Source organism: Sporosarcina sp. P34, from assembly GCF_002743375.1.
In the GTDB taxonomy this organism is placed as follows: domain Bacteria; phylum Bacillota; class Bacilli; order Bacillales_A; family Planococcaceae; genus Sporosarcina.
In genome coordinates this window covers 1-57,671 of the sequence record NZ_PDZC01000013.1, presented here as the reverse complement: position 1 = coordinate 57,671, position 57,671 = coordinate 1, and the positions used below count along the sequence as shown (strand labels likewise).

The 57,671-nt window shown below is 41.0% G+C and carries 52 protein-coding genes, 1 tRNA gene and 2 pseudogenes (1 of these 55 running past the window's edge); 5 read left to right on the top strand and 50 right to left on the bottom strand.

Annotated features, from left to right (window positions below; genetic code table 11):
* Together tilS and CSV63_RS14975 are read right to left on the bottom strand one after the other, a co-directional pair.
* Positions 1-491: the 5' end (the start) of a tRNA lysidine(34) synthetase TilS gene (tilS, locus tag CSV63_RS14980; RefSeq protein ID WP_099696527.1), read on the bottom strand. The gene continues 919 nt to the left of window position 1, outside the view; only the first 491 of its 1,410 coding nucleotides appear in the window; the start codon lies at positions 489-491; its stop codon lies off the left edge, out of view.
* A gap of 33 nt (positions 492-524) precedes the next feature.
* Positions 525-2,924: a SpoIIE family protein phosphatase gene (locus tag CSV63_RS14975; protein WP_099696526.1), complete on the bottom strand. Its 2,400-nt coding sequence runs from the start codon at positions 2,922-2,924 to the stop codon at positions 525-527.
* A gap of 208 nt (positions 2,925-3,132) precedes the next feature.
* Here CSV63_RS14975 and CSV63_RS14970 point away from each other — a divergent pair.
* A tRNA-Met gene (locus tag CSV63_RS14970) sits at positions 3,133-3,206 on the top strand.
* Positions 3,207-3,508: 302 nt separating this feature from the next.
* On the opposite strand, the pseudogene CSV63_RS14965 reads toward CSV63_RS14970, so the two are convergent.
* The 24 genes and pseudogenes from CSV63_RS14965 to CSV63_RS14850 all read right to left on the bottom strand — a co-directional run.
* Positions 3,509-3,931: pseudogene (locus CSV63_RS14965) on the bottom strand (S1 domain-containing RNA-binding protein); the annotation flags it as partial.
* A gap of 121 nt (positions 3,932-4,052) precedes the next feature.
* Entirely contained in the window at positions 4,053-4,466 is a 414-nt protein-coding gene (locus tag CSV63_RS14960; RefSeq protein WP_099696525.1) for an FtsB family cell division protein, read from the bottom strand.
* Positions 4,467-4,495: 29 nt separating this feature from the next.
* Complete coding sequence (yabQ, locus tag CSV63_RS14955; protein ID WP_099696524.1) at positions 4,496-4,981, bottom strand: spore cortex biosynthesis protein YabQ; 486 nt, start codon at positions 4,979-4,981, stop codon at positions 4,496-4,498.
* Positions 4,978-5,274, bottom strand: coding sequence for a sporulation protein YabP (gene yabP, locus CSV63_RS14950; protein ID WP_029054884.1), 297 nt, complete (start codon positions 5,272-5,274; stop codon positions 4,978-4,980). Before yabP ends, yabQ begins: the two co-directional genes overlap by 4 nt.
* A gap of 125 nt (positions 5,275-5,399) precedes the next feature.
* Positions 5,400-5,696: an RNA-binding S4 domain-containing protein gene (locus CSV63_RS14945; RefSeq protein WP_099696523.1), complete on the bottom strand. Its 297-nt coding sequence runs from the start codon at positions 5,694-5,696 to the stop codon at positions 5,400-5,402.
* Positions 5,693-7,153 (bottom strand): bifunctional methyltransferase/pyrophosphohydrolase YabN, encoded by a 1,461-nt coding sequence (gene yabN, locus CSV63_RS14940; RefSeq protein WP_099696522.1) that lies wholly within the window; start codon positions 7,151-7,153, stop codon positions 5,693-5,695. Before yabN ends, CSV63_RS14945 begins: the two co-directional genes overlap by 4 nt.
* A gap of 5 nt (positions 7,154-7,158) precedes the next feature.
* Positions 7,159-8,751, bottom strand: coding sequence for a putative polysaccharide biosynthesis protein (locus CSV63_RS14935; RefSeq protein WP_099696521.1), 1,593 nt, complete (start codon positions 8,749-8,751; stop codon positions 7,159-7,161).
* A gap of 52 nt (positions 8,752-8,803) precedes the next feature.
* A complete protein-coding gene (gene ytaF / locus CSV63_RS14930) occupies positions 8,804-9,397 on the bottom strand; it encodes a sporulation membrane protein YtaF (RefSeq protein WP_099696520.1) in 594 nt (197 codons plus the stop codon).
* Between the two features lie 535 nt (positions 9,398-9,932).
* Positions 9,933-11,138, bottom strand: coding sequence for an NAD(P)-dependent malic enzyme (locus CSV63_RS14925; RefSeq protein WP_099696519.1), 1,206 nt, complete (start codon positions 11,136-11,138; stop codon positions 9,933-9,935).
* 576 nt (positions 11,139-11,714) lie between these two features.
* Complete coding sequence (spoVT, locus tag CSV63_RS14920) at positions 11,715-12,251, bottom strand: stage V sporulation protein T (RefSeq protein WP_099696518.1); 537 nt, start codon at positions 12,249-12,251, stop codon at positions 11,715-11,717.
* An 83-nt stretch (positions 12,252-12,334) separates the two neighbouring features.
* A pseudogene (gene mfd / locus CSV63_RS14915) lies at positions 12,335-15,869 on the bottom strand (transcription-repair coupling factor).
* A 101-nt stretch (positions 15,870-15,970) separates the two neighbouring features.
* Complete coding sequence (locus CSV63_RS14910) at positions 15,971-16,189, bottom strand: anti-sigma-F factor Fin (RefSeq protein ID WP_099676532.1); 219 nt, start codon at positions 16,187-16,189, stop codon at positions 15,971-15,973.
* A 53-nt stretch (positions 16,190-16,242) separates the two neighbouring features.
* Complete coding sequence (gene pth, locus CSV63_RS14905; RefSeq protein ID WP_099696517.1) at positions 16,243-16,809, bottom strand: aminoacyl-tRNA hydrolase; 567 nt, start codon at positions 16,807-16,809, stop codon at positions 16,243-16,245.
* 82 nt (positions 16,810-16,891) lie between these two features.
* Positions 16,892-17,521, bottom strand: coding sequence for a 50S ribosomal protein L25/general stress protein Ctc (locus CSV63_RS14900; protein ID WP_099696516.1), 630 nt, complete (start codon positions 17,519-17,521; stop codon positions 16,892-16,894).
* Between the two features lie 81 nt (positions 17,522-17,602).
* A complete protein-coding gene (locus tag CSV63_RS14895; protein ID WP_099696515.1) occupies positions 17,603-18,562 on the bottom strand; it encodes a ribose-phosphate diphosphokinase in 960 nt (319 codons plus the stop codon).
* Between the two features lie 27 nt (positions 18,563-18,589).
* Entirely contained in the window at positions 18,590-19,948 is a 1,359-nt protein-coding gene (glmU, locus tag CSV63_RS14890) for a bifunctional UDP-N-acetylglucosamine diphosphorylase/glucosamine-1-phosphate N-acetyltransferase GlmU (RefSeq protein ID WP_099696514.1), read from the bottom strand.
* A 370-nt stretch (positions 19,949-20,318) separates the two neighbouring features.
* The gene (gene spoVG / locus CSV63_RS14885; RefSeq protein ID WP_099632522.1) at positions 20,319-20,606 is read right to left on the bottom strand and encodes a septation regulator SpoVG; all 288 of its coding nucleotides are present in this window, start codon (positions 20,604-20,606) and stop codon (positions 20,319-20,321) included.
* A gap of 253 nt (positions 20,607-20,859) precedes the next feature.
* Positions 20,860-21,234: a RidA family protein gene (locus tag CSV63_RS14880; RefSeq protein ID WP_099696513.1), complete on the bottom strand. Its 375-nt coding sequence runs from the start codon at positions 21,232-21,234 to the stop codon at positions 20,860-20,862.
* Positions 21,222-22,064: a pur operon repressor gene (purR, locus tag CSV63_RS14875; RefSeq protein WP_099696512.1), complete on the bottom strand. Its 843-nt coding sequence runs from the start codon at positions 22,062-22,064 to the stop codon at positions 21,222-21,224. The genes CSV63_RS14880 and purR overlap by 13 nt, the downstream gene beginning before the upstream one ends.
* Positions 22,065-22,122: 58 nt before the next feature.
* Positions 22,123-22,989 (bottom strand): 4-(cytidine 5'-diphospho)-2-C-methyl-D-erythritol kinase, encoded by an 867-nt coding sequence (gene ispE, locus CSV63_RS14870; RefSeq protein WP_099696511.1) that lies wholly within the window; start codon positions 22,987-22,989, stop codon positions 22,123-22,125.
* A gap of 188 nt (positions 22,990-23,177) precedes the next feature.
* Positions 23,178-23,528 carry a DUF2200 domain-containing protein gene (locus CSV63_RS14865; protein WP_099696510.1) on the bottom strand — a complete coding sequence of 117 codons (351 nt, stop codon included), beginning with the start codon at positions 23,526-23,528 and terminating at the stop codon, positions 23,178-23,180.
* A 13-nt stretch (positions 23,529-23,541) separates the two neighbouring features.
* A complete protein-coding gene (locus CSV63_RS14860) occupies positions 23,542-24,609 on the bottom strand; it encodes an NAD(P)H-dependent flavin oxidoreductase (RefSeq protein ID WP_099696509.1) in 1,068 nt (355 codons plus the stop codon).
* Positions 24,610-24,633: 24 nt separating this feature from the next.
* On the bottom strand, positions 24,634-24,837 hold the full coding sequence (locus CSV63_RS14855) for a hypothetical protein (RefSeq protein WP_099696508.1): 204 nt from the start codon (positions 24,835-24,837) through the stop codon (positions 24,634-24,636).
* Between the two features lie 159 nt (positions 24,838-24,996).
* Positions 24,997-26,043 (bottom strand): S-layer homology domain-containing protein, encoded by a 1,047-nt coding sequence (locus CSV63_RS14850; protein WP_158233975.1) that lies wholly within the window; start codon positions 26,041-26,043, stop codon positions 24,997-24,999.
* A 512-nt stretch (positions 26,044-26,555) separates the two neighbouring features.
* Between CSV63_RS14850 and CSV63_RS16820 the strand changes: the two genes are divergently transcribed.
* A complete protein-coding gene (locus CSV63_RS16820) occupies positions 26,556-27,839 on the top strand; it encodes a lytic polysaccharide monooxygenase (RefSeq protein WP_233192141.1) in 1,284 nt (427 codons plus the stop codon).
* 141 nt (positions 27,840-27,980) lie between these two features.
* Here CSV63_RS16820 and CSV63_RS14825 read toward each other — a convergent pair whose 3' ends face one another.
* From CSV63_RS14825 to metG, 7 genes are all read right to left on the bottom strand, one after another.
* Positions 27,981-28,154 (bottom strand): small, acid-soluble spore protein, alpha/beta type, encoded by a 174-nt coding sequence (locus CSV63_RS14825; RefSeq protein WP_099632514.1) that lies wholly within the window; start codon positions 28,152-28,154, stop codon positions 27,981-27,983.
* A gap of 140 nt (positions 28,155-28,294) precedes the next feature.
* Entirely contained in the window at positions 28,295-28,561 is a 267-nt protein-coding gene (gene veg, locus CSV63_RS14820) for a biofilm formation stimulator Veg (RefSeq protein WP_029054863.1), read from the bottom strand.
* Positions 28,562-28,704: 143 nt separating this feature from the next.
* Entirely contained in the window at positions 28,705-29,598 is an 894-nt protein-coding gene (gene rsmA, locus CSV63_RS14815) for a 16S rRNA (adenine(1518)-N(6)/adenine(1519)-N(6))-dimethyltransferase RsmA (RefSeq protein ID WP_099696506.1), read from the bottom strand.
* Positions 29,591-30,157, bottom strand: coding sequence for a ribonuclease M5 (gene rnmV, locus CSV63_RS14810; protein ID WP_099696505.1), 567 nt, complete (start codon positions 30,155-30,157; stop codon positions 29,591-29,593). The genes rsmA and rnmV overlap by 8 nt, the downstream gene beginning before the upstream one ends.
* Before the next feature lie 133 nt (positions 30,158-30,290).
* Positions 30,291-31,544: a G5 and 3D domain-containing protein gene (locus CSV63_RS16980; RefSeq protein ID WP_304442423.1), complete on the bottom strand. Its 1,254-nt coding sequence runs from the start codon at positions 31,542-31,544 to the stop codon at positions 30,291-30,293.
* Positions 31,545-31,676: 132 nt separating this feature from the next.
* Positions 31,677-32,444 carry a TatD family hydrolase gene (locus tag CSV63_RS14800; protein WP_099696503.1) on the bottom strand — a complete coding sequence of 256 codons (768 nt, stop codon included), beginning with the start codon at positions 32,442-32,444 and terminating at the stop codon, positions 31,677-31,679.
* 550 nt (positions 32,445-32,994) lie between these two features.
* A complete protein-coding gene (gene metG, locus CSV63_RS14795) occupies positions 32,995-34,980 on the bottom strand; it encodes a methionine--tRNA ligase (RefSeq protein WP_099696502.1) in 1,986 nt (661 codons plus the stop codon).
* 266 nt (positions 34,981-35,246) lie between these two features.
* Here metG and CSV63_RS14790 point away from each other — a divergent pair, with 266 nt between their 5' ends.
* A complete protein-coding gene (locus CSV63_RS14790) occupies positions 35,247-35,522 on the top strand; it encodes a transition state genes transcriptional regulator AbrB (protein WP_029054857.1) in 276 nt (91 codons plus the stop codon).
* Between the two features lie 42 nt (positions 35,523-35,564).
* Here CSV63_RS14790 and rsmI read toward each other — a convergent pair whose 3' ends face one another.
* The 17 genes from rsmI to CSV63_RS14705 form a co-directional block, all read right to left on the bottom strand.
* Positions 35,565-36,440, bottom strand: coding sequence for a 16S rRNA (cytidine(1402)-2'-O)-methyltransferase (gene rsmI, locus CSV63_RS14785; RefSeq protein WP_099696538.1), 876 nt, complete (start codon positions 36,438-36,440; stop codon positions 35,565-35,567).
* Positions 36,440-36,703, bottom strand: coding sequence for a GIY-YIG nuclease family protein (locus tag CSV63_RS14780; RefSeq protein WP_099696501.1), 264 nt, complete (start codon positions 36,701-36,703; stop codon positions 36,440-36,442). Before CSV63_RS14780 ends, rsmI begins: the two co-directional genes overlap by 1 nt.
* Complete coding sequence (locus CSV63_RS14775; RefSeq protein ID WP_099696500.1) at positions 36,690-37,433, bottom strand: tRNA1(Val) (adenine(37)-N6)-methyltransferase; 744 nt, start codon at positions 37,431-37,433, stop codon at positions 36,690-36,692. Before CSV63_RS14775 ends, CSV63_RS14780 begins: the two co-directional genes overlap by 14 nt.
* Positions 37,434-37,488: 55 nt before the next feature.
* Positions 37,489-37,848, bottom strand: a complete 360-nt coding sequence (gene yabA / locus CSV63_RS14770; RefSeq protein WP_099632507.1) for a DNA replication initiation control protein YabA — start codon at positions 37,846-37,848, stop codon at positions 37,489-37,491.
* Positions 37,849-37,861: 13 nt separating this feature from the next.
* Positions 37,862-38,689, bottom strand: a complete 828-nt coding sequence (locus CSV63_RS14765; RefSeq protein WP_099696499.1) for a PSP1 domain-containing protein — start codon at positions 38,687-38,689, stop codon at positions 37,862-37,864.
* Positions 38,682-39,692 (bottom strand): DNA polymerase III subunit delta', encoded by a 1,011-nt coding sequence (gene holB, locus CSV63_RS14760; RefSeq protein ID WP_099696498.1) that lies wholly within the window; start codon positions 39,690-39,692, stop codon positions 38,682-38,684. The genes CSV63_RS14765 and holB overlap by 8 nt, the downstream gene beginning before the upstream one ends.
* A 68-nt stretch (positions 39,693-39,760) precedes the next feature.
* Positions 39,761-40,201, bottom strand: coding sequence for a YaaR family protein (locus CSV63_RS14755; RefSeq protein ID WP_099632504.1), 441 nt, complete (start codon positions 40,199-40,201; stop codon positions 39,761-39,763).
* 17 nt (positions 40,202-40,218) lie between these two features.
* Entirely contained in the window at positions 40,219-40,548 is a 330-nt protein-coding gene (locus CSV63_RS14750) for a cyclic-di-AMP receptor (protein ID WP_009499399.1), read from the bottom strand.
* Positions 40,549-40,600: 52 nt separating this feature from the next.
* Positions 40,601-41,242 (bottom strand): dTMP kinase, encoded by a 642-nt coding sequence (tmk, locus tag CSV63_RS14745; RefSeq protein ID WP_099696497.1) that lies wholly within the window; start codon positions 41,240-41,242, stop codon positions 40,601-40,603.
* Positions 41,243-41,257: 15 nt separating this feature from the next.
* Complete coding sequence (locus CSV63_RS14740; protein ID WP_099696496.1) at positions 41,258-42,682, bottom strand: aminotransferase class I/II-fold pyridoxal phosphate-dependent enzyme; 1,425 nt, start codon at positions 42,680-42,682, stop codon at positions 41,258-41,260.
* Between the two features lie 154 nt (positions 42,683-42,836).
* The gene (locus CSV63_RS14735) at positions 42,837-45,161 is read right to left on the bottom strand and encodes a winged helix-turn-helix domain-containing protein (protein WP_099696495.1); all 2,325 of its coding nucleotides are present in this window, start codon (positions 45,159-45,161) and stop codon (positions 42,837-42,839) included.
* A 37-nt stretch (positions 45,162-45,198) separates the two neighbouring features.
* A complete protein-coding gene (locus tag CSV63_RS14730) occupies positions 45,199-47,760 on the bottom strand; it encodes a winged helix-turn-helix domain-containing protein (protein WP_099696494.1) in 2,562 nt (853 codons plus the stop codon).
* 72 nt (positions 47,761-47,832) lie between these two features.
* Positions 47,833-49,107 carry a helix-turn-helix domain-containing protein gene (locus CSV63_RS14725; protein ID WP_158233974.1) on the bottom strand — a complete coding sequence of 425 codons (1,275 nt, stop codon included), beginning with the start codon at positions 49,105-49,107 and terminating at the stop codon, positions 47,833-47,835.
* A gap of 32 nt (positions 49,108-49,139) precedes the next feature.
* Positions 49,140-50,867, bottom strand: coding sequence for a polysaccharide deacetylase family protein (locus CSV63_RS14720; RefSeq protein ID WP_099696493.1), 1,728 nt, complete (start codon positions 50,865-50,867; stop codon positions 49,140-49,142).
* Positions 50,868-50,899: 32 nt separating this feature from the next.
* Positions 50,900-52,696 (bottom strand): glycosyltransferase family 2 protein, encoded by a 1,797-nt coding sequence (locus tag CSV63_RS14715; protein ID WP_099696492.1) that lies wholly within the window; start codon positions 52,694-52,696, stop codon positions 50,900-50,902.
* A 15-nt stretch (positions 52,697-52,711) separates the two neighbouring features.
* Positions 52,712-54,031, bottom strand: coding sequence for a nucleotide sugar dehydrogenase (locus CSV63_RS14710; RefSeq protein WP_099696491.1), 1,320 nt, complete (start codon positions 54,029-54,031; stop codon positions 52,712-52,714).
* 18 nt (positions 54,032-54,049) lie between these two features.
* Positions 54,050-55,522, bottom strand: coding sequence for a polysaccharide deacetylase family protein (locus CSV63_RS14705; RefSeq protein ID WP_099696490.1), 1,473 nt, complete (start codon positions 55,520-55,522; stop codon positions 54,050-54,052).
* 823 nt (positions 55,523-56,345) lie between these two features.
* Here CSV63_RS14705 and CSV63_RS14700 point away from each other — a divergent pair.
* On the top strand, positions 56,346-56,729 hold the full coding sequence (locus CSV63_RS14700) for a helix-turn-helix domain-containing protein (protein ID WP_099696489.1): 384 nt from the start codon (positions 56,346-56,348) through the stop codon (positions 56,727-56,729).
* 210 nt (positions 56,730-56,939) lie between these two features.
* The gene (locus CSV63_RS14695; RefSeq protein WP_099696488.1) at positions 56,940-57,170 is read left to right on the top strand and encodes a hypothetical protein; all 231 of its coding nucleotides are present in this window, start codon (positions 56,940-56,942) and stop codon (positions 57,168-57,170) included.
* Positions 57,171-57,671 lie beyond the last annotated feature (501 nt).

The following is a 57,671-nucleotide window of genomic DNA, read 5'->3' as shown; positions in this document are numbered from 1 at the left end:
ATGACTTTACCTATGTCAATTGCCCGCTGTATTGGCATACCATTTAATGATTGCCCCTTACTCAATTGAATTAGCACCGTCTCCAGTTGGTCATCTGCATGATGGGCCGTTGCAAGAACCGTGTACCCCTCGCTTTTCATCGTTTGTTCGAAACGCGCATAACGCTGTTGCCGACACACTTGTTGCATATTACCGCCCTGGCTTTTCAAAATAGCCGGAATAGGTACTTGTTCAGAATAGAAGGGTAGCCCGAATTCCTCGCACAGTTGCTTCACAACAAACGCATCTTCAGCAGATTCAACTCCACGCAACATGTGGTCTACATGGATGGCCGCTACTTCAATGACCAGAGATTGCCGATGCGTCGCAAGAAAGTGAAGCAGTGCCATGGAATCCACACCACCCGAACACGCGACCAATACACGAGAGCCGGGAGGAATCAACGTTTGCTTGTCAATAAACTTTAATACCTTCTGCTGCAAACTTTTCATGATCCATCCCCCCTCTCTCTATTCTATCATTGTTTAGCTAGAAATGATTCGAGGTTGCTTATTAGCTTTTGACCACTTTGGTACAATATGACCGACTTTCATTACGAGAATCGTCCGATCATCTTCTACCGACTCAAATACCCGTTCCATCTCCATCATTACTTGATCGGCAATCGTCCGGCAATCCATATCTTTAAAACGCTCTATCGTTTGATTCATCACGTCTTCTTGGATATCAAGCGGTATATCCCCATTAAATATGCCGTCCGTCATCATAACGACGATATCACCGGACTTGAGCTTTTCGTTTTTCGCCTCTATAGAAAATGAAGGCAAGAAGCCAAATGGTACTGTTTTGCTGTCTAACCGGATACAATCATCACTTCTTTTAATGTAGGTACTCATCGAACCTGCCTTCCACGACCACAGTCGCCCTTCTTGTAAATCAATTAACGCCAAGTCGAGCGTTGCATACATATCATCCAGTCCATTTAACGCCATCATATAATGCAAGGTGTGGATCGCCGTTTCCGGATCCATTTTTTGACCCAGACATTCCCGCATCAGCCGGATAACCTTTCTACTTTCGTGGTATGCATTGATATCTTGTCCCATCCCATCTGACAACAATACAGCAGACAAGCCTTCATGAATCTTGAATAACTCATACGCATCACCACCATTGAACGACCCTTTTCCGGCTGTGGTGACGATATCATAGTCAAGTGAAAAGCGAACAGCGGAACTAAAGGTCAATTGCACATGTGGGAACGGGAACGGCTGATAAGTCGATTTTGAAATATGCATCGGTTCATCGTACATTTGCTCCAAGATGGGCAGTAATAAATATTCTCCAACCGTTGTTTCCGCTTCAAAATCCGCCTTTTTTTCCGGTACAGAAATCACAATCCTGCAGGCACCTCGTTCTTCCGATAATATATCTATTTGAAAAAACTCTATGCCTTGTGATTGTAAACGATTCGCAAGCTCTTCTTCAGCCAACTTATACGTAGTCAGATCTTCCTTTACCTCTCTCATAACTTTTTCGATATGCGTACTCATATCGCGTAATTGCAATGCTAGCATCTTTCGCCCATGCTGTAACTGCCCCATCAATAATTTATTGGCCCCTCTCTCCTCCAATTCATTCATTAATCCCTTAAAACGTAGACATTTATATTTCATCTTCTGTTCAACACGGACACGAGCTGCTTTTTTCGTTGCAGAATAGGTGGTTTCCCATTCGTCAATCAACGGTTCTATACTCTCCTCTTCACTTTCCCAACACTTGCGGTAACGAAAACAGGATTGACAAATGGATGGTACTTGACTTGTCGCTGCCACTTCCTCTTCGGGGGACAGACGATCATTCACGAGCGTTGACATGAAATGAGCAAACTGTTGAAACTCCTCTAATTGCCCATCCAGTTTGTCCGCGAGCCACTGCTGTCGTTTTTCCGATATTCCTTCTTGTTTCGGTAATAAAACTTGTCGTATTTGACTTAATTTGCGCGAAGGTATCAATATAAACAGTAAAGCTGCGGCGCCAACTGTGGAAAAATGAACGGTATCAAGGGGCAGTGTCGCATCATATAGAAGGAAAAAGAGCGAAACAAAGACACTGCCGGTGATGACCCCAAGCTTTCCAAAGCGTTTTAGTGAACCCGCCAACAAACCTGTCATACCATATAACGCCATCATGCCCGTAAAGGACAATTCTGATACACCTATGATCAACGCGATAATCATTCCGACGGTCGTAGCAAACGGCACCCCCCCAACAACGGCAGCTACAAATATCGCCAAAAACAAGAATACTCCAGCAACCGATACCGTACCGATTTGGAACCCTCCCATTCCGGTGGCTGCCAGCGCTCCCACAATACACATCGCACTGATCTGCTCGGGATTCCACGGCCCATACAGCATTCTTTCTATAGAAGGGAAAGCCAGTAACATGAAAATGGTCATGAACAATGCAAGCAATGCTTCTAACCCTATAGACAACTGAACCGCTAAAGGTAACGTCCCGTCGCCGTATTTTACAAGCTGCCAGATTAATTGTGGAATAATCATTCCGCCAGCCACAGCGATGGGAATAGACCTTTTCACGACCGGAATCTTTATAATTGAATGAAACAGTAATAATTGCGCTAAATGAATGACAGCTTGTCCCATCCCAAGAAATGCGCTGCCCGCCATCCCACCTATAAATACGTAGATCATGTGTTGACGGTAGCGCATACTCGCTAATGCCCAGATCGGCAAGAAGAATGGTACTGCCATATCGAATACTACTGCTTGCGATAGAAAGAATGATCCTACTAAGAACAGAAGTGCCGTTAGCAAGTATACTTTACGATTCATAAATTCTTGCCAGTATGCCCTGAACATCTGCAAAATTGGTCGCTCCATATTGTCAATCATCTTCATTTCCCATACCCCCTATGTTCTCTTACGTAAAACTATACATGGGGTTCACGAGAAAATTTGTCTGTTTGTGGCGGCATATTCACAAAACATTTCGACGTATTCCGTATGTATATCTTTTAGTAAAAGATATGTTGACACTTCTCCAAATGCCTAGTATGATAAGAGACGTTGCATATGGAATTACCTCATTTCATTGCATCAACATCTTGGCGGCGTAGCTCAGCTGGCTAGAGCGTTCGGTTCATACCCGAAAGGTCGTGGGTTCGACCCCCTCCGCCGCTATAATAGTAAATCAAAAAATCCTCTGGCTTAGGCAGAGGATTTTTTGTTGAAAAAAATGGATCGGGGACCCATATGGACTTTTATTAACTTCGATTCAGGGCGATTTAGATTACGATTCTTTTATGGGTGCGTAAGAGGCGGTGTTGAGTTTTGTTTTGCTGACAACGAGCCAGAACATTCATCAAGTGTGCCTAGCTCTCGCCCCCGGATTCTCGCATAAAAAAACGCATGCTCCATAATAGGGAACATACGTGTAGGATGTCATCTGATTTTAGTTTACAGTTGAAACAGTCAGCAAGATATCCTCTTCTGGCTCCACGTCCGCCACGCTTGGACTCTGTTGCTCTCTTTAAGGTAGTTAGACGTTCTTCGCTGTCCTTCATGAACTTTGCCATCTTCTGCTCAAAATTCTCTGGTCGTTCAAAGCTCGGTTTGCTTCCTTGACGAGGTCTAGTTGGACGTTGTGGACGCTGTGGACGTTGTTCTGACTCAGGTTTAGCCTTACGGATGGAAAGACCGATTTTACCGTCAGATCCCACATTCATTACTTTGACTTCAACCATATCGCCGACTTTTAAATGATCATTAATATCTTTGACATAATTGTCAGCTACTTCACTAATATGGACTAATCCTGTGGATCCGCTTGGCAATTCAACAAATGCCCCAAAATTTGTGATCCCGGTTACTTTACCTTCTAACTTGCTGCCTACTTCAATTGACATAAAAAAAATGCTCCTCCTTAAGTTTTAAGCGGCTCGTAAGCCTATCAACCATATTGGCAATGCCTGTATTTTACAGGCTCCTACTTATATTATAGCCAACAAAAAAAGAGTGTCAACATGACTACTCTTTTCTTATGTCTTTTTCTGACTCTTTTTTCTTATCAGGAATAGAAAAAATGATCTCATTGGACTCTGAAAGAAAATATTCTTTCCTCGCGAGTTTAGCAATATACTCGTCATCGTCCAATCGAATCAACTGCGTTTTCAGTTGTTCTTGCTGTTCTTTTAAATCCTCTAGCGTAGCCATTGCTTGAGCTTTTTCCTTATGTTTGGCTGCCAGGATTTCTTTTTGACCGGCATTCATATTGAATAAACTTCCAGCAACTACACAGACGATGACAAAAAATACGGCCAACCGATTACGCAAGCGTTTTTGTTGTGCTTTTTTGAAATTTTCTTTTTTTTGCATAGAGCGCACATAGTCTGTATCGATTGATGTCACATTCTTTGTTGAAGGCTTCTGTGTTTTTTTCATGGCGCACACACCTTTCTGGCGTAGTTCTACTATTGCACTCTATTATATAGTACTCTGCATTTATTTTGAAGGAATTTCCCTATGTTCTTTACTAATCTCAGAAACGGTGATGTGATGAATGACAGAATAGAGACAATTACATAGAAGATCCGTTGAATCGTTAGGTAGACAAGACGAATGATGAGCCAAATCGGCCTAAGCACCACAAGTAACAGTAGTCTACCTACGAATCTCATAGGATGATGGAAGATGGTTGCATACAATAACAAGCCACTAACCTGTGCAACGGGGTCATACATTCTCCATGCCCCGTCGCGTACCATCATTAATACCCAAAACGACATAATGCCTAACATAATCCAGATAAGGCATTCAAACCAGAATGCCCATCTTCTAATGAACGAACGTTTATCGCACCCGGCGACAATGGTTCCGAATAAATCCAGTACAATTCCAGCAGTAATTCCTGTCCCGATCATCGCCAACAGACTGAAGAACTGGACGGATAGGCTCATCCGAATAGTTTATGGAGGAAATTGCGTGAGCCTGCTTCTTCGTCATCGTATTGAAGTGTTTGGACAGTGCCTTCAAGCGTTAGTAGGCCCTTGTCCACATCTAGATGTACGATACGCAGTTCCTCCCCACGGATTTGCAGTACGCCTAGCGATGTTCTAACGAGAAATTCCTCCTGGTCAAAGCGATCGATCGTTTTTACGGATGTGAGGTCCATTCTTTTGCGATTGCGCATCGTCACTACGTGGTCTCCTGATGGAATAGTATACATGGAGCTGTCTGTTTGAATCTGCATATGCGTCCCCCTTCTCTAGTACGTTCCCCTTATCATATGCAGAGGCTTGGCCAAACATGACAAGCCGTTTTTAAGTTGAGGTGCAAATTCTATATTCTAACCCCTTTCGTTTGTCCCTTTGTTAATTAGTTTGCCTCTTCATCATCCACAAACTCAGGCTCCACTTTCTCTAAGCGCTCTTCACTGGTGATTGTGTACATACCTGCTGCATCTTCTTTTTTCGTTGACGTCTTCAGCTCATTTATCGTAGCATTGACGATCTTTTGGCCGAAACGGATTGAAAGTTCATCACCTGGTTTGATAACGGAAGATGCCTTAGCTACTTTTCCATTAATCGTAATTCTACCTTGGTCAGCCACTTGCTTTGCAAGCGTTCGGCGTTTAATAAAGCGTGATACTTTTAAAAACTTATCGAGTCTCATTTAGTTTCTTCCTTTCGTTTGGCCTGTTGCCAGAATTCTTCTAGTTCGTCTACTGTATAACTTTCAAATTTTCCACTTCCTAGTTTCACGGATTGCTCTACGGACTGGAAACGGGATTTGAATTTTTCGTTGGCGTGCCACATGGCTTCTTCTGGTGAGAGTTTCAAGAACCTTGCGATGTTGACGATGGTGAACAATACGTCCCCGAGCTCGTCTAGCTGTTGCTCCGGTCCACCACTTTTTACTTCTTCCTGAAACTCTTGCCACTCTTCCTGGAACTTGTCGAAAGCTCCATCTATAGATGGCCAGTCAAACCCCACTTTGGCTGCAGTCTTTTGGTAATTATAAGATGTCAGCAAGGACGACGCCAAACGTTCTTGTCCTTCTAACAGCGTAGGCGGTTTAGGTTTTTCCTGATCCTTGATGGCTTGCCAGTTCGTCAACACTTCTTCAGTTGTATCAGCTTGCGTTTGCGCAAATACGTGTGGGTGACGACGTATCATTTTAGCCCCTACAGTTTCGAGTACGTCTTCCATCGAGAAGTACCCATTGTCTTCACCGATTTGTGCATGTAGAAAGACTTGTAGTAAAACATCTCCCAGTTCTTCGACAATAGCGTCATCATCTTCTTCGTCGATGGCCTGGATCAATTCATAGGATTCTTCAATTAAATAACGCTTTAAAGATTCATGCGTTTGCTCGCGATCCCAAGGGCAGCCGTTCGGTCCACGTAACGTTGCGATGATCTCCCTGAACGAACTCCACTCTTTTAGTCGTTGTTGGTGATCAGGTAGTGGCGGGACATATACAGTCGTTAGATTATTCAATGTTACTGTACGATCAAGCTCAAACAATGGTATTTCAGTCAATTTTTCATCTTGGGAACCAGCTGACGTAACAATGGTGACAACGTGATGATCCGGATATTTCTCCATCAAAGACAATTTCACATCTGAAGCGACGAATGCGTCATACACTTGTCCTATTAATACGTGCTGATCCATCCGTACATCGTCGCGTTTCATGTCAGTCCCATCCAGCAACTGAAACCCTTCAATCGGATCAATACGCAATGCTGTAAAAATCGGATCTAAAAAGCTACTACCACCTGCGATACGAAGTTCAATATCACCTGTACGTTCTTTTTCAATTAACAGTTGGACTGTACGTTCCGCTACGAGCGGGTGGCCTGGCACAGCGTATGTAATCGACTGATGCGTACTCAGTTCAAGAAGTTTATCAACAATTTGCTGATAGACGTCTTCAAATGCATCATTTGCTTCATAGATTGAATCAAAACTTTTCATCTTTATTCCTTCCGAACGCAATTCTGCAACGACAGGATGTTCTTCCGTACGAATATAGAGATGTTCCGCTTGTTTCAATAATCGGTACGTGCCTAGCGACAATTGTTCTAAATCACTAGCGCCAAGTCCGATAACAGTTATTTTGTTCACACAATTCACCTTCTATTTTTAGTTAGCCATAGTTGAGCAGTCGCCAATCGTTTTCCAAAAGGCAGTAAGTACCACTCTTTTTCTTTCATTATACGTGATTTCAAGATGACGAAAAGGAATATGATTGCTCCAATTGTGACAGCAGACAATGCAGTGAACATTGAGCTAGTGCGTGAAGATAATCCATCAAATAGCCATGAATCGGCTAGTAGCATCCAAGGAATCAATACCCCCGCCATTGCCACGCCGGCGATAATGAGCACGACATAAAACCGCCGCGAAGCCAGTGGGAACTTCCAAAACTTCTTAAAGTAGAGAATCAATAACACAGCAACGACTGCGAATGAAATAGCGCCTGATGCAGCGGCACCTTCAATTCCATACTGGCGAACCATCAATGGTGTAGTTGACAGTTTTAGTACGATTCCAAGCAGCATGAGTAGCAACGGCCCACGCACTTTACCACTTCCTTGAAGAATTGCTGTTAGCGGTAAAATAATCGACAACCAGAATATCTGTATACAGAAGATGATTAGCGCAACAGAGCCTGCCCGCGATTGAAACAGCATTTCATTGACGAAAGGAAGTACGAGAACCAATCCGATCGTCGCTGCCCAACCGAATAAAATAGAGGCCCGAAACGTCAAGCTAATGAACGGTAAGGCACTCCGTCCATCATTTTTAGTTGCATGGTGCGCAATTAACGGCACGAGTGCTAGCGCCAATGTAGACGCAAGCAAAATGCCCATTTGCGCAAGCGGCTGTCCCCTATCGTAAACACCTTTCATTTCCATGGCGGTCTCACTCATTGCCCCCGCCTCGACTAATGCGTTATAGATTGTAAAAGAGTCTACCAATTGAAATACCAGTAAAATTAATGAACTTGCACTGACTCCAATGCTAATCTTGGTCAAATCTTTCATCACTTGCCATGGCTTTACAGTAGCTACCGCTAAACTTTCCCGTTGTAGGAAGAACCAAGTTAGGATCAAAACACCTACCACTTCTCCTGCAAACGCCGCCCACATCGTAATTTCCCCTATTTTATAAAGTGATGTTCCTGCACGTATCGCGAACCACGTACCTGCAAGTACGATGATCACCCTGAATAACTGCTCCGAGACGTTGGAAATCGCTACAGGTATCATTTGCCCCTCTGATTGAAAGACGCCCTTTAGTACAGCTAGAAACGGAAGTACGAGAACGATGTACGCACCGGCCTGCAAAACGGGCGCTAATGCGGTATCGCCCATTAGTTCAGCAAAGAGAGATGAACCTGAACGCAATACTAGAAAGGTTCCTCCTGACAAAACGAGAAGATATACGAGTGACACACGTAAAATCCCACGTGCTTCTCCGGGGTTTTTGCTTTCTGCAAGCATTTTAGACACCGCGACAGCAAAACCCGAAGACGTCCAAACGATAAATATTCCGATAAACGGATACACTTGCTGATAAATATAGAACCCTTTATCTCCAACTAAGTTTTGAAATGGCACACGATAGACCGCGCTCAGCACTTTGACGATGATGGCGGCAATAGTTAGAATCGATGCACCTTTCATAAACGACTTCATATTCCATTTAGTCAACGCCATATACGCGCCTCTTTCATTTCAATGATGATTTCTAGTATACCATTTCATCACGTCAGAATAGGCGTGTGACCGCAATCAATAAAATAATCACTCCACTCATGAATGTTCCGAACTGCCCTACTGACATCTTGCCAACCCGCACGCCTGCCAGTCTTTCGCCCAGTCCTACGCCAATTGACAATGTAATATAACTACCGACAGCCGCTGATAATGCGATAGCAATCGGCGACAATGTTAGAAGACCTGCTCCGACACCGTTCGTTAGTGCATTTGCGGAAAGCGCGATACCAAGCAGTAAAGCTTCTCCAACGCTAATATGCGAAGATCCGTCAAAATCCATTTTTTCCGGTTCACTAAATACATTTGCTTGATGTTTACTTGTTTGACGAAAGGCAATAACCATAATACGTATTCCGATTATGCTAAGTACAGCAAATGCTATCAGATCAGGTAGTATGCCCGGTAACATTTCAGCCAGCCACGCACCTGCGACAATGCCAATCAAACTAAAGATAAAACAAATTGCCGCAATGAGTGCATTCGATGTAAATGGAATCCGGACTTGCTGCACTCCATAAGAAAGTCCAACTCCAAAGTTATCAATGCTCGATGAAACTGCAAAGCCTACAATCAGTAGCCAAGTCATTTCGCTCCCCCATTTGGTTTTATCATACTATACGTGCACAATGAGGCAGGCGTGTGTGCGCTAGGCGCGTAATTGAACCGGACTATTCCATGAACGTGGGTAGACTGTGGGATAAATATAGATAGTTGGGGACTAGTCTAGGTATCCACTACAAACTACGGGTAATCTGGGACTACATTATGGGTACTTCCTAATTTTTTGACATGTAATTACACGTTTACAGTCGGGATCGAATAAGTTCATAGATGCTTAGAGCGGTTACCAAATAAGTATGATCGATTACAGATTATGATAGAGCGCTTTTGAAGGTGGATAGAGCGGTATTTGCACAGTATAGGACGCTTAACCATGATCTATGAGCGCTTGCAAGAATTTATGAGCACATCTACCTTGCACTTGTTTCTAGTCTGTAGGCCAATAACCAACAGTCCAACCAGAACGTCAAACAACGCCCCCGTCCGCCTCAACCACTCACTTCACAAATTAAAAAACGTCTTCCCTATACGTGATAGGAAAGACGGGTCTCTATTCATCTTCATCTGGGTGTAGGCAAAACCATTTCCTTCGCAACAGATACACCTGTACGCATCGCTGCCTTTCCTACTGCGTGTGCAACAATTGTAGGAATACGATCATCAAATGGATCCGGAATGATGTAATCATCACGTAGGTCCTCATCTTTGATCAAATCAGCAATCGCATATGTTGCTGCAAGTTTCATCTCTTCATTGATCTCAGTTGCTCTAACATCTAGTGCTCCACGGAAGATACCAGGGAATGCCAAGACATTGTTGACCTGGTTAGGATAATCGGAACGGCCTGTCGCAATAATACGTACGCCATACTCATCTGCCAATTCGGGCTTTAACTCGGGCATTGGATTTGCCAGTCCGAATACGATAGGATCTGTATTCATTAGCGCTATCAATTCCTTCGTCAGCAAGTTCGCAACAGATACACCAACAAATACGTCAGCACCCTCCATTGCAGCCTCTAATGAACCCTCTATTTTTTCGAGGTTTGTGATGCGTGACATTTCATGCTTAATGTCATTCATCGCATTCTCACGACCTTCAAAAATAATCCCTTTGGAATCGCACATAATAATGTTTTTGAAGCCCATATTCAACAATAGTTTCGTAATTGCAACTCCAGCGGCACCTGCGCCATTTAAAACAATTTTTACATCTTCTTTTTCTTTTCCTACTACTTTTAATGCATTAAGTAAACCCGCACCTACTACAATTGCCGTTCCATGCTGATCATCATGGAAGATTGGAATATTACATTCTTCACGCAATCTACGTTCAATTTCGAAACAACGTGGAGCCGAAATATCTTCAAGGTTTACAGCGCCAAATGTCGGGCTCAAAGCTTTTACGATATTGACAATTTCATCTACATCTTTTGTATCCAGACAAATTGGGAATGCGTCAACCCCTGCGAATTGCTTCAGCAATAGAGCTTTCCCTTCCATTACCGGCAAAGCTGCTTCAGGGCCGATATCTCCGAGACCTAGAACAGCCGTTCCATCTGTTACAACTGCAACCAAGTTCCCTTTGATTGTATAGTCATATGCAAGTGATGGATCATGAGCAATTTCTACACAGGGTTCAGCAACTCCCGGTGAGTACGCCAAACTCAAATCCTCTTTATTCTCTAGTGGAACTTTCGAAACCACTTCCATTTTTCCATTGTGAATTTGATGCATGTGTAAAGAAGATTTGTATTTCCTGTTCATAATATCGCTCTCCCTGTCTGGTTTTTTATTGTTCATTCGTGTTGGTAGTGATTATAAGCGCAAATGCGAAGTAATTACAAGCATCAATTTTTTATTAACTCCAAAAATTGAAAATTCGTAAGCGGTTACATTGCTTTTGCCTCGGGTTTTTCAGGACTTAAAAAAATTCCGAAAAAAGTTTTGACTTTTATGCCTTTTCGTAGTATGTGAAACCTTTCACTTTTCAATTTATGCCTTGTGAAGCCTTTCACTAAAGGCTTTTGTGAAAAGCTTCACGTATAGAAAAGTGATGCTAAAAAGCGGTGTCTGAATGTAGTATGTGAAAGATTTCACTTTTAATGTGTTGAAATATAGCGACTTGTATTTTATGTCATACGAACCAAGTTAGGAATTATATGTAAGATAAATCATTGCCTACCTACCAATTAATAGGTTAAAAAATGTCCCTTTACATGTCATGACTCTGATAATTAGATGCACAATTTAATTTTTAGTAAATTACACTTCAAAAAAACTCACACTAGATTCATCTAGTGTGAGTTTTAAATAAAAACTTAATATTTATATTAAATTCGTTTAGCTTTCCATCTGTTTTGACAGGAAGTTGGCTGCTGTTTCTGCCGCTTTTTGCTCGACCTCTCCGACAAAATGAACTTTTGATAGCAAATAGACCGCACCGATTGCATCGCCATTTGTAATGATTGGTACAATACAATAAGACTTAATCTGCTCTACTTGACCTGGCACCCATTCTACCGTCTTCTCATGCTTTTCCGTGACAGTAGATCGGCCGTTCAGGATTTCTTCGCATATCGGGGCTAACTGTCTGTTCATATAATCCTTTTTTGCAAGACCTGCTACCGCAAGCATCTCATCACGATCACTGATTAGTGTAGGTGTACCAATTGTTTCGTAAAGTGATTCTGCATATTCTGCCGCAAATTCGCCAAGCTCTGAAATAGGTGAATACTTCTTTAAAATGACTTCCCCTTCTCGATCAGTGAATATCTCCAAAGGGTCCCCCTCACGAATGCGAAGCGTCCTTCTAATTTCTTTTGGTATAACTACTCTTCCCAAGTCATCAATCCTGCGGACAATACCCGTTGCTTTCATGTATAATGCCTCACTTTCTCGAAATTAAATGTATTTCTGAGAATAGTATGCATCAACATTGGTCATTTTATGCAATCGAGGTGTTACAAGGCATCTGTAGATTCTACTTCCTTTGCTGTTTCTTGCATTATGTGTACCATATCTTCTACCATGTCGAATTCCGTAAACTGATTAGATTTTTTTTCGTTCACGGTTACGGTTATTTGTCCATTGTCAATCGTCAGTCCAACCGCATGACCAAACTTCAATGAATGTTCCATCAGTTTTGCACCGTCAGCACGGGCTGTTCCCTCTGCTGACAAGCGGATCTCCACTATCCCTTGTACATTTTTAATGGATACCACGCCAGCATCACGCCCCCACGCTTTCATACGTCCAACGCGGAGCAATAAGTCGGCTTCGAATGGCATATCACCGAAACGGTCGATCATTTCGTCAACAAGCTCTAGATAATCCTTATCGCCTGTAATTGCTTTAACACGTTTATACATTTGGATTTTTTGATAACCATCTTGGATGTATGACTCAGGGAGATATGCATTGATCGGCAAGGAAATTTCGACATCCGCCTTGTCTTCTTTCACGACACCTGTCTGTCTTTCTTCAATCGCTTCTTGTAGTAATTGCGAATACAAATCGAAACCAACAGAGTCAATGAATCCATGTTGTTGTGAACCAAGTAAATTACCTGCTCCCCGAATAGATAGATCACGCATAGCAATTTTAAACCCCGAACCGAGCTCAGTGAACTCTTTGATTGCCTGTAAGCGATTTTCCGCAACTTCCGTAAGCACTTTATCGCGCTGATAGAGCATATAACTATATGCCACGCGATTGGAACGACCGACCCGGCCACGTAATTGATAAAGCTGTGAAAGTCCCATGCGATCTGCATCATGCACAATCAACGTATTGACGTTCGGAATATCGATTCCGGTTTCAATAATGGTCGTTGTAACAAGCACGTCAAATTCCCCTTGGAGAAAACTTAATATTACCGCTTCGAGGGCGGCCTCCCCCATCTTACCATGAGCAGAGGCGATTCGCGCTTCAGGTACCAAGTCACGAATTTCCTGAGCTTTGCGATCCATATCTTCTACACGATTATATAAATAGAAAACCTGGCCGCCACGCCCCATCTCCCGTTCAATCGCCTCACGAACGAGTGCCCCCATTGTGCTCCATGACATATGTTTGGACAGGGAAACGATTGGCCGGCGGTGTTTCGATTACGGATAAATCGCGCACCCCGACCATCGACATATGCAAAGTCCTCGGGATCGGTGTTGCAGTTAATGTCAGTACATCTACGTTATTTTTCAATTGCTTCAATTTTTCTTTATGCGTCACACCAAAACGTTGCTCTTCATCAACTACGAGAAGCCCAAGATCCTGATAGACTACGTCCTTCGACAATAAGCGATGTGTACCGATGACAACGTCAACAGTCCCCGCTTTCAACCCTTTGATCGTTTCGTCCTGCTCTTTCTTAGTACGAAAACGATTCAATAATGAAACCGTCACAGGATAATCTGCGAAACGCTCTTTCATCGTCTCGTAATGTTGCTGTGCCAATATCGTAGTCGGCACTAAGAACGCCACTTGTTTACCGTTCGTGACCGCCTTAAAAGCTGCACGGATTGCGACTTCTGTTTTCCCATACCCTACGTCACCGCATAATAATCGATCCATAGGTCGTATACGTTCCATATCTTTCTTAATTTCCTCTATGGATTGTAACTGGTCCTGCGTCTCTTCGTAAGGAAAAGCATTTTCGAATGAACGTTGCAAGTCATCATCTTCACTGAAGGCAAAACCTTTTTCCGCTTCTCGTCTGGCATATAATTTGATCAAATCATCCGCAATATCCTGAATAGCCGCTGTTACTTTACGTTTAGTTTTTACCCAATCCGTGCCGCCAAGTTTATGTAGCTTTGGCTCTTTCTCTCCAGTAGCAACGTACTTTTGAATCAAATCAATTTGATCCGCGGGCACGAAAAGCTTATCTTCACCGCGATAACGAATATCTAGGTAATCTTTCTGGATCCCTTTAACATCCAATGTAACGACGCCATAATATTTTCCAATACCATGATGAACGTGGACGATATGGTCGCCTGGCTTGATCTCTGAATAGCTTTTGATCCGTTCAGCATTCGTTAGTTTAGGGGGACGTGCTTTGCGTTTTGGTTTGCCAGTAAACAATTCCGCGTCTGTAATGACAGCAAGTTTCTGGAACGGTAATTCAAAGCCTACTGATAAATCCCCTTCTATAATGGATAACACACCGTCTTTACTCGGCTTGCCGTCTATCGCTGCTTCTATATCATACTCTCGTAAAATATCTTGGATTGTCTTCATTCTCTCGGTTGACGAAGCCAAGAGAAACACATTATAGTTCCCCAGTCGCCAACGCTCAATCTCACTTTTCAATAAAGGCATTTGACCATGAAACTGTTGCATTGGCTTACAAGAAATTGAAATAGACTTCTTAATAGTGAAGCCAGGTACTGAGCGTGTAAACAAAGATAAGTAGAGTTGCTGCTGTTTAACATTTTCAAGTACTTGCTCGTATTTCCACGCCAGCTTCGTGTCATGCAACATTTTTCCATCTTCGAGCATCGCTAGCTGGTATTCTTGCTCCTCCGACTCCAATGTAGCTACAGACTCTTGTATTCTCCCCAATTCGTCAAATATTATGACACCATTAGCGGGAAAGTAGTCCGTTAACATGGTATTAGCACCAGAAGAAAATGAAGCATATTTCTTTATTGTGTCTGGCACTATCCCGTCTTTCATCATGCTGATATCTTGCATGATGGTCATCAATAATTGCTGCTGTAATTCTTCACTTTTGATTTTGGTCAAGCTTTCACCAAGCGCTTGCTCCACTTTTTGCGAAACTTGCTGTAATTCTTCAGGCGTCCAGATAAATTCTGTCGCTGGCAATAACGTAATAGATTCTAATTTTCCAGTTGAACGTTGATCTTCTGCGGAAAATGTACGAATGGAATCAATTGTCGTATCGAATAACTCAATACGAACAGGTTCTGCCATTGTGAGCGGATAAATATCCAATATTCCACCGCGTAACGCAAATTCACCCGGTGCACTCACCAGGTCTTTTCGTATATAGCCCATAGCTACTAAGTTCTCTAGCCAGACACCTATATCAATCTCTTCGTCCGTTGAAGCTGTGACGTAGTGTGTCAACCACCGTTTCTTTGAGGGCAACAATTTGCGCAAACCTGCAACAGGTGTGATATAAATACCACTACCTACACGCGCCATGTGATCCAATGTATCAATCCTGCCAGCACGTAATTCATAACTTGCAAATGAAAAGTCAGCGGCAACAAGTTCTTCTGCCGTATATAAGTGAATATGTTCATCATCAACCAATTTGCTTAAGTCTTCATACGTTCGCTGTGCTTGAAGCATATTTGGTGAAACAATTAAGACAGGGCGTGTCAATGATTGCTGAATCAATTTAAAGAAAATCGCTTTGGATCCACCTGCAAGACCTGTGATTAACTGCTGATCCCGCCCATCTTCCAGATCGTTCAGCAAGCCTTGAATCTCTTTCTCTTCTAGAAAAAGCTGTTCTATTACTCCCACTCAACTACTCCTCCTTATCTATTGACTAAGTGTATCTATCTATTGAACAGAATGCTTTATGCACAAAAAGCTTTGGCTATCAGCGCCAAAGCATCTGTTACTTATTGTAACCATTTTTTTAAGGTGTAATAATCCGGGAACGTCTGCAATGATTGCTCACAGTGTTCACAAATACATCGTATATGCAGACCACCATCCCGATCTACGGACAAAAATGTACTTTTATCTGCATCGTCTATTTGACTTAGCGTATCCTTTGCCGATTCGAATGGAATGGAGCCGATCTCCGTATGACAGTGATTGCAAGAATAACGGATCATATTCTCTTCACCTTCCTTTTTCAAAGTATAGGCAAAGAATTAATGTATTATGCTTATCCGTTAAATTTATTCATCACTTCAAGAAATGGTTTCTTTTTCGTTGTCCATTCTTCACAGGCATCTGCACTCTTTTGTATCGCGTCTTCAATCAACGGTTGCTCGTCCTTGCTAAAAGGAGATAGTACATAGTCAGCGACCTTCATACCGCCAGTAGGACGATCGACGCCTATACGAATGCGGTTGAATTCAGATGTACCTAAATGTGCAATGAGTGATTTCATACCATTGTGACCGCCTGCACTTCCTTTTTGACGAAGTCGGATCTTTCCCGCTGGTAAATCTAAGTCATCGTATAACACAACGATCTCGTTATCATTCACTTCAAAATAATCTGCTAGAGGTCGGACGCATTCTCCAGACAAGTTCATGTAGGTCATCGGTTTTAATAATATCGTTTTACCTTCAGTCGTATGGACAGTTGTAAATTGCCCATTGAACTTTTGCTGGAATGGTGGAGCTTGCCAACGTTCAGCCAATTCGTCAATGACTTGAAAACCAATATTATGCCGCGTGTTTTCATATTTTTTCCCGGGATTTCCGAGACCGATTAGTAATTTCATGTTCTTCTCTTCCTTTTCTAAATGATATATATATACATAGAAAAGGAGCGCACGATTCAAACACGTGCGCCCATTTTGTAACTTATTTCTCTTCTTTATCTTCGCCAATTACTTCCGGCTCAGCTTCAGTGCTTTCAGTTGCTTCGTCTAGTGCTTCTAATTCTTCTTCAGTACGTGGAGCGGAAATAGTTACTAATCCCACTTCGTCTTCAGTCACGATTTCAAACTTCACTTTGTCGCGAATATCGCCAACAAGAATTGTTTCGCCAATTTCAAGTTCTGAAACGTCTACATCGATATGTTCAGGAATGTCAGATGGCTTTACGCGAATTGTAACTTCCCATACCGGTTGTTGAATGGTACCGCCTGCCTTTTCACCTGGCGCGTCTCCAACAAGGTTAATCGCTACGTCTACTTCAAGCTCTTCTGTCATATTGATCGCCAAGAAGTCAGCGTGCGTAAGGAAACCAGTTAATACGTCAGACTGATAATCGTTTAAGACAACATTTACATCTTTGTCGTCAACAGTCAATTTGATTACACCGTTTCTTCCTGTTTCACGAAGTGTGTCTAGAAGATCTCGTTCTTTTACTGCGATTGGCGTGCTTTCTGTTTTATAACCATATACTACGGAAGGAATCCATCCGCTTTTTCTTAATTCGCTTACTGTCTTCTTGTCAGTTTGTCTTAAGTTCGACTTAATTGTACTCATTTGTATAGTCCCCTATCCTATTAAAAAGTTTTTTTCACATCTTTGGATATTCAATATCAGAAGATATCAGTTAACTTATTATTACTCAAATAGTGTACTTACAGACTTGTTCTCAAACACACGAATGATTGCAGATGCTAACAATGGCGCAATCGACAGCTGTTTAATTTTTGGAGATTGTTTACTTTCCGGCAATTTAATAGAATTCGTAATGACTAATTGCTTGATTTGAGAATTATTGATGCGTTCAATTGCTGGTCCTGACAAAACAGGATGTGAACAACAAGCATACACTTCTTTTGCTCCACTTTCAATTAGGGCGCTCGCGGCAATTGTTATAGTACCGGCTGTATCAATAATATCATCAATTAGAATAGCCGTTTTTCCTTCTACATTGCCAACGATATTCATCACTTCCGCTACATTTGGACGCGGACGACGCTTATCAATTATCGCAATAGGTGCCTTCATACGATCTGCCATTTTACGTGCACGCGTCACACCGCCATGGTCAGGTGAAACGATAACAAGATCATCGCTCGCTAATCCTTGACTCTGGAAGTACTCCGTTAGGATGGGTTCTGCAATCAAGTGATCAATTGGAATATCGAAGAACCCTTGAATTTGTGGTGCATGTAGGTCTACCGCGATTACACGGTCAGCGCCTGCTTTTTCTAGTAAGTTTGCAACTAGTTTAGCCGTTATAGGTTCACGTGAACTCGCTTTACGGTCTTGGCGTGCATATCCATAATAAGGCATGACCACGTTAATCGTACGTGCAGATGCACGCATTAAGGCATCTAGCATTATGAGAAGTTCCATTAAGTTGTCGTTAACCGGATTAGAAGTGGATTGAATGACAAACACTTCACAGCCACGGATGCTTTCATCGATGTTGATCTGAACTTCCCCGTCACTAAAACGTTTGACTGAGAGCTTGCCGAGCGGAAGCCCGACTTGATCTGCTACTTCTTTAGCAAGTGGTTCATTCGCAGTTAAAGAAAAGATTTTCAGTTTGTTGTTTGGATATTGATTTGCCATGATGGCCCTCCTGTTGGTTGGGTAAGATTAGTTTTTTACGTATCCTTCTTTATTCTCTTGCCGAACACGTCCAATTGCAAGTGAATTTTCCGGGACATTTTTTGTGACTGTGGACCCCGCTGCCACAATCGCATTCTTTCCTATCGTGACCGGTGCGACCAAGTTGGCATTGCAGCCAATAAAGGCATTGTCTTCTATCTCTGTTTTGTGCTTGTTTTTACCATCGTAATTAACTGTAATCGTACCACAGCCAACATTAACATTCTTACCTATTTCTGTATCCCCTATATAACTAAGGTGGGAAACTTTACTAGCGTCACCAAGCTGAGACTTTTTCACCTCAACAAAATTGCCTACTTTTACATAGTCACCGAGCTGTGTTTCTGGACGCAAGTGCGCAAATGGACCGACTGCTGTCTGACTTCCAACTGTACTATCACGAACAACTGATGAATGAATCGTCGTGTTGTCACCCACTGTACTGTTTTGGATGTGACTGTTCGGACCAATGACACATTGTGATCCAATTTTCGTGGCGCCCTCAATGAGTACACCAGGTTGGATGATAGTATCACGTCCAATTTCAGCCTCCGCACTAATTACTGTCTGATCAGGACTAATAATTGTAACGCCGTTGCGCATATGCTTCTCCGCAATCAATTGACGCATATTTCTTTCTGCTTGTGCCAGCGCTACACGGTCATTGACACCCAGCGTTTCATGGAAATTCGGCGTCGTATAGGCTGAAATTCGCTGTCCTTCAGATTTTAAAATCCCCAATACATCTGGAAGATAATACTCTCCTTGCGCATTTTCGTTATTCACTTTTTTCAGTGTATCGAATAACACGCGATTGTCGAAGCAGTAAGTGCCTGTATTAATTTCCTTAACGAGACGCTCTTCGTCATTCGTGTCTTTATGTTCTACGTTTCGCATTACGTCACCGTTCTCCGCACGAATGATACGGCCATAACCCGTTGGATCATCTGCTATTGCAGTAAGTATGGTCGCCTTCGCTTCCGTTTCATGGTGGTGTGCAAGAAGTGCTGCCATTGTCTCGGTACTGATTAACGGTGTATCACCACAGACGACGAGCGTAGTACCTTCAAGATCCGCAAGTACCCTCTCAGCTTGTTGCACGGCATGTGCTGTGCCCAACTGTTGTGTCTGTAGCGCATATTCGCTTTTGTTACCCAGCGTCTGCTCTACCACCTCGGCGCCATGACCGACGATCGTGACAATCCGATCCGAGTTGAGCTCGCGAATGTGGTCGATCACGTGCTCTACCATCGGTTTGCCACAGACTGGATGAAGCACTTTATAAAGATCCGACTTCATTCGCGTGCCCTGTCCTGCTGCTAGGACGATCGCATATGTATTTGTCATCTGTCAGCCTCCATCCTTGTTTGATAAATTCATAATTGACTATATCGGAAATGACTGTTTTTTTCAAGCATATCCCCTTGACAATTGCATAACTTTATTTTATGATTGTTGATCTTTTTGCGATTATATTGGTATAGAAATAATAGTGGTAGGTAAATATAGATAGAGCGTTCAAATGCAGACAATTGGGAGTGGTGGGAATTTAAGAGTTCATGGGGATGGAAGCTCCGTCTCAACCGATCAGTCTGATTCCCTTCTCTATCCCACTGCCAGCTTCTCCACTTCTATTTCAAGACGATAAAAAGGCCATCGAATAGATGGCCTTTTTATGAATGTGAAGTATGGAAACGCTTTCCCAAACATTATGAAATTATAGAACAGCCTCTTGCAATTCCCCTTGCTGTTCGTCTACTTGATGATAAGCTGCCAGGATGGACTCCTGTACTTTTGTTCGTGCATCTGAATTAATCGGATGCGCCACATCGCGGAACTCCCCATCCGGTGTGCGTTTGCTCGGCATGGCCACAAATAATCCGTCATTCCCCTCAATGACTCGGATATCATGGATGACAAATTGATCGTTAAGCGTAATGGAAGCAATTGCTCTCATCCTACCTTCTGTGTCTACCTTGCGTAATCTCACATCTGTGATTTCCATTTTCCCCACTCCCTTGTTGTCATTTTCACACTAAACGTATTCTAGGTTAGTTGGTATGATTACTTTGTTAACCATAATACTGGTGCTGATTCTATAATACTATTTTTTACCTCGAATGAAAATAGAATCTTTTGTGAATTTTTAAAACTCGTATATTCCTATACACTTTTAGCTACTTTCTACCTACTATTTTTTTGCTAACGAGAAAAACCCGCCCTGATCTAGACTCTGTCAGGGCGGGTATCACATTCAATTACTTACAAATTGCAATCGCTTCGATTTCTACTCGTACATCTTTGGGAAGACGGGCCACTTCCACTGTCGAGCGGGCCGGTTTATGCTCTCCGAAGTGTTCTTCATAAATGGCATTTAGTGCTCCAAATTCATTCATATCTTGTATAAATACTGTGGTTTTAATGACTTGTTGTAAACTTGACCTCGCTTCCTCAAGTACTTTACCCAAGTTTTGAAGAACTTGGTTTGTCTGCGCCTCTATTCCGCCACTTACTACTTCACCAGTAAGCGTCAAAGGAATCTGTCCTGACGTGTACACTACCCCGTTCACTTTTACTGCTTGTGAATAAGGTCCAATCGCCTGTGGTGCATTTTCCGTTTTTACATACTCCATAATTCATTCCCGCCTCTCGTGAAATAATTCCCTTCTTCCAACTCAATCTTACGGCGCTTCTCATCCACTGCATGTAATTTCACTAATGAAAGATAATCGTCTACCAGTACTTCCTCAAGATGTTCGGCCTCTACTAAGACTGCTACACCGCCAAGTTCGCAGTTGAATTCCTCCAGTAGGCTTTTCATGCCTTGCATGGTACCGCCCACTTTCATAAAGTCGTCTGTTAACAATACTTTTTGACCGCTCTGCATACTTCTCTTTGACAGCACCATTGTTTGGATTCTGCGGGCAGAACCAGATACGTAATTAATGCTGACGGTAGGACCTTCCGTCACTTTGCTGTCCCGTCTAACCACGATGACAGGCACGTTTAAATGACGTGCTATCGCGTGGGCAATCGGAATACCTTTTGTTGCGACTGTCATGATTGCATCAATTTCTCTATCAAAGAAAGCTGTCGCAATTACCTTACCGATTCGATCAAGAAACCGGGGATTTCCCAATAAGTCAGTCATATACAAATAACCGCCAGGAAGTAATCGATCCGATTTTCGTAGTTCATTCATTAATGAATGAATAACTTCCTTTGTCTCCTCACGGCCGGCTAACGGAATATATTTAATACCGCCAGCAGCACCTGAAATCGTCACTAAACGACCCGTGCTACTCTCTTCAAATGTCTCTTTCAAAATACCAAGATCTTCACTAATTGAGGACTTGGCCGCTGAATACCGGTTCGAAAAAAACGTCAAAGAAATGAGTGTGTGCGGATTCTCCAGCAAATGACGTGTCATATCGACAAGCCTTTCACTTCTTTTCCATTTCATATAATACCGACTCCTAAACCCGAATGTTTTATAAGTAGGTTATCATAATCGTCCGGCATTAATCAACTACAATAGGTTCTCCAAGCATACGCACGGCATGTACGTCCTGACAAAACCCTTTCAACGCATTGACAATTTTCGGTACACGCGATTCATGTTTCACCAGCCCAAATACCGTTGGGCCACTACCGCTCATTAAAACCGCATCCGCACCAAAACGCTCCATTTGTCCTTTGAGTGTGACAACTTCTTCATGAAGACTCATCGTTACAGGCTCCAGTACATTCCCTAGTGATGCGCACATCTTGTCATAATCACTTTCTTGCAACGCTTCTATCATACGGTCCGTTTGCGGATGTACGATAGAAGACAAGTTCAACTGACCGTAGATATTTCCGGTCGATACACCGATGGTTGGTTTCGCCAGCACGACCCAGCAGTTAGGTGGAGCAGGTAGATGTGTAATGTCTTCTCCTCGCCCTCTCGCAATTGCAGTGCCACCGTACACGCAAAATGATACATCTGATCCAATTTCCGCACCTAGGGTTGCTAATTCGTCTAAAGTCAAGCCTAGTTCCCATAGACGGTTTAATCCACGAAGTGTCGCGGCTGCATCTGAACTACCGCCAGCTAGCCCCGCTGCAATCGGAATGTTTTTATCCAGAGTAATTTCAACTCCATAATCCAAGCAATAGCGTTTGCGTAATAAATCTGCTGCTTGGTACGCCAAGTTTTTGCGATCATTTGGCACAAATCGATGAGATGACTTAATTGTAATCGCATGATCCGTCGTAGGACATAGCCAGATACGATCGGCTAAATCAACCGTTGTCATAATCATCTCGACATCATGATAGCCATCCGGCCGTTTACTTAACACATCTAATGTTAAGTTGATTTTCGCAGGCGCCTTTTCGTAAATCATGATAAAAGCTCCCTCCCCACTGCATTGTTCCTGCTCATATATTACCACAGAATGAATAGAACATAAGAGGATTAAATAAAAAAGACTTGCAAAAGCTTTGCAGGTCTCTTTGTCACGTGAAATGTCGTACCACAGTTCTGTAGTAGACGATTCCTACAGTTACTTTTGCACGCTTCACATATAATTCGTTATTTACGCAAGATTTTATCCATCGCTTTTCCCTTTGCCAACTCATCAATCAGTTTATCTAAATAACGTATTTCTTTCATCGTTGATTCTTCCATTTCTTCCACTCTAATCCCACATATAACACCTTTGATTAGCGTCCGTGAAGAATTTAACTTAGGAGCCTCCGCAAAGAACGTTTTGAAGTCTGTCTGTTTTTCCAACTGTACTTCCAACTCTTCCTGGTTGTACCCTGTCAACCAACGAATGACTTCATCGACCTCCAGTTTTGTACGTCTTTTTTTCTCTGCTTTGTTAATATAGAGCGGGTACACTTTGGCAAAACTCATTGTATACATTTTATGTGTAGTCATCGTTACTCTCCTATCATCTGTTACTTAGAATGGTTTCTACTTGTAAAATGATGTGCGACAGCAAATCTGCCACATTTCGTCTTGTACTTAAGCGAGGTGACTGTCCGCTCCAAAGATGAATCCATTCGGTACGATTTTGCCTGGCAGCTTCATTACGAATCTCTGCTGTCAATGTGTTCATTATAGGATAATCTGGTAGTTCTTCTTCGTAAGGTTTTATGTCACGGATAAAGGCATTTTGAATACCTCTTGCTGGTTTACCACTAAATACTGATGTGACAACGGTTTGGTCTTCCGTACTTTGGAGAATGGCATCAATATGTTGTATTTTCGCACCGCTTTCAATGACCGTCACAAAGGCAGTTCCCATTTGAACCGCTTGCGCTCCTAGTGTAAGAGCTGCTAAGACACCTCTTCCGTCCATAATTCCTCCCGCAGCAATAACTGGAATCTGTACATGGTCCACTGCTTGAGGAACAAGCGACATCGTTCCGATCATGGAATCACCGAAGCTTCCTGAAAATGTACCACGATGCCCCCCCGCCTCGCTTCCTTGCACCACAACCATATCAACTCCGTATTCCTCATTGATCATAGCTTCTTTCACAGTTGTGGCAGTCCCCATAACGACGATGTTCTCTTCTTTTAATCTTTGAATATTCTCTTTAGATGGCACACCGAATGTGAAACTGCAAACCGCTATCTTCTCCTCTATTAGGACTTCTACTTGTTTATCGAAGTTTGCGCTAGATGTTTGCTTTACTTCCGGCTCGGCTACGTGTAACTCTTCACGATAAGGTCGTAATAATTCATTGGCCTTTTTAATCTTATCTGCGGATACATCTGACGTCTCGGGAATAAACAAATTGACACCGAAAGGCTGATCCGTTAATGCCTTTATCTTCTTTATCGCTTCTCGCATATCTTCTGCCTGCATATAGCCTGCCCCAAGCGTACCCAGACCACCTGCATTGGAAACAGCAGCTATTAATTCAGGCGTGGTCGTACCGCCAGCCATTCCCGCTTGAATGATTGGGTATGTAATTCCAAGTATTTTGGTTACATCGTTTTTATTCCACATCTTTACTAACTCCCCCCCGAAAGATTATGTAGTAGTTTTACCGCTTTTCTCTTTTTCACGTCTCATTACTATTTTATTTCCCAACCAATAACCGATGAAAGCCGTCACGCCCATAAGTCCAATCGATAAAAACGAATTCAAAGCTGGAAAAAACAACTCCTTGATCAAACTTATGATACCGACAAAGACACCGGCGAATAGTGCACGACATATATTTCCTTTCTTCACACTTTCTCCTCCTACAATGACTCTGTGAATCCTAGTATGTATAATGAATATTCACTTCATCATATCGTACATTATAGAAAATTGATGTTCCTACTATCACTCTTAGTAATAAAAAAAGTTGCAAAGCTACTTCACTCCGCAACTCTACTCATTTAATTGTTACTTTATCATCGAATTCGGTAAGTACACTAAATTCGCCGCTGTACTTACATTATCATCGTTCACTGTCAATATCACGACATAACCGGTCTTTTCCCATCCTGAATTAAATGTGGTTTCATTGTCAGTATCAGAATAATGATCCACTCCAAATTCACGTTGCGCGTGCTCGTTTAATTCATTGTACATCGCAAACATTTCATCTGAAGTATGGTAATGCTCCTCGCCCTCCATAAAGTCATAGGTTATGAACTGCAATTTGTTGTTTTCGAAGTAGTAAATCAAATCTGTATAGTAATTATACTTTGTAGTTCGATAGATCAATAATCGTTTATTCCCCTCACGTAAATTAGAAAGCAATATTGCCGGTGACTTCGATTCAACACTCATCACTTGAGCCGGGTCCATTCCAAAGTGAATTCCTCTTGTCACCATGACTGGCGGTGCAGGTCGGAATGCAGGATCCATGGCTCTTGCTACGAAAGCAGCAATATGAGACCGGGTTAGTGTTTCATTTGGTTTAAATGTACCGTCTGGATAGCCTGAGGTGATATTTTCAAAAGCCAGTTTACGCACTGCATTATAAGCAGTAGAACCCTTCGATACGTCTTTAAATCGAATATCTTTTTCTTTCGTCAGTTTAAATGCATTCGCAATAAAAGCGGCCATATGTCCACGCGTTACCTTTTGCGTAGGTTTGAAAGTACCGTCTGGATAGCCATTAATAATTCCCGCCTTCACCGCGGAATTGATATAGCCGGAGGAATATCTGCTAGAAGGAATATCCTTAAACTTCGTCTTCGTTTTCTTCCCATCAAGCCCCGTAGCTTTAGCCACCATGACCGCTACTTCTTCACGTGACACTTTGTCATTCAACCCAAAGCGCGCACTAGGTTCAATCACTTTGTTTTCCAATAAATACATAATTGCAGTATAATTCGGATGATTTTTCGGTACATCCGTAAATATCTTAGTGGAAGCCTGTGTTTTGGGAGCTACTGAAAACATTAAAATGAGTACTAGAATTATTGCAAAAACTTTCTTCATACGTGTTGATCCCCTTTTCGCCATAAGATGTAATGACTATATCACGTTCAATAAGAGAAAAGTTGAATACGTTAAAAGACGTTGTTTTACTACACAAATGTACCAAATTCGCTACATGCAAACTCATAATTTGTCTATATACCTTGGCGTTGTTCTATTTTCTAAAAGGCTTAACAGTACACATCTATCACCAACGAATTTCGTAGTCAGAATAAACTTTTCATCATGTGTTGCGCTACACAACACTAAAAAAGGAGTTGAGTATAATATCTTATTTTCATTCAAATTATAAATGGAATTTCTATATATATAGACTTCTAGTAATAGGTATATAGTTATGACTATTATCCATTTTTACCGTTAAAAATTTCTTTTACGCCACATTTTTGTTAATTACGAAAGTAGTCTCCTATATTAGTGCTGTTTTTCAAACATTGATTCTCATAAGAAATGCTTCTATGATGAATCTGTATTGAAACTAGTTATTCCAAACTACAAGGAGGAAGAATAAAATGAGGTTACGAATGCCCCATATAACTATCGCACCTATACTATTCGGTGCATTTTTTGTTATAGTATTTATCTTTTCACTTACAAGTCAAGCCTCTGCACACGGGTATGTAAGCCAACCAGAAAGTCGAGCACTATTATGTAAGCAAGGTGATAATAGGAACTGCGGGAGAATCATATATGAGCCACAGAGCCTAGAAGCACCCGGAAACTTTCCAATTGGCGGTCCAGCCGATGGTAAAATTGCCAGCGCAAATATTTTCTTTGAGTTAGATACACAAACCCGCCTTCGTTGGCACAAGGTCGCAATGAAAAATGGTAATCATCCATTCAAATGGAAATTCACTGCACCACACGTTACAAGTTCATGGGAATATTACATAACACGTACAGGATGGAATACAAACCAACCGTTAAAACGCGCAGATTTTCAGAAGTTTTGTGCAGTAGATGGCAAGAAACAGAAACCCCCTTCCGAAGTGACGCATACTTGCAACTTACCCGAACGTACGGGTTATCACGTAATCCTCGCTGTCTGGAATATAGGTGATACACAGAATGCATTCTATAACGTCATTGACGTAGATTTCGGTGGAAAGCAAGCACTACCAACCGAGTTGGACAAGACTTTGGAGATGACTCCTCTTCTACCTAGCCAACCAGTACCTGAAACGAAGCCAGAAAAAACTACTATCGAGAAGCCCATCCAACAAGTGGTTAAATGGGATAAAGGCATAGTCTATGTTGAGGGAAATCAAGCACGATTTGAAGGTTCTTTATATGAAGCAAAATGGTGGACCCGCGGAGACCTGCCCGGTGATTCGGCTGAATGGAAACTAGTAGAACCTGCCAACTCAGACTTACGCGACTGGAGGATGAAAAACGTCTACACAGTTGGTGAGCAAGTGGTTCACGAGGGTATCGTATACGAAGCACAGTGGTGGACGAGCGGTGACACTCCAGGAAAGAAAGATGTTTGGAAATTCATTAAGATCATTAATGCCAATGTGAAGAACTGGGATAAAAAACTTGTTTATTTAGTAGGAAATCAAGTAATGTATGAAAATAGTTTATATGAAGCAAAATGGTGGACTCGTGGTGATCTCCCAGGAGATTCGGCAGTATGGAAACTAGTAAAATCCGCCACGACTGGTGTGCCGCAATGGCGCACTGCGAATGTATACGTTGCTGGCGATCAAGTAATCTATGACGGCAATCTATATGAAGCGAAATGGTGGACCCACGCGAATGTTCCGAGTGATAGTAAACAGTGGATGCGTAAATAATTCGATATGATTGCCGTGCTATCTACTAGTTACAATGACTGTAGATAGCCCACAATTTCATCGTAAAAAGAACTGCAAAGGAATTTCTCCTTTGCAGTTCCATTTGTCAGCCTGTTTTGGATTCTACGGACATCGGTTGAATTATTTTCTTTCCTCCGCTTGTCTACTTGCCATTTCAATTGCATGTTTTACCATGTTTCCTGCATCACGAGAGCGGATACCGCCCCAGCCTTCTTTCTGTACTACATCATAAAAGCCAAGCTCTTTCGCGATTTCAATTTTCAATTGATCTGACATGACGCCTTTTCTCGCCATTTTAGTTTCCTCCTTTTCGGCTGACATTTATAGTGTGTGCCATCCGGAGAAAATTACACTTCGATTAGTTAACGTAATAAAAAATCCGCCTGAACGTTCTGGGCGGATTCACTAGGAAATAAATTAAAATAGCATGATAATTATTTGATGATAAAGGCCGTTTGGTCCGAACCATCAAGGACTGTTATTTCAACCGCTTCGGTTAAAATATCAGCATAGCTGTAAGAAACTCTTTCAAACGCATTGTCATCCTGATCCAACTCTACTACGAAAACGGCACGATACGTATCGCGCAAGACTCCAGCATGTTCGATCGTCTTCTTACGACCACCATTTGCTTTCAAGTGGAGACGTTTCCCTAAATGAGCGTCCAGTGACTTTTTAATGTCTGCTAATGTTTTTGGCATGTTACTTACACCTCACTAAATACAAGCATAACATTTTTCCAATCATTTGTCAACAAAATTTTTATTTTAACAGTTTGTATATGTCTTTGTCAATCACTTTATGATGAAAATCACTATTTTTTCATATGAAATTGTCATTAATTTTATTCCAGTTTTGTATTGCCAAAGTAAGGGTATAGTGCATTGGCCAGTTTGATGAATTCCGGAATCGATAATGTTTCTCCTCTTCTGACTGGATCTATTCCTGCTTGTTCAAATGCTTGCCGAATCAATTCCTTTTTTTCCTTACCTTCAGGAAGTGAGGACTGGAGATTGTTCCACAGTGTCTTACGACGATGCAAGAACGATCCTTGTGTCACAGTGAATAAGAAGTCTTCATCCACTACAGGAGCGTGTGCCACTTCTCTGCGCGTCAAACTAAGTACGGCGGATTCTACATTCGGTTGAGGAATAAACACCGTCTTAGGCACAATCATAGATACTTCTGCATCCATATAGTACTGGACAGCGATTGACAATGACCCATATGCCTTTGTACTTGGTACTGCTGTGATTCGATCTGCTACTTCTTTTTGCATCATGATGACCAGCTGACTTACGCGGGCTTTTTCCATCAGGAACTTCATGATGATTGGTGTTGTTATATAATACGGCAAGTTGGCGACAACCACGATATCCTCATAGTCTGCAAATTGTTCTTCAATCACTTGATGAATATCCGCTTTTAATACATCTTGGTGAATTACAGTAACATTCGAATAAGGAGACATCGTATCTTCGAGTACAGGTAACAGTCGACCGTCTATTTCAAATGCCACGACTTTTCCCGCTTGTCGTGCGAGATGTTCTGTTAATGCACCGATTCCCGGTCCCACTTCAATGACACCTGTGTCTTTCGTGATCGCTGCGTGAGAAACGATATTATGCAATACGTTCGAATCTACTAAGAAGTTCTGACCTAAACTTTTCTTGAAGGAAAACCCGTGTTTCTGTAAAATTTCTTTCGTTCTAACTGGCGTTGCTATATCTTTATACATCTGTTTTCATTTCCTCCTCATCAAGAACTTGTATCGCTTCATTCAACTTTACGATAGAAATCCGGAACATCTCCAGTCGTTTCTTCAATCCTTTGCCGTTTACCTGCCCAATATTTAATAACTCTGACAGATATTCTCTACGCTTTCTTGAGTCGGTGTGACCGATTAATTTAGCTTCCAGTAATATAGCCATCGGGATCTCTTCTATTGTATGCTCACTCACCGTATAAACAGAAGCCAACGCTTGCCGAATCGCTTCATCGTTCGCATGTTCAATTCCTACTCCCCGTCCATTTCTTGCTATAGTTTCTTTCTTTGGCAAAAATGCATGCTTCACATCGGGAATTTGTTCTTCGATAATTGCCCGAATACGTCGGCCTGGAAAGTCGGGATCCGTAAATACAATGACTCCACGCGTCTGCTGTGCATGGCGTATACGCTCGATCGTCTTATCTGAAATCGCTGAACCGTTCGTTTCAATCGTGTCTGCTCCTGTCGCTCGTTTGACAGCAATAGTGTCGGATTTCCCTTCCACCACAACTACTTCTTCTATATTCACACTATTCCTCTTTTCTTACGATATCATTCTTCCCATTTTACTGTGTTTTTTCAATTCTGTACAACCATACCGGTAGGAAACAGAAAAAACCGACAAGAGAGAGAGTTTTTCTCTTCTTATCGGTACATTGCTATTAGTTAATGACTTTAATTTTCACTTGACGACGACCAAATGAGTAAGCCGCTTCTTTAGTAGGCATGTGTAAATCGATACGGTTTCCTTTGATAGCTCCACCTGTATCTCCTGCGATGGCATAACCATAGCCTTCTACCCACACTTTTGATCCTAATGGAATCACTCGTGGATCCACTGCGATTAATTTCATATTCGGATTCGCACGCAAGTTAATACCTGTCGCTGTAATACCCGAACATCCATTACAATAAGCCGTATACGCACTTGCATTGGCGTAGAATTCTTTTCCACCGCTCGGTTCGCCATCATTACCACGTGATACTGCAACTTGCGCCCGTGCTGGTGTACTTGAAGATTTTGCTGTTGTATTAGCAGATGCTGCAGTTGCAACTTCTACTTTTGGTACTTTAGCTCCTACGTGCACTACTTTATGTGTAGGTTCTTCCACCATTGTCTTGCCAATCAATTCACGAGAAACTACTTTTCCATTCTTTTTCGTAATTTGGAATTTCTTTTGTAGTTTACCCTTTTTACCATTCGTGACAACTTTCTCTTTACCTTTAAGCATAGTCATATCTGTTTTTCTTTTTGTCTTGAAGTCCGCTGTTTCTTCAACTACATCTGTGATCTTTTCAACGCGTGCAATGTTAACCACTGCATTAGATGCCGTCAACTTTGCATTTGTGTCGCCTTCTACTTTATCTAAGTTTGAAAGACGGATGTTTTGATCTGTCAAAAACTTTCTGACTGTCGTTTGTGTTGACCATACAGTATGCTCTTTACCGCCGTCTTTAACAATCACGGGGAATGCTTTAGCAATCGTAATTGGTTGGTTTTTCGTAATCTTCGTCTCTAGAGCGGGTTCAACTTCGTCATGTGTAGAGACTTCAATTTTGGCTGTTTTAAGTACATCATTCACTGTAGCTTCTGTTGTCCAAAGTTCTTGAGTTTTGCCGTCTACGTCAATTACTACTTTGTTTGCTTTTTGCCATTTGATCTCTGTGTCGTTTTCAATTGGTGTGTTCACTGTTGGTTCTACTAGATCATGCTTTTGTACTTTTACATCATTTGCTGCTAGTACTTCTCCGACTGTAGCCGCTGCTGTACGTAATTCTATTTGCTTGCCATTAAGATCCATTGAGATATTCTTCTTTTTTCCGTCAATCAATACGAGTGACGTGGTGGTTACGAATAATGCGATCGCCATAAACAAAAGCGCAATACGCATAACCTTTGTATTCTTCTGAGACATGTTAAAAAATTCCCCTTTCATTACTCGGCTGAGTATAAAGCGTTTGTTTTACACTGTCAAACTTCCAAACTACTAATTATTCCTAACCTAAGAAATTCCTGATTTATTAGACAAATAATTGCCATAAATTGTTCACTTAATCTTAAACAGGCATAATGCATTCGCAGTCGTTTGCTTTGCTACTTCTTCAACCGACACTTCTTTCAATCTTGCGATTTCCTCCGCCACTAATGTGACATAGGAAGGTTCATTACGTTTCCCTCTATAAGGATGTGGTGCTAAATACGGTGCGTCCGTTTCGATCAGCAACTTGTCTAGTGGTATCTGCGTTGCTACTTCTTTTGGCATTCTAGCATTCTTAAACGTTACAGGTCCGCCTAGTGAGATGAGAAAATTCATTTCTATACACTGTTTAGCTGTTTCAACACTACCGCTGTAACAATGCATAATCCCTCCGACTTCCGCTGCATTTTCTTCTTGCAAAATACGAACTACGTCGCCTGTCGCATCGCGGTTATGAATGATGAGTGGCAAATCTACTTCTTTTGCTAGTTGTATCTGTTTACGAAACAACTCTTGCTGTATATCTTTCGGTGATTTATCCCAATAGTAATCGAGACCGGTTTCTCCAATGCCGACGACTTTCGGATGGGCCGACAACTCCTTGATCCATTGTAGATCACTTTCTGTGCAATCTACTGCATCAACAGGATGCCAACCAATAACACCATAGATGAATGGGTATTGTTCTACTAATTCCATGGCCTTGTTGATAGTCTTTGTATCAAAGCCAACTACGACCATTTTTTCTACGTTTGCATCAATTGCACGTTGAATGACTTCTTCCACGTCTTCTTCGTATTGATCTGCATTCAAATGAACATGTGTATCAATAAACATAGTATCTCTCCTAACACTGTTTTCTATTCTATTGTCTTTGATTGTGTCTTTCATCTCATTTGTATTACAGTTGTGTAACAAACAATTTGTTTATTCTGACTATTCCTTTCAAAACGCTTTACTACTAGACGTGCAAAAGCAGTAGATGTTATATAGAAGAATTTCGACTTTTATAAGTTTGTTGTAACATTTGCGACATAAAATCAAGCAAAGTGGGTATAACGCTTTCTAAGTTAAGTTGCATTTTTTCCGGACCAAGAAAGTACGATTCAATAGATAAACACTTCTTCCATACCTACAACTAGACACATCACGTACGTCTACCAACAGAACGAGTATCCTTGTAAAATAACTAGACTGAGGGATCATCCGACAACTGTCTATTCCTTGCCAAGTCTGCAAACCAATACATGACAGGCACCAATCACTCATGCGTACAACATAACTTCGCATTCTACTCTCCTATGACCTAATTGATACCTAAACGCAAAAAAATGCCACCAGAAGTCGGTGATTCCGACCTCTAATGACAGCCCTACTTCGTGATCAATTATTTTATTTGTGCGCCATTCTCCAATGCCGGATCAACTGTCGCAAGTTTTAGCACGCCATCTTTTTCGCCTGCCAAAATCATGCCTTGCGATAATTCTCCACGTAGTTTAACCGGCTTCAAATTCGCAACGACGATGACTTTCATGCCTACTACATCCTCAGCATTGTAATATTGTGCAATGCCAGATACTACTTGACGCTGCTCATAGCCTAAGTCTACTTGTAACTTTAACAACTTGTCGGCTTTTGGTATTTTTTCACACGCTGTGACAGTCGCTACACGCATGTCTACGTTCATGAATGCTTCAAACGTGATTTCATTTGTTTCTTCTTCTTGTTTCTCTTCTATTTCAGCAGGTGCCGTGATGGCCATTTGCTGACGAATGTACTCAACTTCTACTTCTGTCTCCAGACGCGGGAAGATAGGAACACCTTTCTTGATGACAGTTGTGCCTGCTTTAATTGTATAGTCTTTATCTAAAGTATCCCATCCTAACGAATCTTCGGACAGACCTAGTTGTTCAATCATTTGTTTCGGAGCGTTGGTCATGAATGGCTGTAAGAGAACCGCTGTATGATGAAGGGATAGCACTAAGTGATACATAACTGAAGCCAGTTTCATGCGGTCTTCTTCCGACTTCGCCAAAATCCACGGAGACGTTTCATCAATATATTTATTTGTACGGGAAATTAATGCCCATACATCGGAAAGTACGACGCTAAATTGCATCTTTTCCATAGAAATCTCATATTTCTTTACTGTATGCTGAATCATTTCGCGTAATGATGCATCAAATTCAGTTGGTACAAGACCTTCAGTCAGAACTTCACCGTCGAAGTATTTATTGATCATGGAGATGGTTCTGTTCAATAAGTTTCCTAAGTCATTCGCTAAGTCATAGTTAATACGCTCGACAAATGCTTCTGGTGAAAATACACCGTCTTGACCAAATGGTAATTCACGAAGCAAGAAGTAACGTGTAGCATCAAGGCCATAGCGTTCAACAAGCATTTCTGGATACACTACATTGCCTTTAGATTTCGACATCTTGCCATCTTTCATCATGATGAAACCATGTGCGAATACTTTCTTCGGTAATGGCAAATCAAGTGCCATCAGGAAGATTGGCCAATAAATCGTATGGAAACGAACGATATCCTTACCTACCACATGAACATCCGCTGGCCAGTACTTATTGAATAAAGTCTCGTCATCAGACATATATCCAAGTGCTGTAATGTAGTTCGTCAATGCATCGACCCAGACGTAAATAACATGTTTTGGATCTCCAGGCACTTTAATTCCCCATTCAAATGACATACGAGAAACAGATAAATCTTCAAGGCCTGGTTTGATGAAGTTATTGATCATTTCATTTTTGCGTGATTCCGGCTCAATGAATGTAGGATTCTCTTCATAATACGCAAGCAGACGATCTGCATACTTTTTCATATTAAAGAAGTATGACTCTTCTTCTACTCGGTGAACTGGACGATTACAGTCTGGACAGTTTCCATCTACCAGTTGCGATTCGGTGAAATATGATTCGCATGGAACGCATTTCCATCCTTCATACTTTCCTTTATAAATATCTCCATTATCAAGAAACTTCTTAAATATTTTTTCAACGATTGTCTTGTGACGATCTTCCGTCGTACGGATCAAATCATCATAAGAAATATCCATCAGTTTCCACAAATCTTTCGCAATATCTGCAATGCCATCGACATATTTAATTGGTGACAGACCTTCTTCTTCTGCCTTTTCTTGAATTTTCTGGCCATGCTCGTCCATTCCAGTTAGAAATCTGACATCGTAGCCACGTAAACGCTTATATCGCGCCATTGCATCTGATGCAATTGTCGTGTATGCCGTCCCTATATGAAACTTCCCACTTGGATAATAAATAGGTGTTGTAATATAAAATGTTTTTGATTGATTCTCCACGTGTAATTCCTCCAAATAGTTAATGTATATTTTCATTTTATAGGATGTTGCACGAAAGTGCCATGTTCTCCTCCGAACCTTATATTTTTATAACTTCTTTCAGCTTGCTCATTGGCTACGATCCCCATACCTTCAACATCTCTCATTTTTTACCTGTCAAATAATTAATAAATATTAATAGCGTTTATTTGAGTTATGATGATTGACGATTATTGGAAGAGTTGGTATGATATTTAACAGGCAAGAGAATCCTGTCGAATTTTGACGAATGTTAAATCTGGAGTGTAGGAGGAATTTTTTCCATGAAGTCTACTGGAATTGTGAGAAAAGTTGATGAGCTAGGTCGTGTTGTGATCCCGATTGAACTTCGTCGTACGCTCGGTATTGAGCAAAAAGATGCGTTAGAAATATACGTGGATGACGACAAAATCATCTTAAAAAAGTACATGCCTAATATGACATGTTCTATTACAGGAGAAGTATCGGATGATAATCTTCGTTTGATCGATGGTAAATTAATTTTGAGTCCTGAAGGTGCAAAGCAATTGATGGATGAAATTCAAAATAAAATCAATTGATTTGTAAAAATCCTGAACGTGTAGACGGTCAGGATTTTTTTCTCATTCTACGTGATATGCCTGATAAACATCTCGTTTACTCAACTCACGAACATCTGCCACTTCTTTAATCGCATCTTTCGAACGAATTTCCTTTTCTTCTATTATATGTTCGACATGTTCCTTAATGGATAGGTCTGTCCACCAAGCAATCGGGACTTCGTGTTGCATGTTTTGATTACCTTCCACAATCAAACAGAACTCCCCTCTGATTTCATTGGATTCTATCCACTCTATTGCTTCTGCAATCGTTCCTCTTAAGAACTCTTCAAATCGCTTCGTTAATTCACGGGCCATCACAATTTTTCGTTCGTCTCCAAATTGTTCTGCTAAACCGCGCAATGTCTGTTTTAAGCGATGTGGAGCCTCATAAAATATTAATGTTTCCTCATAGTGCTGTAACTTCTCAAGCTGTGTTTTTAATTCCTTTTTTTGACGCGATAGAAATCCAAAAAACAAAAACGGTTGCGCTGTAATACCTGAAGCTACTAATGCTGTAATAGCTGCGTTCGGTCCCGGTACGGGTACGACAGCGCATCCCTGTTCAATCGCTAATTCCACAAGATCCGCGCCGGGATCTGAAATACATGGCATTCCTGCATCACTGACAATCGCAATGTTATTCCCTTCTTGAAGGAGTTCTATTATTTTTTCTCCCGCTACACGTGTATTATGTTCGTGATAACTGATCATTTGTGTAGTAATCTCAAAATGATTACATAATTTAATCGTATTCCGCGTATCCTCCGCCGCAATATAATCTGCTTCCTGTAAGATCCGGACTGCACGGAATGTCATATCTTCGAGGTTGCCGATTGGTGTGCCCACGATGAACAACTTCCCGAACTCTGTTGCTTCAGCACTCTTTTGTGACGTAATCATGTGGACCGCTCCTTTTTTATATATTGTTCTTTTTGTTTTCGGGTTAACTGCTTAAACTGATACTCCGCTTGCATCGCTTGCCGTTGTGTTTCAAATACTTCTTGATAAATATACTTTACAGGTAGACGCCCTCTCGTATACTTTGCACCTTTTCCTTCATTATGTACACGTAAGCGGCGTTCTAAATCATTCGTATATCCCGCGTAATAGGATCCGTCATTGCATACTAATACATAGAAGAAGTGATCAATTTTCTCCATACAATAGCTGCCTTACTTCATCCGTATATTCTCCATTTTCACGGTAGACATATAAAGGAGGTAGAATTTTAAGATCAGGTTTTCCATCCTTAATTGCTTCGATTAATAGTGTATTGGCTTCTTTCCCGTCTTTCGGATAGACGAAACGAATACGCTTTGGTTCTAAACGATACTGCCTCATGGATGTGATGATGTCAAGAAGTCTACCGGGACGGTGAACAAATGCTGCTTTCCCGCCTTGTTTCAATAATTCACTTGCAGATTTAACTGCTTGATCTAGTGTTAGCTCCACTTCATGCCTAGCAATCGTATAATACTCACTTTTGTTTCTAGCACTTTCTTCATTTGCCGGGAAATAAGGAGGATTGCATGTAACCGTATCATATAACTCATAACCAATTTTTTTTGCAATATTTATGACGTTCCCATTCTCAATCGTGATCTGTTGTTCTAGACCGTTAAGCACTACACTTCTATGCGCCATGTCCGCTAGGCGTTCTTGCAATTCAATACCTATGATTTTGCCTTTCGTCCGGGCACTCATGAACAAAGGGATTACGCCGTTACCTGTGCACAAATCTACAATCTTTCCTCCTCGGATCGGCATATAGGCAAAACGTGCCAACAGCACTGCATCTAGTGAAAAGGAAAAAACAGAAGGACTTTGAATGATGCGCAAGTCCTCTGCCAATAAATAGTCCAGTCGTTCATCATTTTCTAAGTTCACAATCTACACTCCTTCAATCAAAAGAAAAAGCCAATACCTAAAAATAGGAATTGACCTCTCAACCGTTCTGTTTATTTAAGAATGACAGGCAGAATAGACAATCTTCACCTTTACGGCTGCTGCCGTAGTGCACATTGCACACATGAAAACCTTCATTGTACAAACGAGCTAGATTGTCTACGCCTTCGCCCACGTCAAGCTTCTTTGGACGTTCATCACGCGCGGCCTCTTCTATTTCTTGTGTAATCTTATCGATTTCATCAAGTCGCGTTCGCAGATGATGGTTTTCCAGACGAAGCGAGTGGTTTTCTTCAGTCATCTTTGCAACAAATCCGATGAGTTCTCGGAATTGTTTTTGCATAGAATCCAACTGTTGTTCAAAATCCATTACCCTGTCAAGAAAGTTCACTTCTTTCAACTGTTCCACCTCATCATTTAGTCAATTGAGCTGTTTCTTTCTGTAAATCCTCAATCTCACTCCACGCATATTCCACTACTCGTTCAAAAGCCGGCATATTCACTTGAAGTACACGCTCCAATAAGTTCAGTCCGACTACTTTTCCTACTCCATCTTGTGTAACTACTTGTTTGCCAAGATCGGGCATTAGCGCTTTTGCTTCTTCGTATTCATCATTTTCATACTTCAAACAACACATCAAACGACCACATAGACCCGAAATTTTTGATGGGTTCAATGAAAGGTTTTGATCTTTCGCCATCTTGATAGATACCGGCTCAAAATCACCTAAAAATGTTGAACAGCAAAGCATTCTACCACATGGACCGATACCGCCTAGCATTTTCGCCTCGTCACGTACACCGATTTGGCGCAATTCGATTCTCGTCCGGAAAATCGCTGCGAGATCCTTTACTAGGTTGCGGAAGTCCACTCGACCTTCAGCGGTAAAGTAAAAAACAATTTTATTACGATCAAATGTATATTCTACATCTACTAAACGCATGTCTAATTGATGTTCTGTAATTTTTTCAACGCAGACATCAAATGCCTCATTTGCCTCTTGTTCATTTTCTTTGACTCGTTCACGATCACCCTCATCTGCAAGACGAATGATCTTTTTCAGTGGCAAGACGACATCCTCATCATCTATTTCATTACTTCGACTGGCTACTTTACCGTACTCTACACCTCGTGCTGTTTCCACAATGACATAGTCGCCAATTTCAATCGGCATATCCAATGGGTCAAAATAATATAACTTTCCCGCTTTTTTAAAGCGGACGCCTACGACTTTATACAAACGATAACCCCTCCTGCATAGTAAGCACCAATTGTTCTAGTAAAAGCGTACGATTCATATTTTGATGCAATCGTTTTTTCGCCTGCAAGACGGCATCTATTTTAACAGTTAAACTGTTATACGTATTTTTGACAGAATGTCCTGTGAAGACTTCTACTTGATCAGGATAGGATATAGTCGATTGCAAACCTGCTTTCACCGCCACAATATCACGGTACGCGAAGAGAAGCAAATCCAGTCCTTGTTCACAATCACTTTTTTCCTTCATGACAGGCATCCAATCTGTCTGAATGAACAGCAACGCCTCACCTGGGGATCTCTGTTCAATTGCCTCTACTAATTTTAACACTAATTTCCGTCTCTGTACAAAGGAATCTTCTTGGGCCATTCTATAAGCCGCTTCGACATTTGCTGTCAACATCGTTACAGTAGATGCCATAGAAGCTGTAACTCCTTTTTCCACGAGACTTTCAATACTATTTTGGCGATTCATCGGCTGCAGTGAAATTCTCTGGCAACGTGATTGAATTGTCGACAAAATGGATGGATAGGAATCCGTGAGTAAGATAGCTGTGACATTTCCTTCAGGTTCTTCAAGGAACTTCAGCAATGTATTAGCTGCTGAGGCATTCATTCTCTCCGCATGGTCAATCACATATACTTTTCGCCCTTCTTCATATCCTTTTTTCGTCATTTTTATAATTAATTCAGACACTTGATCCTTTTTGATGTCTTGTCCATCAGGTTTGATCCAGACTACGTTCGGGTGATTACCCGATTCTATACGTTTACACGAGTGACATGTTTCACATGGAACATTTTCTTTTGGATTCATGCATAATAGCAGTTTCGTGAAATATTGTGCAACTGCCTCTTTGCCTGCACCATTCGTACCTTCAAATAAATAGGCATGCCCAATACGCTGTCTTTTGTGAATCATAGTTAATTTGTCGATAACTTGCTTTTGAGACTGCAATGCATGGTCGTGCAACATCTGTGACATGCAAGCTCCTCCTTAGTTAGTAAAGATGTTGCAAAAAACCCCGTGCTACATGTGAGTGCGGCACGGGATCACGTATATAAATTGATCAGAAGACCTTTGATTTCACCAATTTTGGCAAGTAAATCAATGGATGATTCTTCTTCATCCAACAGTGCTTCCGTCAACGCGATGAGTTTTTCATCTATTGTTTGGACCAGATTCAACCGGCGACCTTCACCGAACTGGTTCCATGTATGCGATTGTGTTAACTCAATACCTGAGTCTACTGCCTCTTTCAAAAAACGTTTGATCAGCATCTTGTATTTCGCCATATCACGTAAATTTCGAGACCTTGCGAGACGATCTCCAGCGCTTGAGATATCCCCAAACAACCGTGCGATCTGTTCTCCTTGCAGACGTGATCCTTGTTTTTCTACCATTTGTCCAAACTTGGGATTACCCTGTGCATGCCGAAGAGGATCAGGCGATAATTTATCCATCCCTGTACGGTATTCACCATTGACTTTCATCAGCATTCACCTCTAAATCAAAAATGGTGGAACTGCTCAATTGGCAAGACAAATACAGTAGCTCCGCCTACTTCTACTTCAATTGGATACGGAATATATGAGTCCGCATTACCACCCATCGGTGAAACCGGCGCAACCATTTGATCCCGAGAACGGCAATTATCACGAATTAAATCTAGTGCTTTGGAGACTAACTCATCTTCCACACCCATTAGAAACGTTGTGTTACCTGCGCGAAGGAATCCACCAGTACTGGCTAATTTTGTATTCCGAAAATCACTTTTAGTCAATGCGGAAGATAATCGGTTACTATCTTGGTCCTGTACGACTGCTACAATCAGTTTCAATGTACTCTCCCCTTTTCCGATTTCTCATAAAACGTATTTCTTTTTTATTATATCATGAATTCTTATGTAAGTTGACTTCCGTACTTACAATTTGCCAAACATTTTCAATTACTTGTGCTGGTAATTGTTGTGCATCAACTACCTGTATTCGCCCTTCATCCCGTAACATCACTTCTTGATAGCCTTTGTACACTTGCTCATGAAATTCCATTGTTTCCAAATCCAAACGATTCTGTTCACGCTCTTTATCTCTCCATATCCGGGCTAGTCCAACTTCGGGCGGCACATCGAAGAAAATGGTGCAATCCGGCATATATTCTTCAATCGCGAATAAGTTGATTGCCAATACTTCGTCGATGCCTAATTTACGTGCGAACCCTTGATATGCCAATGAACTATCAATAAAACGGTCACATAGAACAATTTTATTCTGTTGTAATGCAGGGATGACTTTTTCTACTAAATGTTGTCTACGTGCAGCTGCATATAACAACGCTTCCGTCTTCCCATCCATTGTACTGTGATTAGAATCCAAGATGACTTCACGAATTTTTTCTGCAATAGGAATTCCACCCGGTTCTCGTGTCATGATTACATCTTGTCCTTGTGCCAATAGACGTTCCGCAATTGCTTGCAATACAGTCGTCTTGCCGGCCCCTTCCGGCCCTTCAAAACTAATGAATAATCCCGCCATCTTCCTATCTCCTATCTATTCCAAAACTACTTTAACTTGTTTCGTCTTTCCATTGATTGCTCCTTGAAATCTACAGCCGGCCGTCAATAGATCCTGCATTTGTTTCATGTGCTCTTGATAAATCCGTTCTCCCGCACATACTAATGGAATGCCCGGCGGATACGGAATAATCGCGTCCGCTGCCACTTTTCCAGTTGCATCTTGAATACCCACCCACTCCATTTTCATCCTATGAAGCTGAGTTGCTGTGTATACTACCGTTGACGTAGAATTAATTGATGAAAAGCTGTTAAACCGTACTGAACTATCTTCTTTCACTTTTATCCATTCCATCGCTAACTTAAATTTTTCCACTAGGTCAACGCCATGTTCCGCGTTCCCCACTTTCACTAAGGGTAGTACTAGCAACACTTGGTATAGATCGGCCAACTCGGGATAAATACCTTGTTGCTCCAGTGCTTCCTGTAAAACGTATCCACTATGACCTGTTGCGCGAATGAGCAACTTCAGTTGATCATCAGTCTCTATTACTTCGATATGCGCTATGCTGCATAAATCACGAACTACATTACTTCTGTATAGTTGAAAACTCTCATAGTCCTTTTCGTCATACGTCTCTGCATAATACCTTGCGTCATCCAACGATGCCATCAATAAATAAGACGGACTGCTGGACTGTAACATCTGAAGATAATGTGCAACTCTTTCCGCTTTTACAAATGGCGAATGAATATGTAAAAAAGAGGCCATTGTCATCGCGGGTAATGTTTTATGCGCCGACTGAACGACCAGATCAGCTCCGAGTTCGAGTGCGCTCGTTGGAAATGCATCATTCACTATAAAATGCGCACCATGCGCTTCATCAACGAGAACCGGTATACTGTAGCTATGGCATATCTCTATAATTTGTTCTAGATCTCTATTTATTAGTCCATAATAAGTAGGTGTGGTGAGAACGACCGCTTTCACATTCGGATACTGCTTGAGTGCTTCTTTTACGGCCTTCAATGATACCGTCCCTGCTGTTTGCGTCGGATCATCCCAATCTGGAGATAGAAAAACCGGAATCGCTCCTGTCAGTTCCAATGCATTGAATATCGATTTATGTGCATTACGCTGCACCAATACACAGTCTCCTGGCTGAACTGTTGCATACAGCATAGCCAGGTTTCCCACAGTCGAACCATTCACCAGAAAGAAACTCCGTTCACTGCCATAAAGATTCGCTAGCTTGTCTTCTGCTTCCTTGATTGCCTCTGTCGGTTCATGCAAGTCATCTAGTCCTGTCAGCTCCGTCAGATCGTAAGCAAGTGCTTGACGCACAGTGGCCGGCAAATCAGATAACGTGCCTCCTTTATGTCCGGGCACGTGGAATGAAACAGGTTTTCGGTCATGGAAATTCTGCAATGCTTGCACAAGTGGACGATCTTGATATTTCATATAGTACGCACTCCTTTACCTTTACTCAGTATAGCAAAAAGCGACACTCCTGACTAAAGGAGTATCGCTTTCAAGTCACACCCTATTATTTATACGCTGTTAACCTAACTTATATTTTTTATTGTCACATTTTGTTCGCGTTGTGTCAGCAACACTAGGATAGAATTCTGTTATTTATTGCCTGTACTAGTCGATCTACATAGAAATTCGGAACCTGCGTCCAGTTCACATCATGTCGTTGTTTACGAACTCTGATAAATTCCTTCAACAGTGAACCCATCGTCTCTTCTTTTATGAATAACTGCGCATAGTCATATTCTTTACTATAAACCATGGCTTCATGTAAAGAATGTGCCATTTCCAACCAGTGCTCTTGATAGGCATAACATACGCTTTCTAAAATTGTTGCTTCGATAAATGTCTCAATTTGCCCTTCCTGTAGCGCTTCAATTTTTACATGTACTACTTTCTTTAATGCCTCCCCCCATTGACCTTTTTGCAACAGTAGTCTTACATCTACGAGTGCGACAAATGGATGTTGAAGATCTTCCACGAAATCCCCCTTCAATTTCAAAAAGGTGATTTCTGCTTCTTCTAGACGATTTTGCTTCAAGTAAATGAAGGCTTTAAATGCATATAAAAAGTCTTTCCAGTAGCTATCTTCTGTATAAAACAGGGCACTCTGCAACGTACCATGCGCATTTTCCATTTCGCCATTTGCCATATGTAGCTTACAACTCAATACATACATAGGAATTAGCAGACCCGGATCCTGGAAGTGATGAGCTGACAGAAGTGCTTCTACTTGGTGTTCTCTAGATTCTTTCATTAAGCCTTTCATGTACAATGTTTCCGCTTGAATTCCGTGATAGTAACCGATAATAGAAAGTTTATTTGCTTGGCAAGATTGCTTTTCCAATAGTAATTTCTGTTGTTCAGGGGTTGCTGACATTTTACGAGAACCTAATGGTGTACGTGATAACGTAGGCTCAGTTTTATTAAACTGAATTGGCAGTAAATATAGCTTAGAGCGTTTTTCTACATTAAAGTCAAATCCTTTTTGCAGCCATTCCCCTACTTCTGTCACACCGCCCATTCGGATGATCGTAATGTAGGACTTTATTAAGAAATAGTCGTAAGGAGCGGATGGGCTTCTACTGGTAAAAGCATTCCATTCTTTTCGATTCTCTTGTGTTGTCATTTTACTTGCGACAAGATCCGCTGCATCGACTTGGTGCTCGGAAAGAAGAGAAAAAGCATACAATAACTGAAGATCTAAAGCTAATGGAATTTGAGCTTCTTCAAATTCACGGCACCAAGATATGAAAGTGGAGGTTTCCCGACTTTTGATAATGTCCACGCCGTGATTCATCATCCAAGTGCTAGCAAGTGGATACGCCTTTCCTATCAATGCGTGTGATATTGCACGTACAATATCACCTTGCTGGAAGTATACTCCTGCTGCCTTTTTATGAAGCTCTAATACAAAATCCTTTGAGTAGGTTTGTTGCAACTTTTGCTGTAAGGCGATAGAAAAAAGGGGGTGATAACGATAACATGCGTTTTTTTGCGTGTCCATTTCTATGAAGAAACCTTTTTCCTCTAAATTTTTTAAATGGATCAGGCTTTCAGTATTCTCGAGTAATGCGTCACATATTCGTTGGTCCATTGTATTCAAGATGGATGTTGTTAAAAGGAAATGCTGTGCAGATCTTGAAAAATCACCCCATAGATCATTCATTAACACCTTCATTGTGTACCTTCTAGAATGCTGCAGATCATACGTATCTTGTGACTGCACAACATTTCGTAGTGCCGCAGGCCAACCTTCTGTCTGCACGACTTCTTTCCATACTGATTGTTGCTGTGCGGGTTGGTTTTCCAAATACTTTTTCATATCTACGACCGTAAAACGCAGATGCTGCATTTTCACTTCAGTAACAGTGAATAAGGATTGCCAGATTGCAAGTGTAAAAGGAGGGAGGTGGCGACTAGCAAAGCATATCTTCAATGATTCGGGTAAATCCATTACAAAATACTGAATCATTTCCAACAGTTCCGAAGCATTAATATGATGAAAATCGTCAATAATTAATCGAACCCGCTTTGTCATTACACTACCTAGTTCTCTGTAGAAATTCCACATGGTGTTTAATTCATTGCGGTCTGCATCGGCAAGTTTTAGCTGTAATTTTTCTTGCGGAAGCAAATTGCACGCTGAGTAGACTGTATAGATGATATATCGGAAAAATTGGTCTGCATCATTGTCCGTTTCATCGGCTGTCAACCATGCGACGTTTTCATCCAAATTATCTGACCAACTAGTCAAAAATGTTGTCTTTCCATAACCTGTTGGAGCAGTAATGAACAGTACTTTTGATTGTACTGCTTCACGTTGGACAGCAATCATATTCTCTCCGCTAATCCACCCATCACTTACAGTAGGTTTTTGTACTTTTGAGGCTAGTATTGTGGTCATGACCGTCACCTCCTAATCAATAGTAGTATATTTTGTTCTACTGCCAATCCTTGGCTTGCAGTATTGCTTGAGTCCGTGATCTAACATTGAGTTTTTTATAGACTTTCGATAAGTACACTCTAACGGTTCCTTCCGAAAGAAAAAGCTGTTCTGCAATTTCCCTGTTGGATGAGCCAGTTGCAAGTGCCTTAAGCAACTCTTCTTCGCGTGGAGTTAAATGGGGTTTACTACTTTGGTGAGCAGCCGAGCGAATAGCAATATGATCCGTCCGCAACGACTGTACAAAGACAAGCGGAACTGTCTTCCAATGCGGTTGTTCAAAGTTCATTCGCCTTTTAATATAACTCATTAGCACTGGATTCAATGCTTTTTCGTCCATAAACATGCGTTTAAAGCCCGCCTTTACTGCTAATTCTAATGCTTCATGAAGTATATCGATTGCTAGCCTTTTTTTGTTGTTATTCCACATACAGATGGACCGCAATATTTTTGCCTCGATAGTAGTTGCTATATGCAATGCTTCTTTAGTTTCTTGCGTAACTTGATTAATACAATAAAGGGCTTTTTGCATATTGCCTTTGGCCATATGCAGTCGCGCCTGTACAAGCACTCTGAACTGCATCTCAAATTTTGCTTGCCAATGTGTTAAATTATATGATCTGTTCAATTCAATCTCTGCCCGGTCGAAGGATCCTTCTCGAATATAACCTAGTGCTTTCATTATAAGTAAAATACATTGCCAGTTAGTATTAACCGTTGATTCTATCGCGTGGTTTAGAATGGCCTGTGCTTTATTGAACTGCTCATTAGCCAGATACATTTTAGCTTGTAGAATGTACATGGGTATAGACAAGCCCGCATCGCTATGACGATCGATATATTCCATAGCCTTATTCATATTTTGTGCGGATTCAGGTAATAGATTCATTTCATAGAAGGCTTCCGCTTGTAGACCATAACTGTACCCTGCCAAATTATGAGCGAGGAATTTATCAGTACGTAAAACGTCATTCAATGTAGAAAGCCGTTTGATAGGGTATAGTCCGCCTCTATTGCCTAAACTAGTTTTCAGCAATTGAGGTTGAAAGTGGTTATACGTCATCGATACGTTTTTCCATCGTGAGTCAGCGGAAAATGAATATTTGTTAATTCGCTCTTGCGAACCTAATTCTTTTTTCCCTGTCGGACCACCCTGTGTAAACAACATAAACACTTTTACAATGTCTAAAATTAGTGCGGCATCTTCCAATGAGTCTTCCTTTTTCCAACCTGTTTTTTGATCCCTACGGTCAAGCTCTCGAATAATTAATCCCGCTTTTTCCATTTCAAACCGAATGGCTAGATTGAATGCATATACTGCAAGCGTTTCCACATGGAGTTCGAAAGTGCTTTTACGTAGTATCAACATCCATCGCATGAATGTCTCGGTCTGTTTGGATAAAATGATGTTCACCAGATTCTCTTTAATCCAATGATCAGCTACATCAAATAACTCCCCTTTAATCGCCAACTCAATTCCTGTTGCATAATCGCCTTGTTCATAGCGGATATGTGCTGCTTTACCATATACCTCAGTTATACAGTCATTCGAAAAATGTCGACGTCTTTCATTCTGTAAGGCAATTGAAAATAGACTATGGTACGTGTACGTCAGTTGACTATCTGTTAACTGATTAAGAAATAAACCGCTTTTCTCTATTTCTTTCAAGATTTCTTCACTATCATTACGATTCAATAACTGATTACAACTTTTAGGTGTTACATAGTGTAATACCGATGTGCGCATGAGAAAGTCTTGCATAATGGGAGTGAGACTGCACAATATTTCATACAATAAGTAATTTGCTACGACAGGCGATAGGACGGAAGATTCCTCCACGTTCCATTGAGGATCTTCTGCTGATCCGATTAGACTTATCAATTGAATACCTAAAGGCCAACCATCTGTAATACGTAATACTTGCTCGTAGAAAAATATGGAATATCTCGATAGTGAGGAACGCTTGCCGTAAAACTCACGAATTTCACTCAATTGGAATTGCAGATGGTGGATACCGATTTCGTACACCCAGCCCTTTATCCGCCACTTAGAAACGGATAAAGGCACTTCACTTCGGCTTGTTATGAGAACCTTTACATGACGCGATAAAGAATCGATGAATTGGTTCATCATGTTATGAATGACAGGATTCGTGATCATATGATAATTTTCTAGAATTAGTGTAACTCTTCTTCGTTGGGCATGTAGTTCTTTCAACAGCATCTCGACAATCATGTAATAGGGCGGGCTTGTTTTGAGGAAAGACAATACCTTTTCTGCATCCATTATATTGCCGCTTTTCTCTAATGACGTAATCACATAGGTCCAAAAACGAATGGGGTCGTTATCCATTTCGTCTAATGTGAGCCAAGCGGTCGAATCTGTTATGTGGGAGAATGATTTACTTAGCAACATGGTCTTTCCATATCCCTCCGGAGCGCGAACAATAGTAAGTCGCACCGAATTCGAGTGAATAGGAATTTCTATATCTTTTCTACTGATTACTCCTTCGTTTGCTAGTGGTATTTTAATCTTTTCATCAGCTATATATATATTCACAAATCCTCACTCCCTTCGAATGCATTACGACTCCCACTAGAACTCAACTATACGTACTAGTTTTACGTATCTTTACGAAATGTCTGTGTTGAAAAATATTTCGCCAATTGGCTTGTTGAGCACATCCGATATTTTCTTCATGGTCTTAGCACTTGGATAGTAAGCGCCATTCTCTATTTTGGATAAAGCTGTCCGACCGATGCCCACCCGCTCAGCCAATTCAGCTTGCGTCAGGTTCATTTGTTTCCTGAGTTCTTTTATATGATTGGCAAACATCTCGTTTTCTCCTTCCACTTTCGCTTTATAATTGACTGCGTTATTTAGGAATTTCAATGTAGAGTCTTCCATTCCTCCCATTCGCCATAGGGAAACTCTCATTTGTCCCTCTTCAGCGGCAACTTTCATCCATTGATATAAGGTTTGCTGATCTCCGTACCAAACCGTGTACGTATCACCGTGTTCATCTTGATAATCAAAGTACATACCGCCACTAAATGGATCTCGCATGGGCTTCACCCCACTTTTTCTAGCAAGTTCTTCTGCCTCTTTTTCAGTGAGAGTTTTCGTTTCATCTTTTCCATGTTGCCAACTAAAACCGCCAGTCGACAATGCGATAACTGGTTGCCCGGGAAGGGTATTCATTTTACTCACTACTTTGCGGATGAATTCATCGTCTGCTTTTGGCCCTGGACCTGAATGGCCGCCAAATAAGTTATAGGCCATCATGACGTAGACTGGTCCTATAGGAAAATTGTATTGTTCGACGTCTAAGTTGGGTTCCAATATAATACGCAATGTCTTTCCTTGTACTAACAGAGCATCATATAGTTCTTTATAAAATTGAAGCAAGTTTGGCAGATCTTCCCCATCTACATTTTCATAGTCTAGTTCTAACCCTTCAAATTGATAGACGTTGATGTATTCCAAAATATTATCAATATGCCGTTTACGACTTTCCGGCGTTTCTACCAAGCGTCCAATTAGTTCCGAATCTTTGTAAACGACCGTTCCATCAGGCAGAAACTGATCATTGACAATGGTTAAATCGAGTGGGATATTACGTTCCTTTGATAGCATTTTCATAGCACCAATGGCATCGACCATTTTGTCCCGTAAATATATGTGATCCTCTCCGTCAAAATAGGCTGCAAAAACCTGTGCCCTATCTAGACCCTGAACTTGTCGGAGGTCTCCCACTCCACTTTGCCACTGCCACTCAGTCACCCAAGCTGAAAGTTCCAATTCATCTAGAATGGATAAATCTACGGTTTGCTGTTTTTTTTCCTGGCATCCACTAAAAAAGAAGCAGGAAACCATAATGAATAGTATTTTTTTATTAGTAAGCATCGAAATCCCGCCTTTTCAACTCTTGCCGGTTATTAGAAGTTATCGACTACCCAGTTCATTGCTGATTTAATAGAACCAACAAATGTATACATCAGCTGCCGTGGCTTTTGTATTTCATTTGTGAACAAGGTCGTCTGCTCAACACCACTGTCCGCTAATGAAGCAATCGTCACTTCACTGAACTGTGCATCATGAATTGGATCATTGGTGTCTCCCGGTACCCAGCTAGAACCGAGTACTAGCTTTCCGTCTTGAATGTCTTGATTTACTTCTAGATTACTTACAATTTTTTTGTTATTTAACCTGACGTTTAATTTATTATTCTGAAGTTTGATGTCTATGCTTTTTTCATTAGGCAGTCCTTCGCTCTGTGCGTTATCTCCTTTTCGTACAGTAGGTTTTTCATTAGTTGTTGTTTGGACAATTTCAACTTTCGGTATGGACTTTTTTTCAAGAAGCTCTTTCAATTGTCCTTCTACCTTTTCCTCGATCACTAAATAATCGTTTTCAACTGTAATTTTCACGTAAGAGTCGCCATTCTCGCTATGTCGTAAGTAAATAGATTGTTGGCCCTCGATACTCCCCCCCACTTTTCCTGTAAACTGTATATCCTTGGCGGTATTCTCCATCAGTACCAATTTTCCAGCTTTTTTTGATTTTGAAGTAAGGGTGATCAGACTATCACGAAATTCCGCTGCGCTTTCAATTGCTTTCCATTGGTTGGCTTGTTTTTCGTTACCTGTTACGAAATCTACTCTTTGTTTTGTATCACTTTGTATTTTCATGAGTAAATGATTCGTAGACCAAGATGGTTTTGGCTGAACGCGAGTTAGGTTATATAATTCTCTCCCTCTCGTGTTAAGTGCAGTTCCTTCTTGATTAAAATGCATATCAAATGTTTTTCTGATCTCTTTGTCATTGACTTCTGTAACCAATTTGTTTGCTGTATTATACAAACCATTTGCATGCATAATCATGTAAACTCCGGGAATCGCACCCAACTTTTCTTGATATGTTTTGCGCATTGATTTGTAATCATTAGTGATGCGCCTCTCCATCTCCAATCGATTCTCACTTGGAATCAAATATTGATCGCGGATGAAGTCCATCGAAAAGTGATTGTACGATTCGATTTTATCTTTACTTAGCACTTCTTCATCATCACGAATATTCAAGAATGTGCCTTCCTTATTAAAGATATTGATGTATGTTAAACGGTTACCGTTACTACCTAATTCCCAAAACCCACTTTTTTGCATTTGCTTTAAGTGCGAAGGTTGAAGAAAACGTTTATCGTTCTCCTCTAACTTGTTGGCGAAAGAGAGTAATGTCGCTTTGTAGTTATACTTCTTCAACAGTGGATTGACGTAAACGCTCGTGTCTGTACGTCCATCTTCAAAAGCAAGAAATAATGCTTTCTCAGGTAATGGTTTCTTGTTTTTGTAGAAATTTAGAATATCTTGTTGAGAGATCGTCTCATATCCTTGTTCTCTCAACGCTTCCAACTGCCGCTGCAATTGCTTTTTTGCAAACAGAGAATCTGATCCATCCCTTGATACACCTGGATATGAAAGGGCGATAAAACCTTGCTTGTTCTTCCACTCTTTATTATTCAATGCATCATAACGATTCATTTCAACAAACGCTTGGAATACAAGAAATACTATGACTAATAAAATACCTAATTGAAGAATCGATCGTCTGACTTTCCGTCGGTTCTTCTTTTTATAATCTAATATTTCATCACTTTTTCGTTTCATACGTCATTCTCCTTATCTACAAACTCATATAGTTATGATTTAATAGTTAGAGGATCTTTTTTCAACTTCTTGCCCAACTTCTTATCGCGCGCTTCAATATCTTGTGGCGTATCACGTGTTCCCCAAGTAGATTTCCAGAATGTCACCCATGCAATAGGCATCTGCCATAATAGAACGGCTTCATACATCAAAACGAAGACAAATCCGAAGACCCACAGACTGCTTTTCTTAAAGAACAAGTAGGCCGCACTCATCATGAAGGCCATGAGAAACAGTCCTAGCAAGAAGGTGGTGGGGAATATACCGTAAAACAGCGGCACGTAGAGTAAGTTGTACAATACGACCACTGGCGCAGCAATTGGTACAATCAGTCCCACGTAAAAAAACAAAGCCATAAATACTTCTTTCCTCCAAATAAATGTTCCTGCTCGGAGTGATTCACGTAACCAAGAGCGTTTCCAGCGCATTTGTTGCTTTAAAAACACGCCAAATTTGTCCGGAACAACTGTTGAACAGATGGCCCTATCTTGGTATGCGGTGCGGTGTGTTTGTAGAATATAGTTGGTCATACTGCGATCATCACCGAAAGTCGCTGGCTGACCTAAGAAAGTTTGATTCAGCCAATCCTCTTGGTGGTCGAGAATCAGAGACTTTCTATAGCAAGATAATGGACCCGATAAACAAGTGACACAATCAAAATAGGATTCTGCTGCTTTCATGACACGAAAAGCAATATAGTAACGGACAACTTGTAGTTTTGTAATGCTATTTACATATTTATTTTCCACATCTGTGCGTCCTGCAACGCCACCCATTTTAGGATCTTGAAATGGTTGGACTAAATTCAAAATGGCATTCGGTTCTAAGATACTATCCGAATCGACAAAAACCACAAGATCATGTTTGGCCATTGCCACGCCATCTACTAGTGCTTTGCGTTTCCCACCATTTTGCGGCATTACGTATACTTGTAAACGTTCTTTGATTCTGTATACTTCATCTTCTTGTTCTAACCTTTCTACCGCTTTCCAGATATTTTCGACTGTGAGATCCGTGGACTGGTCATCTACGACGATTACTTCCAACTTATCGATTGGATAGTTTTGATTCAGACAACCATATATCGTTTTGTGAATCCACTCTTCTTCATTAAAGACCGGAATAATAATAGAGACACCTGGACGATAATTAGAATTGATTGGTACATTCCTATAGAAAGCTCCAAATATATATCGGGTGAGCAAAAATGTGGCTGCAATCAAACTATAGAAGTAAATGAACTTATTAAATTTAAAATAGACTAGACTTTCAATACGCATCAATACAATAAAGAATGCAACAAGTAAGAGACTGGCAAGGGTGAAGGTTGTGATAAACTTCCACTTCGTTCTCCGGAAGTAAGAATCTAGTGACTCAACGAAGGTAAAGACCATCTTCCAAGTGATTTCACCATTTGGCATTTCCACTTCCCGCCAACTAACTGTTCCACGGATTCTCACGGTCGACTCGTATCCTTCTTCCATTGTTCCTTTAGGAATTTTAAAACGAAGGTTTACTACATCGCCAGCTTTCAGTGAATTCATAGATGAGTCGAAGTCAACAAGTAGCTCTGTCTTGGATAATTCAATCGCTTTTGTTTTCATTTTTTTACCGACATTTTTATTTTTCATTGTGATAGCAAAATTACATGAGTAGGAATTCTTCAACATGCGATTCGTTTCGACCATTTTACCTTCGTCATCTCTTAGCAGTATTGGGACGTTTGGAAGAAGGGTCGATTCCCTAGTGTGTCTGATTACTGTTTTGGTATTTGATTTTTCTTTCACCATAATTCCACACCTTTCTTATAGACTCCAATACCGGATATTCTGATCTTCAAATTCTTTTTTCTCGTAGATTCCTTTTACATCTACCAGTAGTTGAGTAGTATCCATTTCGAACATTTGCTGGAAGTCTTCCAACGTGAGTCCCCTATACGCCTCATGTGGTACTGCTACAATGACTGCATGCAATCCTTTGAATTCCTCCGTGGATACAAGCGTGATACCACACTCTTCTTTCACTGCTTGGGGATCTGCCAATGCATCTGCGACAATTGGCTTGATTCCGTACTCTTCTAATTCGTTGATAATATCGAGTACTTTTGTGTTACGAAAATCAGGACAATCTTCTTTAAATGTAAGACCTAATACACCCACTTTGATATTGTTCATATTCACTTTCTGCTGTACAAGGATCTTAAGGATTTGCTGGGAAATATATGCCGCCATTGAATCATTGATATGGCGACCGGCAAGTAATATTTTAGATCGGTATCCGCAATCTTCTGCTTTAAACGTTAAATAATAGGGATCGATCCCTATACAGTGACCTCCTACTAATCCCGGAGAAAAAGGTAGGAAGTTCCACTTTGTTTTAGCCGCACGCAATACCGCTTGTGTATCAATTCTCATTTGATTAAACAACATGGAGAGTTCATTCATGAATGCAATGTTAATATCCCGTTGTGCATTCTCGATGACCTTTGCCGCTTCCGCTACCTTTATGCATTCCGCTCGGTATACGCCAGCCTCGATAATCATTTCATAGACACTTGCGATAGTATTTAGTGTTTCCTCATCACTGCCAGAAACAATTTTTACAATGTTCTCTAGTCGGTGGACTTGATCACCTGGATTAATACGCTCTGGCGAATAACCTACTGTAAAGTCTGTACCGAATTTCAGGTTAGATGCTGCCTCTAATTCAAGAATGCACACTTCTTCTGTAACTCCGGGATATACAGTTGACTCATAGACTACGACTGACCCCTTCTTCATATTTCGACCTACGACTTGGCTGGCCAACTGAAGGGCTTTCAAATCCGGAAGGTTACCAGACTGAATAGGTGTTGGCACGGCGACAATGAAAAACTTTGCTCCCTGCAAATCCGTTTCATTTGATGTAAAGAGCATACTCGTATTGCGGACTCGTTCATCTCCAACATCACCTGTTACGTCAATACCAGCAAATAACTGATCAATCTTTTTTTCACTAACATCAAAGCCAATGACATCTGCTACTTCAGAAAAAGCTATCGCTACCGGCAGTCCGACGTAACCCAATCCAACTACTGCAATCTTTTCTTGTCTATACATGATTCGCTCGTATAATGAATTCACCATTCATACCACCTCTGTCATTTAGTTATTCTTCATTCGCATTAACTCCGTCATATGTTTAAATGTGTAGCCTTCTTCGCGTAATGTATGGATTACTTTGGGGAGGGCTTCGATAGTGTGCGTGCCATCTAGGATGTGAAGTACAATGACACTTCCCTCTCCGCGTTTGTCGACGATTCGTTTAACGATTTCATCGGCATCATTTTCTACGTCCCAGTCAAATGGCGTGACATCGTACAATGCAATGCTTTTGTAACCTGTTGCCATAGCTACTTTTGCTGTCTTTTCATCAATTTCACCTGTAGCCGGACGGAATAGCATTGTCGGTTTTGCTTGAATCGCTTCAGTAATGACTTTATGCGCTTTAACCAAATCCTCTTGTAGTCTTTCAGGTGTGATTTTCGTCACTACTTCATGACTGTATGAGTGACTAGCAACTTCATGACCTTGCTCATAAATTGCTCTGGCTAAGTTGGGATTTTTCTCTACCCCTTTACCAACCAAGAAGAATGTGGAGGGGACTTTTTCTTCTTTCAAGATCTCAAGAATCTTTGTTACCGTGTAATCACTTGCCCAGTCATCAAATGTCAGTGCGATCACTTTTTCTTCTGTAGGAGCATCGTAAAAGATATTTGGTTTAATATCTTTATAGTTTGGATTGATTTTAATTCGATCATAGCCGGCTATTTGTTCTAATGGTTTACGCTTGGTACCTTTATTAACTAGTTCATTTAACGGAATTAATTTATAACCTGTATTTTCAACAGCCTTCGCGATATACGGAATGGCTCCAACCACCTCGGGATTAATATCCGTATGCATGGAGATAATTGAACCGCGCGTTATATACCTTTCAACATATTTGCCGATTGTCTTAGCTCCTTGCATATCCCCTTCACGTGGGTTGATTGTGTAATTAATGACGGCATCCATACCAAGTTGTGCAGTAACGGCTTGAAGATCCTCATTGTATTCACCCGATCGTGTTCGGACATAACGGGGCGTTATACCGGTTTCTTTTCGAATTACTTCATTGCTGAGTTTGACTTCTTTATACAATTCCTCATAACTCATATTCTGAAGATCCAATTGATTAAGTGTGTTGTTTTCTATTTCATGGCCGCGATCCAAAATCATTTTAGCAATTTCAGGCTCTTCCGCTACTCGAATACCTGGTAAAAAGAATGTAGCTGGGATATTGTTTTCCTCTAGTGCATCCAAAAGCTCCACCATTGTCTTTTTATCAGCCATTCCGTTAAATGTAAGGGATAACTCCTTTCTAGTAGTCCATACATAAGAAAGAACTTCACTTTTCCCATCTACGTATGGAGCGACCTTTTCACTAGCTAGAGCAACGGCTGCTGAATCACTATTCTTTTTACCTCCAAACAGTGGTGAACATCCACCTACTACCAATAAAGAACTTAGAAGTAATAAAAGAGAGGTAGATTTCAATTTGTTAAGATTATGAGATTCCCGATATTCATAACGCATTCTCAACACCTACACTTTCCGTATCATCATAATTTTTATACTTTTGCGCGTTATTCTTGAAAACAAACACAATCCTTATATGTGTCATCTGATCAACTAAAGTTAATAGGGAATTTAGGGCATCTATTATGCTAATTTATTAGTACATTTTCTTTACTTAACAACTTTCCACACTATCTTTTCATCGTAATATTGTAGTTAGTGTCTTTCACTACTAGCGCTGCAAGAAGTAAGTAGCGAGCCTAGTAAAACTGGATAGAAGTTAGGACAGACATTTATATATTCCAATTGCGTGTTCAGTTATAATTAAGTTAGTTACCAACTCCTTTTTACCATTAACCTCCGTGTTGTTTTTCTAAACAAATAGGTTAAAAAAACCATTTGTTTAGCCTTACAACACATATTAAATTCATTTGTTCTTTTTGTCAACACATTTGTCAGTCAACTCCGTCAATTATTTTTGCTACACATGGATTTATATTTTTTTAGTTCTATTTCATTCTATATGCGCTGAACATTACACTTTAGGTTACTAAACTTAGGGATATGGAGAATAGTAGTACTTAAAAAAAGCTGTAAAATGATAATGCTGCTCACAATGTAATATATTGGTAATGGAATATGTAACTTTTTCCCCGGATTCCATCGAATAGTACTATAGACTTTCAAATTAAATTAATAAACTGCTGCATGGTTTTTCTTTTAAAGCCTTTCTACCTAAAAGTGTTAGGCAAGTATTTCCTGCTTTTTATAAGTAAATAGGTTATGATAGAAGTACATACTTTGCAATATTAGTCATCAAGATGTTTAGGAGGTAATATGTTTGAACAAATTTGGAATTCGCCTACGAAAATTACGTGAACAAAGACAAATGACTTTACGTTATTTAGCCGACCTATCTAATCTGAGTTACTCCTTCATCGCTTCATTAGAAAAAGGTAGATACAACCCTTCTCGTGAAACGATTTGTGCATTAGCAGCTGCCTTGGAGGCAGATAAAAATGAGTTGCTAATATTGGCAGGTTACCTACCTAATGAAACAGTAGATCAAGCCATTACATCTTCAAAAAGTGATGAACTGGCTAAAGAAATTGAACTAGAGAAATTACTGCAAAAGCCCGTATCCTTTAATGGTACAAAGTTGTCCAACGCGGATAAAAATGCTTTGTTGGCATTCATGCAAACTATGTTCAACTTTAAAAAATAATCTTATTTACCATTTTAATTTTTTCGACAATACTCAATAGTATTTTATAACATTCTACTATATAATAACTGTACACAATTTTTCTATTCGCAAGTATAATTTCAGCTATATCTTTGAAGCCTATTCTGAAATGCTTGCTGATAGGCAATCGTTTACTCTTCTTCTTCCGTCGCTCAAGTCTTCATTCTATTTGTTTAGGGGATGAGCAGTATGCCGGCTTATATGGTCAATGAGTATTACGTTTTTACGTCGTATAAGGAAATGTCTTTGCTTATTCATGATATTATCCACTATTCTATTTTGCCTCCACAACAAGATCGACATTCATTTTCAATTCTTACTGGTTATCTGGACACAACTACACTTAAATTCCAGTCAGACAATGGACTATCCATTGCATTACGCTATGAAAGCGAAGACGATATTTACTACCCCGCATGATTAGTTAGCCAGCTTTAATCGTCTCGAATAGAAACATCCGCTGTCTAATCCATGGGCTTTACGACATGGATTTTTTATCGTCTCATTTGTTTAGTAAATTCTTTTTAACATAAGGGAGGGGCTAGCTACTAGGGATGATTGATTGGGGCTTGGCTCGCAAGGTTTATAGTGGTAAGTGGTAGTCATAGTGTGTCTGGTGTGCTGCGTTAAGCAGGTAGGCAGGGTGATAGAGCGCTTGGCATGCTGTATTGATCGGGTAGGCCGCGCGATAGAGGGCTTGACATGCTTCATTGAGCAGATAAGCGGAACGTTAGAGCGCATGGCATGCTTCATTGAGCGGGTAAGCAAGAAGATAGAGCGCTTATCATGATTTATTGAGCACCTAACCAAGATCGACAATCTCTCGACTCTGAACTTAGTTCATATTTAGTATTAAACACAAAAAAGCCACTCCCCAAAGGGAATGGCTTCGCATGCCTAGCAACGTCCTACTCTCACAGG

Coding starts and splice junctions, on each gene's coding strand:
- CSV63_RS14720 (WP_099696493.1), bottom strand. CDS start 50,867: ATGAAACGAAAAAGTGATGAAATATTAGATTATAAAAAGAAGAACCGA.
- CSV63_RS14695 (WP_099696488.1), top strand. CDS start 56,940: ATGCCGGCTTATATGGTCAATGAGTATTACGTTTTTACGTCGTATAAG.
- CSV63_RS14780 (WP_099696501.1), bottom strand. CDS start 36,703: ATGGAGAAAATTGATCACTTCTTCTATGTATTAGTATGCAATGACGGA.
- CSV63_RS14715 (WP_099696492.1), bottom strand. CDS start 52,696: ATGGTGAAAGAAAAATCAAATACCAAAACAGTAATCAGACACACTAGG.
- CSV63_RS14945 (WP_099696523.1), bottom strand. CDS start 5,696: ATGAGACTCGATAAGTTTTTAAAAGTATCACGCTTTATTAAACGCCGA.
- CSV63_RS14935 (WP_099696521.1), bottom strand. CDS start 8,751: ATGGCGTTGACTAAATGGAATATGAAGTCGTTTATGAAAGGTGCATCG.
- CSV63_RS14895 (WP_099696515.1), bottom strand. CDS start 18,562: ATGGCAAATCAATATCCAAACAACAAACTGAAAATCTTTTCTTTAACT.
- tmk (WP_099696497.1), bottom strand. CDS start 41,242: ATGGCGGGATTATTCATTAGTTTTGAAGGGCCGGAAGGGGCCGGCAAG.
- CSV63_RS14710 (WP_099696491.1), bottom strand. CDS start 54,031: ATGGTGAATTCATTATACGAGCGAATCATGTATAGACAAGAAAAGATT.
- CSV63_RS14790 (WP_029054857.1), top strand. CDS start 35,247: ATGAAGTCTACTGGAATTGTGAGAAAAGTTGATGAGCTAGGTCGTGTT.
- yabP (WP_029054884.1), bottom strand. CDS start 5,274: ATGCAGATTCAAACAGACAGCTCCATGTATACTATTCCATCAGGAGAC.
- rsmA (WP_099696506.1), bottom strand. CDS start 29,598: ATGTATAAAGATATAGCAACGCCAGTTAGAACGAAAGAAATTTTACAG.
- metG (WP_099696502.1), bottom strand. CDS start 34,980: ATGAAAATATACATTAACTATTTGGAGGAATTACACGTGGAGAATCAA.
- glmU (WP_099696514.1), bottom strand. CDS start 19,948: ATGACAAATACATATGCGATCGTCCTAGCAGCAGGACAGGGCACGCGA.
- CSV63_RS14705 (WP_099696490.1), bottom strand. CDS start 55,522: ATGCGTTATGAATATCGGGAATCTCATAATCTTAACAAATTGAAATCT.
- CSV63_RS14860 (WP_099696509.1), bottom strand. CDS start 24,609: ATGTGGAATAAAAACGATGTAACCAAAATACTTGGAATTACATACCCA.
- CSV63_RS14800 (WP_099696503.1), bottom strand. CDS start 32,444: ATGTTTATTGATACACATGTTCATTTGAATGCAGATCAATACGAAGAA.
- CSV63_RS14825 (WP_099632514.1), bottom strand. CDS start 28,154: ATGGCGAGAAAAGGCGTCATGTCAGATCAATTGAAAATTGAAATCGCG.
- pth (WP_099696517.1), bottom strand. CDS start 16,809: ATGAAATTACTAATCGGTCTCGGAAATCCCGGGAAAAAATATGAAAAC.
- CSV63_RS14900 (WP_099696516.1), bottom strand. CDS start 17,521: ATGAGTACAATTAAGTCGAACTTAAGACAAACTGACAAGAAGACAGTA.
- CSV63_RS14925 (WP_099696519.1), bottom strand. CDS start 11,138: ATGAACAGGAAATACAAATCTTCTTTACACATGCATCAAATTCACAAT.
- CSV63_RS14865 (WP_099696510.1), bottom strand. CDS start 23,528: ATGACTACACATAAAATGTATACAATGAGTTTTGCCAAAGTGTACCCG.
- ytaF (WP_099696520.1), bottom strand. CDS start 9,397: ATGACTTGGCTACTGATTGTAGGCTTTGCAGTTTCATCGAGCATTGAT.
- ispE (WP_099696511.1), bottom strand. CDS start 22,989: ATGATTTACGAAAAGGCGCCTGCGAAAATCAACTTAACATTAGATGTG.
- veg (WP_029054863.1), bottom strand. CDS start 28,561: ATGCCAAAAACATTAGCAGACATTAAAAAGTCACTGGACGCTCATTTA.
- CSV63_RS14975 (WP_099696526.1), bottom strand. CDS start 2,924: ATGAAGATGATTGACAATATGGAGCGACCAATTTTGCAGATGTTCAGG.
- purR (WP_099696512.1), bottom strand. CDS start 22,064: ATGAAATGGAAAAGAAGTGAAAGGCTTGTCGATATGACACGTCATTTG.
- CSV63_RS14910 (WP_099676532.1), bottom strand. CDS start 16,189: ATGATCCGTTATTCTTGCAATCACTGTCATACGGAGATCGGCTCCATT.
- CSV63_RS14755 (WP_099632504.1), bottom strand. CDS start 40,201: ATGAAAGTCAATGGTGAATACCGTACAGGGATGGATAAATTATCGCCT.
- holB (WP_099696498.1), bottom strand. CDS start 39,692: ATGTCACAGATGTTGCACGACCATGCATTGCAGTCTCAAAAGCAAGTT.
- CSV63_RS14725 (WP_158233974.1), bottom strand. CDS start 49,107: ATGCTTACTAATAAAAAAATACTATTCATTATGGTTTCCTGCTTCTTT.
- yabQ (WP_099696524.1), bottom strand. CDS start 4,981: ATGAGCCTATCCGTCCAGTTCTTCAGTCTGTTGGCGATGATCGGGACA.
- CSV63_RS16820 (WP_233192141.1), top strand. CDS start 26,556: ATGAGGTTACGAATGCCCCATATAACTATCGCACCTATACTATTCGGT.
- CSV63_RS14960 (WP_099696525.1), bottom strand. CDS start 4,466: ATGAAAAAAACACAGAAGCCTTCAACAAAGAATGTGACATCAATCGAT.
- CSV63_RS16980 (WP_304442423.1), bottom strand. CDS start 31,544: ATGTCTCAGAAGAATACAAAGGTTATGCGTATTGCGCTTTTGTTTATG.
- spoVG (WP_099632522.1), bottom strand. CDS start 20,606: ATGGAAATCACAGATGTGAGATTACGCAAGGTAGACACAGAAGGTAGG.
- CSV63_RS14740 (WP_099696496.1), bottom strand. CDS start 42,682: ATGAAATATCAAGATCGTCCACTTGTGCAAGCATTGCAGAATTTCCAT.
- CSV63_RS14850 (WP_158233975.1), bottom strand. CDS start 26,043: ATGAAGAAAGTTTTTGCAATAATTCTAGTACTCATTTTAATGTTTTCA.
- CSV63_RS14880 (WP_099696513.1), bottom strand. CDS start 21,234: ATGGAGTATGTAAAAACGGAAAATGCACCACAGGCGATTGGACCTTAT.
- spoVT (WP_099696518.1), bottom strand. CDS start 12,251: ATGAAAGCAACGGGTATTGTCCGCAGGATTGATGACTTGGGAAGAGTA.
- CSV63_RS14735 (WP_099696495.1), bottom strand. CDS start 45,161: ATGACCACAATACTAGCCTCAAAAGTACAAAAACCTACTGTAAGTGAT.